The following is a 55,721-nucleotide window of genomic DNA, read 5'->3' as shown; positions in this document are numbered from 1 at the left end:
TCGACCTCCCCGTTGGAGGGGGCGCCGCTGCTGGAGGCGGGGTTCGCGTTCGGGATGGTCGCGCAGCACGAGCAGCAGCACGACGAGACGATGCTGATCACGCACCAGTTGCGGAAGGGTCCGGCGGTGCTGGACGCGCCGCCGCCGCCCGCGCCGGTCGGGGGGCCGCTGCCGGCCGAAGTGCTGGTCCCGGCGGGGCCGTTCACGATGGGGACGGACACCGAGCCGTGGGCGCTGGACAACGAACGGCCCGCGCACCGGGTCGAGCTGCCGGCGTTCTGGCTGGACACGGTGCCGGTCTCCAACGGCGCCTACCAGCAGTTCATGGCGGACGGCGGGTACGGGGACCGGCGCTGGTGGACGCCGGAGGGCTGGGCGCACCGGATGGACGCGGACCTGTCGGCGCCGCTGTTCTGGTTCCGGGAGGGCGGGCAGTGGCTGCGCCGGCGCTTCGGGCACGTGGAGCCGGTGCCGGCGGACGAGCCGGTGGTGCACGTGAGTTGGTACGAGGCGGACGCGTACGCCCGGTGGGCGGGGCGGCGGCTGCCGACCGAGGCGGAGTGGGAGAAGGCGGCCCGGCACGATCCGGCGGCGGAGCGCTCGCGGCGTTTCCCGTGGGGTGACGGGGCGCCGGGCCCGGAGCACGCCAACCTGGGCCAGCGGCATCTGCGCCCGGCCCCGGTGGGGGCCTATCCGGAGGGCGAGGCGCCGTGCGGTGCGCGGCAGTTGATCGGTGACGTGTGGGAGTGGACGGCGAGCGACTTCGCGCCGTACCCGGGGTTCTCGGCCTGGCCGTACAAGGAGTACTCGGAGGTGTTCTTCGGTCCGGAGTACAAGGTGCTGCGGGGCGGGTCGTTCGCGGTCGCGCCGGTGGCCTGCCGGGGGACGTTCCGGAACTGGGACTATCCGGTGCGGCGGCAGATCTTCTCCGGTTTCCGCACCGCCCGGGATGCCGAGGTGCGGCTCTGATGTGCCGTCACTTCGCTTATCTGGGAAGGCCGGTGGCGATCCGGTCGGTGCTGCTGGACCCGCCGTTCGGGCTGCTGCGGCAGTCCTGGGCGCCCCGGCTGCAGCGCCACGGCACCGTCAACGCGGACGGCTACGGGGTGGGCTGGTACGCGGACGGCGACGAGCGCCCGGCCCGCTACCGGCGCGAGGGGCCGATCTGGGCGGACGGCGATCTGGCGGACCTGGCCCGGGTGGTGCGCTCCTCGGCGGTGCTGGGGGCGGTGCGTTCGGCGACGGCGGGTTGTGCGGCGGGCGCGCAGGCGGCGGCGCCGTTCGCCGCCGGGCGCTGGCTGTTCAGCCACAACGGGGTGCTGCCGGGCTGGCCGCGGGCGTTCGCGCCGCTGGCCGGGCTGCTGCCGCCGGACGAGTTGCTGGAGTTGGAGGCGCGGACCGATTCGGCGCTGCTGTGGGCGGTGGTGCTGAACCGGCTGCGCTCCGGCGCCGAGTTGGGCGACGCGCTGGCCGAAGTCTGCCTGGCCGCGGCCGAGTCGGGTGATGCCCGGCTCAACCTGCTGGTCACCGACGGCACTTCGGTCGCCGCGACCGCGTGGGGCGACACCCTGTTCCTGCGCCGGGACCCGGACGGCTCGGTGCTGGTGGCCTCCGAACCCTTCGACGACGGGCCGGGCTGGTCCGAAGTCCCCGACCGCACCCTGCTGGTGGCCGACGCGGCCGGCAGCTCGCTGACCCCGCTGACCCCGCACAGCCCGCACAGCTCGCTGACCCCGCACAGCCCGCAGAGCCCGCAGGCCGCGACCGGCCCGCGCACCCGAGAGGACGTCCCGCGATGACCGGATACCGGCTGACCCGACTGCTGCCCGAGGACCACCTGGCGCGGGCGCTGCGCGCGGACGTGCGCGAGGGCCTGACGGCGCGGCCGAAACGGCTGCCGCCGAAGTGGTTCTACGACGCCCGCGGTTCGGAGCTGTTCGAGGAGATCACCCGGCTGCCCGAGTACTACCCGACCCGGGCGGAGCGGGAGATCCTGACCGCCCGGGCGGCGGAGGTCGCGGCGGTGACGGGGGCCCGGACGCTGGTGGAGCTGGGGTCGGGCTCCTCGGAGAAGACCCGGCTGCTGCTGGACGCGCTGCGGGCCGCGGGGACCTTGGAGCGGTACGTGCCGGTGGACGTCAGCGAGAGTGCGCTGGAGTCGGCGGCGAAGGCGCTGATCGAGGAGTACCCGGGGCTGGAGGTGTCCGCGGTGCTGTCCGACTTCACCGCGGGGCTGGGCCTGCCGGAGGGCGGCGGGCCGCGGCTGGTGGTGTTCCTGGGCGGCACGCTGGGGAACCTGCTGCCGGCCGAGCGGGCGGTGTTCCTGTCCGGGCTGCGGTCCCAACTGCTGCCCGGCGACGCCCTGTTGCTGGGGACCGACCTGGTGAAGGACCCGGCGGTGCTGGTCGCGGCGTACGACGACGCGGCGGGGGTGACGGCGGCCTTCAACCGGAACCTGCTGGCGGTGCTGAACCGGGAGCTGGACGCGGACTTCGACCCGGAGCAGTTCGAGCACGTGGCGCTCTGGGACGCCGAGCAGGAGTGGATCGAGATGCGGCTGCGCTCGCGGCGGGACCAGACGGTGAAGGTCGCCGAGCTGGGCCTGCCGGTGCACTTCGAGGCCGGGGAGGAGCTGTACACCGAGGTGTCGGCGAAGTTCCGGCGCGAGCGGGTGGAGCGGGAGCTGTTCGCGGCGGGCCTGCGGCTGACGGACTGGTGGACGGACGCGGCGGGCCGGTTCGGGCTGTCGCTGTCGCGGCCGGCCGAGGACGTCGTGGACTGACGGCCGGGGCGGCCGTGCCCGGGGCCTCGGGGCGGCCCCGGGCACGGGGCGTACGCAGGCGTAATTCGCTGGCGTGCGCCCCGGGACGTCCGGAGAATGCCCGGGTGCAGAACACTGAGCAGCGGACGGCGACCGTCCTGGTCGAATGGCAGGGAGAACTCCTCGGCGCGGTGGGGCCGTTCACGGCCTCCTCCCCGTACTGGGCGCAGGTCGGGGAGGTCGGGCGGGCGGCCTCGGCGGCGGCGGGGGTGCCGCTGGCGGTGCTGCGGCTGCTGTCGGTGGACGGCGGGGAGGGCGGCGCGAACGGCGCGGTGACGTACCTGGCGGTGGCGCTGGAGCGCCCGGCGGGTGGGCTGGAGCCGGTCGGGGCGGACCCTCGGGACGGGCATCCGCTGCGGCTGCCGTGGGCGTCCGAGGAGGGCCTGCGCGCGGAGTGGGCGTGGGCGGACGGGGTGCTGGCGGGGCTCGGGCAGGACCGGAGCGGCCCGGTGGAGCAGGTCCGCAGCTGGAACCTGTCGGCGCTGTCGCGGTTCCCGACCGGGTCGGGCGCGGCCTGGCTGAAGAGCACGCCGCCGTTCGCGGTGGCGGAGGCGGCGGCGATCGCCCGGGTGGCGGCGGCCGATCCGGGGCTGGTGCCGCCGGTGCTGGCGTCGGACGGGCGGCGGATGCTGCTGGCCGAGGTTCCGGGCGTGGACTGCTGGGGCGTGCCGGAGGACGGCATGCTGGAGATCCTGGACCGCTGGTCGGCCGTGCAGGCGGCGCTGGCCGCGGACGGGCCGGGCGGGTTGACGGACCGTTCGCCGGCGGTGCTGGCGGAGCGCTTCCCGGAGCTGCTGGAGCGGCTGCGGCCGGAGCTGGCCGCCGACGAGTACGCGGCGGCGCTCGACCTGGCCGGCCGGCTGCCCGCGCTGGCGGCCGAACTCGCGGACTGCGGGCTGCCGTTGACGATGGTGCACGGTGACTTCCACCCCGGCAACTGGCGTTTCGGCGACGGGCGCGGCACGGTGCTGGACTTCTCCGACGCGATGTGGGGCCACCCGGCCGTCGACGGCCTGCGGCCCGCCCCGTACCTGTCGCCGGAGCGCTGGGCGGAGGTCCGTGCCCGCTGGGCCGCCGGCTGGCGGGCCCTGGCCCCGGGCAGCGACCCGGAGCGGTCCCTGGAGCTGGCCGCCCCGCTGATGCACGTCCACTTCGGGCTGCGCTACCAGGAGTTCCTCGACGGCATCGAGCCGAGTGAGCAGCCCTACCACGCGGGGGACCCGGTGGCGGAGGTGCGGCGGGCGTTGCGCAAGGCCGGGCTGCGGTGACCGGCACGGGGTCGGTCGGGTCCGCCCGGGAGCGCTACCGCGCGTTGATGGCGTGCGGGTCGGGCGACGAGGTCCGCCGGGAGCTGGACGCCTGAGCGGGCCGGGAACTCACGGCGTACTCGGCCCGGTTGGCCCCGGCGGCGGCGTTCCGCCCGTTCACGGCGCTCCCGGCCGAACGGCAGTACGAGCTGGAGTTCGAGCTGTACGCGCTGAGCCGGGTCGCGGACGTGCTGGCCCTGGAGTTCCAGCCGCCGTACGGCGACGGGCCGGTCCTGGACGGCGTCCGGATGGAGGTGGCCCCGGCGGAGCGCAGCGCGTTCTTCGTCCGGCTGGGGATGACCGAGGTCGGTGCGGCGGGCGGGTTCGACCCGTTCCTGCACGAGATCGCCGAGCTGGTGCCCGCCGAGGACCCGGACGCGCCGATCGAGCTGCTGGACGTGCTGTGGCCGGGGCTGACCTTCGGTGAGCTGCTGTTCGTCCGCGCGGGGGTGCGGGTCCGGGCCGGGGCGCGGGTCGCGGAGCCGGGCTGGGCGGACGGCTCGCCGATGTACTGGGCGCACCGTCGGCGCGGTCGGCGGCCGGTGGACCTGTCGCACGGCTGGGGCTCCCACTCGCAGTGGCGCACCAGCCACCGGATGGACTTCCGGACCGCGGACGGCGATCGGTGGAACGTCGTGCGGGACTCCGAGCGGTTGTCGGAGCACCGGGCCGGGGACGGGCGGCTGACCGCGGCGGAGGCCGGGGAACTGCTGCGCCACCGCTGCCTGTTGCGGCGGCCGGCGGGCTGCCCCGACCTGGTTCCGGACTCCCAGGAGGCCGCGGACTTCTGGCTGTTCGATTCGTCGCTGCCGGAGCCCGCCAGGTGCGCACGGGGCTGCCACGGCTGACCCGGTCGTCCTCAGGGGGCGGTGGCCGCTCCGGGCCGGTGCTGCCAGCGGGCCTGGTGGAAGATCGGGTCGACGGCGACGACGCAGAGGGCGTGCATGGGGTCGTCGGTGTGCCGGGGGTCGAAGAAGCCGACCAGGTCGTCGAGGCAGGACTCGCCGCGGCGGTGGATCTCGCGGTCGGTGGCCACGGTGTCGCCGGCCCGGGTGAGCAGGTCGCCCAGTTGGAAGAGGAGTTCGGGGCGGGCGGTCAGGACGACCGTTCCGGCGTGTTCGGTGAACCGGGCGGGGTGCCGCAGGGAGAGGCGGTGGACGGCGTCGGAGCAGTGGTCGGGGCGGGGGGCCGGCGCGGTCACGGTGAGCGGGGTGCCGGTGCGGCGCATCCGGCGGCGCAGGGCGGGCCAGTCGGAGGGGCGCAGGCCGGTGTCCGTGCGGGCGATCAGCAGCGGCACGGCCGGGGTCTCGACGTGGCCGTGGACCAGTGGCGGGGCGTCCGGCGGGACGGGGACGTGGACGGCGCTGTGCGGGCCGGTCGCGGCGATCCGGAACAGTGCGCCGAGGCGCAGCAGGTCGGCGCGGGGTGCGCGGAGGAACCCGACCCGCTGGTCGGGCGGGTGGAGGTGGGTGTTGCGGAGCAGGGGGCCGCTGCTGAGCACCCGGTCGAGCCGGTGCCCGGTGTCGCCGACCCGGTGACTGGTCAGTCGCAGTCGCATCCGCTGTCCGTCGCTCTCCCCCATCGGCCCAGTACAGCACGGGCGGTGGCGGCCGCGAACCGAATTTTCCGGCGGCCGGGCCGGATCGGGCGGACGGCGGGTCAGCAGTCGCGCCAGCGGTCGACGACGGCCTCGGCGACCTCGAAGCGGGTGCCGCAGTCGGCGCAGTCGGCGGCGCCGAAGACGTAGGTGAGCTTGCGGGCCAGGTCGGGGTGGCCGTCGGCGGTGGTGCGGGCGTGCAGGCGCCGTGCCAGGCCGGTGAGTTCGGCGGGGTCGCGGGGGCGGAGCGGGTGCCGCGGGGCGGTGTCGCGGTTCATGTAGAAGGCGTCGGCGGTGGTGAAGTGGCCGTGTTCGCCGAAGACCACGTAGTTGTCGGTCTCGCAGGCGGGGCAGGCCACTTCGTACTCCTCCTCCTGGAGGGCGTCGAGCTGTTCGCCCCAGACCTCGACGCCCTCCAGGTGGAGCAGGGTGCCGAGGAGGGAGGCGTAGTTGCCGGGGTCGGCGGCGAGGCCGGGGTCGTGCAGGGACTCCTCGGTGAGGGCGTGCAGTTCGGCGATCTCGGCGGCGTGGGAGTGGTGCGGGTCCGCGATGCCGTCGGGGCGGGCGGTGCTGCCGATGATGGAGCCGGCCAGGAACAGCGGCATCCGGCGTTCGGCGGGCGGCCAGTCGCGGGCGGCGGCGGTGAGGGCGGGGAGGGCGGCGTAGCTGGCGGTGCAGACGCTGCCCTGGTGGTAGAGCCTGGACCACAGTTCGCCCCAGGTGTCGTCCGCCGGGTCGGGCGTCATGGCGGCGAGCAGGGCGGGAACGTCCTCGGCGGTGCCGTAGGCGTGGTGGAGCCGGGACCAGTCTGTCATGCCGCCGATCCAAGCAGAGCGCGCGGACAGTGCCGCGCCGGGGCCCGCGGACGGTGCCGGGAACGGGGGCGGGGACGGCGCCGGGAACGGGGGCGGGGACGGCGCCGGGGTCAGGCCGGGTCGGCGGGGCGGAGGCGGCGGTGGCGGAGGTCGAGGCCGTCGAGGAGGGCTTCGAGGCCGGTCTCGAAGGCGCCTTCGTCGATGGTGCGGCGGTGTTCGGCGAGGCGGTGGGCCTCGCCGAGGTGGGGGTAGTCGGCGGCGTAGAGGGCGGCGTCCTCGGGGAAGCCGGCGGCGAACGAGCCGAGGGCGGAGCCGGTGACGAAGTAGCGCATCAGGGCGCCGATCCGGGTGGCCTGGCCGCGCGGCCAGCCGGCGTCGACCAGGCAGCCGAAGACGGCGTCGGCGAGGCGCAGGGCGTGCGGGCGGCGGCCGGGGCCCTGGGCGAGGACGGGGACGACGTGCGGGTGGGCGGCGAGGGCGGCGCGGTAGGAGCGGGCCCAGTCGCGCAGGGCGGTGCGCCAGTCCTGCGGCGCGTCGAACATGGTGAGGTCGACCTCGCCCATCACACTGTCGACGACGGCGTCGAGGAGTTCGTCCTTGGTGGCGAAGTGGTTGTAGAGCGAGGGTCCGCTGACGGAGAGTTCGGCGGCCAGGCGGCGGGTGGAGAGCGCGGGCAGTCCTTCGGCGTCGACCAGGGCGAGGGCGGCGGCGACGATGCGGTCCCGGCTGAGCAGGGGTGTGCGCGGTCGGGCGATCTCCGCCTCCTCGGGTGCTGGGGTCGGTGCCGGGCCGGTGCCGGGGCCGGTGCTGGGCCGGGTCGATGGTGGAGCCGGGGCCGTGGGGCCGACCGGCTGTCGGGTCATTGTCGCAGGTGCCCCTTTCGCGGCGGGCCGGGGCGGGCTACAGTCACCGTAAAACTTGCAGCGCTAGTTTATCGCGGGCGCTGCGGCCGGATCGAGTGGTCGGGGTGTCGCCGGATGGACCTGGAGCTGACCGAGGAGCAGGCCGCGGTGCGGGCGCTGGCGGCGGAGTTCACCGACCGGGAGATCGTGCCGTTCGCCGCCGGCTGGGACCGGGCCGAGTCGATCGACCTGGGTGTCGTGAAGAAGCTCGGCGACCTGGGCTTCCTCGGGCTGACGGTGCCGGAGGAGTACGGCGGCAGCGGCGGCGACCACCTGGCGTACTGCCTGGTGCTGGAGGAGCTGGGGCGCGGCGACTCCTCGGTGCGCGGGGTGGTGTCGGTGTCGCTGGGCCTGGTCGCGAAGTCGATCAACGCGTTCGGGACGGAGGAGCAGAAGCGGCACTGGCTGCCGCGGCTGTGCTCGGGCGAGGCGCTGGCCTGTTTCGCGCTGACCGAGCCGGGGACGGGGTCGGACGCGGCGAACCTGACCACCCGGGCCGAGCGGGACGGCGGCGACTGGCTGATCTCCGGCGCGAAGATGTTCATCACGAACGGGACGTGGGCCGAGGTGGCGCTGGTGTTCGCGCGCACCGGCGAGCCCGGGCACCGGGGGGTAAGCGCTTTCCTGGTGCCCACCGACGCGCCCGGCTTCGGCCGCACCCTGATCCACGGCAAGCTCGGGCTGCGCGGGCAGGCCACCGCCGAGCTGTCCTTCGACCGGGTCCGGGTGCCGGACTCGGCGCGGCTGGGCGAGGTCGGCAAGGGCTTCACGGTGGCGATGGCGGCGCTGGCCAAGGGCCGGATGTCGGTCGCGGCGGGCTGTGTCGGCATCGCGCAGGCCGGCCTGGACGCGGCGGTGCGCTACGCCGGGGAGCGCGAGCAGTTCGGGCGGCCGATCGCCCACCACCAGCTGGTGCAGGAGCTGCTCGCCGACATCGCGGTGGACGTCGACGCGGCCCGGCTGCTGACCTGGCGGGTCGCCGACCTGATCGACCGCGGCCTGCCGTTCGCGACCGAGTCCTCGGTGGCCAAGCTGTTCGCCTCCGAGGCGGCGGTGCGCTGCGCCAACAACGCGCTGCAGGTGTTCGGCGGGTACGGCTTCATCGACGAGTACCCGGTCGGCAAGTACCTGCGCGACGCCCGGGTGATGACCCTGTACGAGGGCACCAGCCAGATCCACAAGCTGCTGATCGGGCGTTCCCTGACCGGGGTCAACGCCTTCTGACGCCGTGCCGTGCGCCGTCGCGGCCCGCCATCCCCGGGCCGCGGCGGCACCGTCGAGAAACGAGCCGCCGGGAACCCTCGGCGGCCACCGAGAACAGGAGCCCGCAGAAGTGCTTCCGGTCTTCATCGCCGCCGCCCGCCGCACCCCGATCGGGCGGCTGCGCGGCGCGCTGTCCGCCGTCCGGCCCGACGACCTGTCGGCGGCCGCGCTGCGCGGCCTGCTCGACCAGGTGCCCGCGCTCGACCCGGCCCGGATCGACGACGTGTACTGGGGCGCCGCCAACCAGGCCGGCGAGGACAACCGCAACGTGGCCCGGATGGCGGCGCTGCTCGCCGGGCTGCCCGACACGGTGCCCGGCGCCACCGTCAACCGGCTCTGCGCGTCCGGCATGGAGGCCGTCACCTCGGCCGCCCGGGCGATCGGCTCCGGCGAGGCGGACGTGGTGGTGGCCGGCGGCTGCGAGTCGATGAGCCGCGCCCCGTTCGTGCTGCCGCGCCCCGACGAGGCGCTGCCGCACCGGATGGAGACCTTCGACACCCGGCTGGGCTGGCGGCTCACCAACCCGCGGATGAAGGACCTGCACGGGGTGCTGTCGATGGGCGAGACCGCCGAGGAGGTCGCCGCCCGGTACGGCATCGGCCGCGCGGACCAGGACGCGTTCGCGCTGCGCAGCCACCGACTGGCCGCGGCCGCCCGGGAGTCGGGCCACTTCGACGCCGAACTGCTGCCGGTGGTAAGGCCGGACGGGACGGTGGTCGAGCGCGACGAGTCGATCCGCCCCGACACCACGGCGGAGAAGCTGGCCGCCCTGAAGCCGGTGTTCCGGGCCGGCGGCACCGTCACCGCGGGCAATGCCTCGCCGATGAACGACGGCGCGGCCGCGCTGCTGCTGGTCAGCGAACGGGCCCTGGCGGAGCTGGGGTTGGAGCCGCTGGGCCGGTACGTGGCGGGCGCCTCGGCGGGCGTGCACCCGGACGTGATGGGCATCGGCCCGGTCCCGGCGACCCGGCGGGTGCTGGAGCGGTCCGGCTGGAAGCTCCAGGACATCGCCACCGCCGAGTTCAACGAGGCGTTCGCGGCCCAGGCGCTGGCCTCGGTAAGGGAGTTGGGCATCGACCCGGAGCTGGTCAACCCCTCCGGCGGGGCGATCGCGCTCGGCCACCCGCTGGGCTGCTCGGGGGCCCGCATCCTGACCACCCTGCTGCACCGGATGCGCCGCACCGGTGCCCGCCGGGGCCTGGCCACCATGTGCGTGGGCGTCGGGCAGGGCTCGGCCGTGCTGGTCGAGCGGGACTGAACGCCCTTCCCGGGACGTCGGCGTGACGGACCGTCAGGAACAGCAGAAGCAGTAGAAGCGACTGAAGTACCAGAAGTACCAGGAACATCGGCGACAGCGGCAGGAGACGGCAGTGGGCAGGTTCGACGGCAAGGTGGCCGTGGTGACGGGCGGCGCGCAGGGCATCGGTGCGGCGACCGCGCGCAGGCTGGCCGAGGAGGGCGCGGCGGTGGCCGTGGTCGACCTCTCGGCGGAGCGCGCCGAGGGCACGGTGAAGGAGATCACGGCGGCGGGCGGCACCGCGCGGGCGTTCGGCTGCGACGTCGCCGACTACGACGCGGTGGAGGCCGTGTTCGCCGCCGTGGTCGAGGAGTTGGGCGGGGTGCACATCCTGGTGAACAATGCCGGGATCACCCGCGACAACCTGTTCTTCAAGATGCCCAAGCAGGACTGGGACGCGGTGCTGACGGTCAACCTGACCAGCGCCTACAACTGCGCGCACGTGGCGCAGAAGTACTTCGTCGCACAGAAGTACGGCAAGATCGTCTCGCTGAGTTCGCGCTCGGCGCTCGGCAACCGCGGGCAGGCCAACTACGCGGCGGCGAAGGCCGGAATCCAGGGCCTGACCGCCACCCTGGCGATCGAACTCGGCCCGTTCAACATCAACGTGAACGCCGTCGCCCCCGGCTACATCGCCACCTCGATGACCGCGGCGACCGCCGAGCGGGTCGGCGCCACCCCCGAGGAGCACCAGACCGAGGTGGCGGGCCGCACCCCGCTGCGCCGGGTCGGCCGCCCCGAGGAGATCGCCTCCGTGGTGGCCTTCCTGGCCAGCGAGGACGCCTCGTACGTCAGCGGGCAGACCCTGTACGTCAACGGCGGCGCCCGCTAGGGCGGGTGGCGTTCCGACCGGGGGAACAGGGCGGACACCGTCCCGTCGGCGCCGCTCCCCCGGATGCCCCCTGGTCGGTCGACCGCTGATCCCGGCCGGGCCCCGGGCCCCGGTGGTCGGCGGGCCCGGCGGTTCCCGAACCCACTTGGGCGGGAAGGCCGTTCACCGCTCCTCGGACGGTCCGGCCGGGGGTGGGGGCTGCTGGGGTCGGCGGGTGCGGCCCCAGGCGGAGAGGGGGGCGAGTGCGTCGTTGAGGCGTCGGCCGTCCTCGGTCAGCGCGTACTCGACCCGGGGCGGGACCTCGTCGTAGGAGCGGCGGTGCACGATGCCGTCGGCCTCCAGTTCGCGCAGGTGGGAGGCGAGCACCTTCTCGGTGATCCCCGGCAGCAGGCGGCGCAGTTCGCCGAAGCGGCGGTGCGGGTGCTCGTGCAATGCCCAGAGGACGAGCACCTTCCACTTGCCGCCGATGACCTCCATCGCGGCGTCGATCCCGCACAGGTGCCCGTCCGGTGTGCCCGGACGGTTCAGCGTCGTCATGCCCCGCCTCCTTCCGACCTGCTCGCTCACCCCGGGGTAACCACCCACCTCGAAGTGCGTACTTGATCACTGCCGGGCCCGGGGCCAGCCTAATCGGCATGACACCGAACGCAGTGGAGAAGGCGCCCGTGGTGCTGCTGGGCCTCGGGGCGATGGGCGGTGCGCTGGGCCGGGCCTGGCTGGCCGCCGGGCATCGGGTGACGGTCTGGAACCGGACGGCGGGGCCGGCCGCGACGCTCGCCGGGGCGGGGGCCGTCGTGGCGGGGACGGCCGCCGAGGCGGTCGCGGCGGGCGGTCCGGTGGTGCTGTGCCTGGCGGACGACGCCGCCGTCCGGGAGGTGCTGGCCGGTGTCGACCCGACCGGCCGGGACGTGGTCGACCTGACCACGGACGCCCGCGCAGGCCCGGGACCGGGCCGGGTGGCTGGCCGGACGGGGCGCCCGCCACCTGGACGGCGGGATCATGGCGGTGCCGCCGATGATCGGCGTCCCGGGGGCCGGGGCCTTCGTGCTGTACAGCGGCTCGCGGGAGCTGTTCGAGCGGCACCGGGAGGTGCTGGCCGTCCCGGCCGGGGCCCGCTACCTCGGCGCGGACCCGGGGCTCGCGGCCCTGTACGACGTGGCCCTGCTCAGCGCGATGTACGGCATGTTCGGGGGCGCCGCGCACGCGTTCGCGCTGGTCCGGACGGCGGGGATCGACCCAGTGGGGTTCGCTCCGCTGCTCGCCGACTGGCTCGCCGCGACGGCCCCGTCCGTGCACGGCACCGCCGCGCAGCTGCGCGGCGGCGACCTGACGGCGGGCGTCACCTCCGGCCTGGCGATGCAGGTGGCGGGCATCCCGACCTTCCTCGCCACCGCCGAACAGCAGGGCGTCAGCCCCGAACTGCTGGCCCCCTGGTTCGCGTTGATGCGCCGCCGGCTCGCCCTGGGCGACGGCCGGGAGGGGCTGGCGGGCCTCGTCGACCTGCTGGTCCGCTGACCGGGCCGGCCGGACCCGGAGCGACCGGCCCCGGGCCGACCGGGCCCTCGGCTCAGCCCGGCTGTTCGGAGGCGGCCTTGGCCTCGGCGAGTTGGCGCAGGTGGCGTTCGGCGGCGCGGAGCTTGCGGTTGTCCGGCCCGGGCAGGTGGGCGCGGAGTTCGATGATGTCGGGGGCGATCCGGATCGCCTCGGCGGGGTCCTTGACGGCGCGCCAGCAGGCTTCGGCGTTGGTCGCGGCGCGCTGGGTCTCCGGGTCGTCGGGGCCGTCGGTCTGCAGCAGGGCGACGGCGACCTGCCGGTACAACTCGGCGGCCAGCGACGGCAGTCCGGCGACCCGCGAGACGTGCGCGCGGACCTGCCGGACCTGCAGCACCACGGGCGCGAGGACGCCGTACACGCCGACGGCCTTCTGCTCCAGGGCGAGGGCCAGCGTGGCGGCGTGCTCGTGCTGCCCGGCCTCGGCGCTGCGGACGATCTCGCCGATCGCCTCCAGGTAGTCGGTGGGCGGCGTCCGGTCCGCCGCGTCGGCGGCGGGCGCGGGGGCGGGGGCGGGCTGCTTGGCGAGCGGAACGAGCGGGACGGACGCCCCGGACGGGGCGGACGACGCGGACGGGGCGGCGGCGCTGTCGGGCGCGTCCTTGCCGAGGCGGACGGCCGGTTCGGACAGCGGGACGGTCGCCGCCGCCGGGTCGACCGCGGCGGCTGCGGCGGCTGCGGTTGCGGCAGTTCCTGCGGCCCCGGCGGTCCCGTCCGTGCCCTTGGCCAGTTCGACCAGGGGCTGCGGCGCGGCGGCACTGTCGGGCGCGTCCTTGCCGAGGCGGACGGCGGGTTCGGGCGCGGCGTCCGTGGTCGGCTTGTCGAGGTCGACCAGGGGCAGGTCGGCGGGGACCATCGGTTCGCCCTTGACCAGCGAGACGATCATGCGGGGGCGCGGCGGGGTGGCGGGCACGCCCGGCTTGCGCAGCGAGACCAGGCCGCGCGGCGTCCAGCGGGGGGCGAGCCGGGGCCGGGCCGCGGGTTCGGGGCCGCCGGCGCCGAGGTGGAGTCCGGCGCCGAACGTCCCGCCGGGCGGCGGGGGGACGGCGCGTCCGGCCGGGGCGCCGGGTGCGCCGGGCGGCGGGGCGGCGTTCGGGTCGCCGGGGCCGATCTGGCGGGCGGTGTTGCGGAAGTACGGGCGGTCGGCGGGGTGCGCGGTGATGACGACGGTGTCGGCGCGCAGCACCGAGTGGACCTGCTGGCGGATCAGCTCGGGGGTGAGCGTCGGCTCGGCGCCGGGGCGGCCCCGGTGCAGGGTCTCGATCAACGCCCGGGTGAAGGTGCCGAGTTGGTCGGGGTCGTGGTTGACGGTGGCCCAGAGCGGGACGCCGTCGGCGAGCTGCTTGCCCGCGGTGGCGGCGAGCTGCGGCCAGAGCACCGGGTCGGCGCTGAGGTCGCCGATCACCAGGGTGTCCAGTTCGGTGCCGCGGTGGCGCAGTTCGTTGGCGACGGCCGACCAGGGCAGGCTCTCGGAGGTCTTGTTCTCGCGCAGCGACAGGAACAGCTGCTCGCCGCGGCGGTCGGTGATCAGGTGGCCGCCGAGGTGGACCAGCAGCGGCCCGGGGTGGCGGGCGGCGGCCCGCAGGTGGGCGAGGACGGTCTGCGGGTCGTTGGCGCCGGGCAGGTGGACGGCGTCGACCTGGTCGGCGGAGAGCAGGATCTGCGGGGCGACGCCGGCCAGCGCGGTGGACAGCACGGGGGCGTGCGCGCTGCCGCCGCGGCCCCAGCGGCGGCCGCCGCCGTAGCCGCCCTCGATCACCAGGATGCGTCCGCGCAGGCCGTTGCCGATGCCGGGCGCGACGGCCGCCGGCGCGGCCACCGGGGCCGGGGCGGGGGTCGGCGCGGCCACCGGGGCCGGGGTCGGGGCGAGGGGCGGCGCGGCGGGCGGCGGCGGGACGGGCGTGCCACCGGCCGGGGTGGGGGTGGGCAGCGGGATGGTGAGCGTGCCGGTGAGCGGCGCGTCCGGGAGCGGCGGCAGCACCAGGTTGATGGAGGTGGCGAACGGGTCGCTGCCCGGCGGGAGTTCGACGGTCTTCTCCAACGGCGGCGGGCCGGGGAGCTTGATCGTCTCCTCCGCGTCGGCCCCCGCCGGCCCGTCGCCGGCCGTCGATGCCACGTCAGCCACCGTTCGGTCACCGCCCCCGTGTCGCCGCCGCGCTGCGACGTCGTGCCTGTCCGCCGTGGTGCCGGGCACCACACTTCGATCTCGGCCACGATACGTGGTCGACTGCGGCCCGGGCCAGCGGGCCCCCGCAGGTCGGGCCGTCCGCCCGGACCGGGAACGGGGCGGGGACGAAGCGGTGGCGGGACGGGGGCGAGACGGGGGCGGGACGGGGAACGGGTGCCGGCCGGGGCCTTGTCCGGGGTCCGGTCCCGGTGCGAGGATCGGCCGTATGAAGAGGAACGAGTCCGGCGTCCCGCGGTGACCGCCCCCGGCCGCACGGGCACGGCGACAGCGGAGGCGGCGGAGGCGGCGGGCGTCCTGGAGGCGCGGCTGGCCGGGCCGTTGACGCCGGTCGCGCTGCGGCTGCTGGCCACGGACCTGACCGGGGTGCCGGTGCCGTCCTGGCCCGATCCGGCGCTGCGGGCGCTGGTCGGGCGTCATCCGGCGGAGCGGCTGCGGACGGTGGGCCGGTGGCTGGTCGGGCACGGCGGCGGGCGGAACGCGGTGCTGGCCGGGTTGGCGCTGCTGGCGGAGACGTCGGTGGCGGAGGACGTCCCGCTGCTCCGGGCGGCGGCCCTGCGGGGGTCGCCCTTCGGCGTCCTCGCGGCCCGGGCGCTGGAGCGGCTGCCCGCGCCGGCGCCGGTGCTGGCCGAACTGGCGGACGAGGCCACCGGCACCGCCCGCGTCCCGTTCCTGGAGGCGCTGGGGCGGCTCGCCGACCCGCGGGCCCGGCTGCCCTGGTACCGGGGCGGCCGCGACCCGCTCGCCGACCCGGACCGTCCGGCCGATCCGGCGGCCGTGGCCTGGCTGCGCCGCCGGGCCGTGGACGACGGCGACTTCGGCGGGTACTACGCGGCCCGGACGGTGGTCGCGGCGGCCGTGGACCGGGCGGTGGCCGATCCGGCGGCGGGGAGCGAGGTGGTCGACCAGGCCGGTCGGCTGCTGCGCACGCTGACGGGCTGCGCGGGCATGGGCCCGACGCTGTCCGCCCTGGAGCAGGGGCTGCCGCTGCTGGCCCACTACGCCGACCGCGTCGTCCGGCTCGCCCCGACCGTGGACCGCTGCACCTCCGTCCTCACCCTGGCCGCGGACCTCGCCGACCCGGACGGCGACACCGCGCGGGCCGGCTGGCCGCCCGGGGTGCGGGCCGAACTCGCTTCTCGGCTACTGGAGTTGCTGCGCCGTCCGGGCTGGGCGGAGCGGTTGGCCGAGCTGCTGGCCTCGCCGCGCGGCAACCTCGCCCCGTGGTCGGCGCTGCTCGCCGAGCGGCTCGGCCTGCGGCCGCCGGGGACGGCCGCCGAGGCCGCTGCGGCGGCGATGGCCCGGCGGCGGCAGCGGCAGGCCTCGCCCCATGGGCAACAGCCCGGTGGGTGACGGCGCGACAACCGACGGACCGACAACCGACGGACCGACAACCGGCATCCCGGCGGGCGTCGTTCCGGTGCGCAACAGCCCGGCGGGCAGTGGCGGCTCAGTAGGTGGCGGTGATCCGGCGGGCCGGGCCGTCGACGCGGACGGTCCCGCCGTACGGGACGACCAGTTGGGGTTCGGTGTGGCCGAGGTCGACGTCGAACACCGCCATGGTGTCGGGGGCGTAGGCGTCGAGGGCGCGCAGCACGGCGGCGCGCTGCTCGGCCCGGTAGTCGGCGCGCTGCCCGGCGTCGTTGAGGTGCTCGAAGGACCAGGCCATGGCGCGGCCCATCAGCAGGGCGGGGAACCGGCGGAGCAGTCCGCGTTCGCCGAGGTTGCGCAGCATCCGGAACACCTCGGTGCCGCTGGGCAGTTCCTCGGAGGTCTCCAGGAACAGCACGTGGCCGGCGTAGGCGTCGTTGGGGAGCAGGCGGTCGGCGGCGGCCATCCAGTGCAGGATCTCCAGATTGCCGCCCCAGGCGGGGCCTTCGACGACCCGGTCGGGGCGGTGCCAGTGCCAGCCGGTGGCGGGCTCGGTGGCGGGTTCGCGGTCGAAGGTCTCCGGGTCCTCCCAGCTGCCGTTCTCGGTGCTGGTGTCGGCGGCCTCGGTGAACTCGTACGGGCCGCCGTCGAACAGGGCGGCGCGCAGCGAGTCGGCGGTGAGCGGGTGGACCCGGCGCGGGCGGCCGAGCTGGGTCATCACGGCGGCGCCGTGGTAGGAGACGACGCCGTGCCGCCAGAGGAAGTCCAGCAGGTTGGTGTTGTCGCTGTAGCCGAAGAACGGCTTGGCGTGGGCGCGGATCAACTCGCCGTCGAGGTGCGGGACCACGGTGAGCTGGTCGTCGCCGCCGAGGGTGGCCATCACGACGGTGACGGTCGGGTCGGTGAACGCGGCGTGCAGGTCGGCGGCGCGTTCCTCGGGGGTGGCGTCGAGCTTGCGGGTGGCGGGGTACTCGACGGGTTCGAGGCCGAACTCCTCGCGCAGGCGGCGCAGTCCGAGTTCGTGCGGGAGCGGGAACGCGCCGGGGCCGGCGAAGCCGGGCGAGACGATCGCGATCCGGTCGCCCGGCTTCGGGCGCGGCGGGTGCACGGGGCGCGGCGGGGTGGGCCGGGCGGGCGCGGGCCGGTTCGACGAGGGCTGGTTCGACGAGGGCTGTTCTGACATGCGGGGATGCTAACGGCCCGGTCGCGCCGTGCACGACCGGGTTTTCGCCGCCGTTCCTGACGGACCGTCAGGCGTGCACGTCCAGCAGGGTTTTGCCGAGGGTGTCGCGGGCCTCGATGGCGCGGTGCGCGTCGGCGGCGCGTTCCAGCGGGAAGCGGCGGCCGACGACGGGGCGCAGCCGGTGGGCGGCGGCCTCGGCGAGGACGTGCGCGGTGGCGGCGCGGACCCGTTCGGGGGTGGGGCGCAGGGTGAGCACGGTGAGGTCGCGGGCGGCGGCCTCGGCGGGCGGCAGGTCGGTCCAACTGCCGCTCGCCAGGCCGTGGCTGAGCAGGCGGCCGCCGGGGCGGAGCAGGTCGGCGGCGGCCCGGCCGAGGGGGCCGCCGACACCGTCGAGGACGAGGTCGACGGGGGCGAGCGGCGCCGTCCAGTCGGGTTGCCGGTAGTCGACGGTGGTGGCGGCGCCGAGTTCGGCGGCGAGGGCGGTCTTGCGGGGGCCGCCGGCCGCGGCGAGGACGTGCGCGCCGGCGGCGGTGGCGAGCTGGACCAGCAGGGTGCCGACGCCGCCGGCCGCGGCCAGGACCAGGACGCGTTCGCCGGGCGCGGGGGCGGCGGTCTCCAGCAGCAGGCGGGCGGTGCGGCCGTCGGCGAGCAGCGCGGTGGCGGCGTCCAGGGCCAGGCCGTCGGGGACTTCGTGCAGGCCGTCGGCGGGGACGGCGGCGAGTTCGGCGTAGCCGCCGCTGCCGCCGGTGGAGGAGACGACGCGCCGTCCGGTCCAGGCGGGGTCGGTGCCGGGGCCGACGGCGGTGACGGTGCCGCCGACGCCGTTGCCGGGGATCATCGGCAGGGCGGCGGTGAACGGGCCGAGGCCGGTGGCGCGGAACTGGGTCTCGACGAAGGTCAGGTTGGCGTGCGCGACCTCGATCAGCACCTGTCCGGGGCCGGGCACCGGGTCGGGGGCGGCCCCCGGAGTGAGCACCTCGGGTCCGCCGAACTCCCGCAACCACACCGCGCGCATCATGCCTCCACCCCGTCCGCGGGCCGGTCCGTCCGGCCGCGGCACCATCCTGGAACCTCAAGCAAGCTTGAAGTCAAGGCCGTCCGCCGTCGGCGGCGGGTGCGAGGATGCCGGCCATGGACCTGGACGGATTCTGGAAGCTGGTCGAGTCGAGCGGTACGGGCGGCGACGGCGGCGCGCACGGGGAGCGGGCGGCGGCGGTCGTGGCGCGGCTGGTGGAGCTCGGGCCGGCCGAGGCCGTCGAGTTCCAGCTGCGACTGGACGAGGCGCGCGCGCCGCTGGACACCTCGGCCACCCTGGCGCTGGCGAAGGTGGTGCTGGGCGGGCGGGTCAGCGACGACGGGCTGTGGTACTTCCACGCCTGGCTGGTCGGCCTGGGCCGGGACGCGCACCGCCTCGCCGTGCACGACCCGGACGCGCTGGCCGACCACCCGGCGCTGCGCCGGCTCGCCGCCCTGCCGTACGGGCAGTGGGCGGACCGGTACTTCCCGGACTGGGAGGAGCTGGACTACTGCGGCCAGTCGGCGTACGAGCAACTGACCGGCGAGGAGGACGGGTGGGAGGAGGCCCTGGAGGAGCTGGGCCACGACTCCCCCGTGAACGCCGACGCGGTGGGGCCGAGTTGGACGCCCGAGCAGACCGCCGCCCGGCTTCCCCGCCTCACCGCGCTGTTCGGCGCGGCCGCCACCGGCTGAGCCTCAACTCTCCCGGGCCAGCGCCTTCTCGATCGCGGCGCGGGTGAACAGCCGCGCCTGCTCGGCGCGTTCGGTCCGCTGCTCGGCGGTGAGGGTCGGCGGGACGCCGTAGCGGCGGGCCGCGATGTCCGCGACCAGGGCCGACGGCGCGCCCAGCGACGGCAGTTCGGCGATCGCCTCGCGCTTGGTGACCAGCCGTCCGGTGCGCAGTGCGATCCCGGCCCGGGCGGCGGTGACCGGGCCGTGGTCGACCCAGATGTCGCGCTGCCACGGCTCGGGGCGGGCCGTCACCGGGTACCAGTAGTCGCGCAGGTCGGCCCGCAGGTGGGCGCGCAGCGCCTCGTCCGCGACCGGCGGCAGCAGCGCCTCGGGCGCCTCCCCGGCCAGCAGCAGCCCGCCGTCGAGGAGTTCGCGCCGGGAGACCACGGTGACCGGGCGGTCCATCGGCTCGCCCTGGGCGAAGGTGAAGTGGGCGGCGGCCGGGTCGGCGAGCCCGGCGCGGGCCGGGTAGGAGCAGTGCAGCTTCCCGGCGTCCGGGTCCTCGGCGATCAACTGCCCGTGCAGGGCGGCGATCTCCTCCCGCAGCCGGTCGTCGGGGACGTCCGGGAGGACGGCGATCAGGTCGAGGTCGCTGCGGCCGTGCCGGTAGTCGCCGTGGGCCAGCGAGCCGTGCGCCCAGAGCGCGAGGACGGGCACGGCGGCCCGCAGACGGGAGGTGAACGCGGCGAGCAGCGGCGCGGCGAGCACGGTCTGCCGGGCGTCCTGCTCGGCCTGCTCGGCGGCGGTCGGCAGCAGCGCCGACAAGGAGTCCTGGTGCGGCATACCGCCACCCTCGCACATCCCGCCCCCTGCCCGGGGCCGGTTGCGCGCCGATGCCCGGATTCGCGCCGTGGTCGCGCGGGTCCGGGCATCGGGGCGGTGCCGTCGGTCGTCGGTCGTCGGCCGTCGGCCGGCAGGAGGGGTCGGGGTCAGGCTCCGGTGAGGAGGTCGCGGAGGAGGGCGACGGTGTCGGGGTCGAGGTCGCGGCCGGTGCGGCGGCTGAGGGCGTCGAGGCGGTTGACGGCGCGGACGAGCTGGTCGCGGGCGCCGGCGGAGGCGTAGGCGTAGAACAGGTCGCGGTGCAGGAGCTCGACCTCGGGGGCGACCGCGAGGGCGCGGAAGATCGCGGCCTCGGCGGTGCGGTGGTCGCCGTACTGGAGGCGGCGGGCGGCGAGTTCGTGCGCGGTGTCGACGATCGCCGCCAGCATGTCCTGGCGTTCGGCCTCGGCCCAGGCGAACGCCCCCGGCGTGCACTCGGCGAACGGCGCACCCCGGACCAGTGCCAGGGCGTGCGCGAGGGCCGCGTCGGCGGTGGTGGAGGTGGAGCGCATGCCGCGCCGGTACAGGCCGCGGAACTCGTCCCAGTCGCAGCTCACCGTCGGGGCGAGCGTGTACGTCTCGGCGGGCTCGGCGGCCAGGTAGTCGCGGCCCTCCGGGGAGGCCCCCAACCAGCCCGCGAGCGCGGCGAGTTTGGCGGGCAGCGGCTCGGCCAGGCGCTCGGCGGTGGCCCGCGGGTCGAGGTGGGCCGCGCCCGGGTGGATGTCCCGGTCGATCGAGGTGTGCTCGGAACCGGGCCGCAGGGCCAGGTACGCGGCCAGCTCGGTCAGCCGGGACCGCCCGGCCGGGTCGGCGCTGCCGGCCGCGCCCAGGACGTCGACCGGGCCGAGGACCCTGATCCGCGGCGCCGACCGCAGGTGGTGGGTCTCCGGGGAGCGCAGGATCGCCAGCAGGTCGTCGCTGTCGGTACGGGACGGCCCGCTGCCGGGGCGGGCGGACGGGCGGGCGGTGGCCGCCGTCGCCCGCGGGTCGGGCGCGACCGCCTGGTCGTGGGTGGGCAGCGGTTCCGCCGACGGCGGCGGGACCTGCACGGGCGGGGCCTGGAACGGGGCCGCGGGCGGCAGCAGCTCGAACGCCTGCGTGCCGTCGCCCACCGGGGCCTGCTCGGGAGTCGACGCGGCGGCGGGCGGGAGCAGTTCGAACGCCTGCGTGCCGTCGCCGACCGGGCTCTGCTCGGGCGCGGGCGGCTCGAAGGCTCGGGTGCCCTCGCCCGCCGGGGCCGGTGCCACCTCCGGGGGCAGCAGTTCGAAGGCTTGGGTGCCGTCGCCGACCGGGGCCTGCTCGGCGGCGAACGCGGCAGCCGGGGGCAGCAGCTCGAACGCCTGCGTGCCGTCGCCCACCGGGGCCTGCTCGGGAGCGAACGGGGCCGCGGGCGGGAGCAGTTCGAACGCCTGCGTGCCGTCGCTCACCGGGGCCGGGGCCACCTCCGCAGCGAACGGGGCCGCGGGCGGGAGCAGTTCGAACGCCTGCGTGCCGTCGCTCACCGGGGCCGGGGCGGATTCCGTTGCGGGGGAAGGGAGTTCGAGCGGGCGGGCGCTGTCGGTCGGGGTGGTCAGGCGGGGGTCGAGCGGGGTGCCGTGCGGCGGGGTGGTGGCCTTTCGGGCCTGGCCGTTCGCCGCGTGGCGGGGCTCGGCGGCGGGCGGGAGCGGGAGGGCGGGGGGCAGGACGGGGGTGACCGGGGCGACCGCGTAGGGGTTGGTGGGGGCGGTGGGGACGAGGCCCGCGAACGGGCTGGTGCCGGCCGGTACGACCCGGGCCAGCAGGCGCGGGCCGGGGTCGGCGGCGCCGTTCGGGGTGCTGTCCGGCGCGCCGGCGGGGCCGGTCGGCTTGTTCAGCACCACGGTCGGCGCGCCGTCCGGGTCGGCGCCGGGGCCGGTCGGGCCGCCGAGGAGGGCCAGCAGGCGGGCGTCGAGGGTGCCGTCCGCGGGGACGGGGGTGTCGCCGAACGGGTCGGGCAGGCCGCCGGGGCCGGCGCCGATCGCGGCGCCGACGGTGGCCAGGGCCGGGACGGGCAGCGGGAGTTCGGCCTCGTCCTCGGGGCCGTTGTGCGGTCCGTCGAGGGTCCAGTCGGGGGCCGGGTGCTGGGTGAAGTCGCCGGAGCTGCGGACGAGTTCGCCGAGTTGGTCGTACTGTTCGCGGCTCAGGCGCTGGAGTTCGACGGTGAGGTGCAGGCCGGGCAGGGCGGCGGGGCCGGTCGCGGGGAGCGTCCAGCGGGCGACCGGTCCGGCGCCGCGCTCGGGGGCGCGGGTGAGCACGGCCAGGCAGGTGCGGGGGCGGCCGTCGAGCAGGCGGCCGAGTTCGGCGGGGAGGTTCCCGGCGGGCGGCTGCGCGGACAGCACGATCTCCGGCACCCAGGCTTCGTCGGCGCTGCCCCGGCTGCGGGCCTCGCGCGGGTTGGCGGCCTCGGCGGCGACCAGGATGGCGCGGGCCTTGGCGGTGCGCGGGCCGAGGGCGGCCAGCGCGGCCTCCAGGGTGGCGTGGTGGTGCACCCGGTCGGTGGCGGGGCCGGCCGCGGGGAGGTCGGCGGCGACGCCGACCAGGTGCAGGTGCAGGCGGTCGGCGAGCGGGCTGTGGGCGAGTTCGACGGCGAGGGTGCGCAGCACGTCCTCGGCGTCCTCGGGGTGGCCGGAGAGGTGGACCAGCCGGACCGTCTCCAGGTCGGCGAGGACGGTGGAGCCGTCGGGGCTGTTGCCGAGGGTGACCAGCGCCGGGTAGGGCGCGGTGTACTTGGCGGCCTGGCCGACCGAGAGGAGTTCGTTGGAGTCCTCGGGGCACCACCACACGTTGGGGGCGTGCGCGGCCCGGAACGGGGCGATCGGGACGGCGGGGGCGGCGAGGTGCAGTTCGACGGTGCCGGCGGTGGTGATCCGGGCGGCGACCAGTGCGGGGAGGCGCTTCTCGCCGCGGAGGGCGTTGCGGCCGAGGGTGCGCAGCGCGCGGTTGAGCAGTTCGAGGCCGCTCTCGTTCTGCCGGGCCTTCAGTTCGGCCTCGAAGTGGCCGGCGGCGGCGGACGGCAGGGCGATCCGGTGCCGGGGGCGGCGGGCCCGCTGCTGGTCGGTGCGGCGGCGGGAGACCAGGCCGATCAGGGCGGCGGCCATCAGCACGCCGAGGGTGGAGGCGGCCAGCGGGACGGTGTAGTCGTCGCTGGGGCGCTCGGTCCGGTGCTGGTCGCGGACGGCGGGCAGGTTCGCGGACGCGGCGGGCTGCGGGGCGGCGGTGTCGGCCGGGGCCGCGGTGGCGTCCGCGCCGGGGGCGGGGGTCTGCGCGGCGGGCGGCTGCGGGGCCGGGGTCTGTCCAGTGGGGGGTTCGGTGGCGGGCGGTTCGGTCTGCGGGGCGGGCGCGGGCGGGGCCGGGGTCTCGGCGGGGGGCTGCGGGGCCTGGGTGGCGCCGGGCACGGTGAGCACCATGCCGGGGGCGAGCACGTCGGGGTCGGTGAGCCGTTCGCCGTCGGGGGCGGTGACGCCCTTGTTGGCCTGGAAGAGTTCGGGCCAGCGGTCGCCGTCGCCCAGTTCGCGCTGCGCGATCGAGGAGAGCGAGTCGCCGGAGTGCACGGTGACGCTGCCGTGGGCGGGAGCGGGGGCGGCGGGCAGCGCGGGCGGGGCGGGGCGGTCCTGGGCGGGGGTCTGCACGGCGCCGGGGCCGGTGTCGGGCTTGGCGTCGGCGGGCATCAGCAGCTGCCAGCCGGGCTGGATCGGGCGGTCGGCGTCGAAGCGGGTGCCCGAATCGTCCATCGGGCGGCCGGCGTTGAGCTTGGCGATCTCCGTCCAGCGTTCGCCGGAGCCGAGTTGGCGTTCGGCGATCGACCAGAGGCTGTCGGCGGGGCGGGAGTCCCGGACGGTGTAGGAGGGCTGCTGCTGCGGGTCGGCGGCGAGCGCCCCGGCGGGGGCGGCGGCGGGCAGCGCGGCGAGTGCCGGGGAGGACGTCAACTGGGCGACGGCGGCGGGGCGCTGCTGGAGTTCGGGGGTGGCGGCGAAGGCCGAGCCGGCCACCGGGAGCAGGGCCAGGACGGAGCCGACCAGGCCGGCCGCGACGCGCTGGCTCCAGCCGAAGGCGGGAATCCGGCGGGCCACCCGGCCGCGCAGTTGGGCGGGGATCTCGACCAGGACGGAGAACAGGAAGCACAGCCAGCCGATCCAGCCGATGCCGACCAGCAGCCACAGGAACAGGCTGCCGTCGTCGGGGCTGGTGAGCGCGCCGAGCAGGTCGCCGTGGACCGGGTCGCCCATCGCGGCGACGGCGAGCGTGCCGTAGCCGAGCAGGGCGGGTACGCCGGCCAGCAGCACGGCGAGCGTCAGCAGGGCGCCGAGCGCGGTGAGCACGGAGCCGCCGGCGCCGCGTCGGCGCGGTGGCCGGCCGGTGGGCGGCACGGGCCGGCCGGGTCGGCCGGGCCGCCCGGCGGGGACGGCGGTGTCGGGGCGCCGCCCGCGGCGGCCCCTGCGGTGCTGGTCCTCGGCTCCGCGCGCGGCCATCAGCCGGTCGTCCCTTCGGTGATCCCGTGCACCAGGGTGGCCTTGCCGTGGCCCTGCACGGGGAGTGTGTCGATGTCGACCACGCCGAGCAGCGCGGTCCGGTAGCTGGTGGTGCAGTCGACGCTGAACGTGGTGGTGTTCTGGCCGTCGGGGAAGGTGATGTCGCCGGTGATGCCGTGGGCGCGCAGGTAGGCGCGTGCGGCGTCCTCGGCGGCGGCGCGGTCGAAGTGGTAGCCCTGGCCGGCCCGCAGCCGGTCGATGTCGAGTTGCTGGCCGCCGATCCGGGCGGCTTCCTGGGCGAGCGCGTCGGCCCGTTCCATGGTGCGCAGTTGGCCGCCGAAGTCGAGGACCAGGCCGACCACGGCGACCAGGCTGACGGCGGTGATGGCGACCATGACCGAGATGCTGCCCCGGTCCCGCCCGTTCACGCCTCGTTCGTCCACGGTCCCTCCCACCGGCATGTGGTGACTTCCTCTCAGTTTCCCCGATAGCGGTCCACCACGGAGGTGAACGAGCCGGTGACGGTCCGGTGGCCCGGTATGCCGTCGAGTTCCATCAGGTCGGCGAAGGCCACCGTGCAGGACACCCGCACGGTGACGGTGGTGAGTTGGCCGCCGTCCTCGCCGACGGTGCCGTACTCGGGGTCGCCGACGGGTTCGGCGGCGCAGCTGACGCCCCGTTCGGCCAGCGACTGGGCGACGGCGTCCTCGGCGGCCCGCCGCGCGCCCTCGGGGGTGCGGGCCAGCGAGGCGGCCCGGGCGCCGGAGCGGGCGGCGGAGTCGACGATCGCGCCGGTGGTCTGGAGCCGGCCGGCGGCGACCGCCATCAGCGCGAAGGTCAGGATCAGCGGTATCAGCAGGGCCGCTTCGACGGCGAACGAGCCCCGGTCGGGGGCTCCCGGCGTTGCCCCGGTGCTCCGGCGGGCCGTCACGGCTGCCCCTCGGGGACGAACTTCTCCCAGGGGCCGGAGGCGGTCCGGCTGATGGTGGGGGCGTCGAAGAACGGGACGACGAAGGCCGGCCGGACCTCGACCGTCACCCGGTAGCGCGGTTCGTTCGCGCCGCCCTGCTCGACCCGGGTGCGGGTCGCCAGGTCGCCGAACCGGTCGATGAAGAGGGTGGCCCGTTCCGGCCCGGCGTTCGGCGCCGCCCCGCGGGCGCGCCCGGCTTCCACGCCCTCCCGGGCGGCGGACAGGGCGGCCTGCTCGGCGTACCACCAGAGCCCGGCCTGCACCACCAGGAGGATGACGAACAGCACGGCGGGGAACACGATGGCGAGGCTGATCGCCATCGCGCCCCGGTCGGGCGTCCGTCCGCGGAGCCGGGGCGCCCGGGGGGCGGTCCGGACGACGGGCCGGAGCGGGCCGGCGGTCAATGCGTGCCGGCCGTCGGGTTGTTGCCGCCGTCGGGGACGCTGCCGGGGATGCGGCTGCGCACCGAGGTGCCGAGTTGGGTGACGGCGAACACGACGGTGCCGGCGATCGCGACCAGCACGATGACGGCGAGCGCGAGTTCGATGCTGATCGCGCCGCGGTCGCCGGCGGCGCGCGCGGTACGCAGTTTCGCCATCCGGAACTGCAGGACGGGGCGCAGGAGTTGGAACGGCAGCAGGGCGGGCAGCAGGAGCGGCAGCAGAACGGCGGCCGCCAGGTTGCGGGTTCGGGTCACGGTGTGGCCTCCAGGACCTGGTGCGGGGTTCTCGTGGGAGGGGGTGGGGAGGGGGGTGCGGTGCGGCGCCGCCCGTCCGGAGCGGGTGCGTGGTGCGCTCATTGGACGGACAGCATCTTGTACAGCGCGGGGAAGACGATGAGGACGGTCATCAGCAGGGTCAGGGCGGAGCCGGGGGCGACCATCCGTTCGCTGTCGGTGTTGGCCTTGGCGAGTTCCTCGGACAGCAGTTCGGCCCGCAGGCTCTTGGCGCGGGCCCGCAGGGTGTCGTAGACGGAGGCGCCGTCGACGCCGGAGATCCGCATGATGTCGGCGACGTCCTGGAGCGGGGTGAGGCCCAACTCCTGGGCCAGCGCGTCGAGTCCGTCCCAGGGCGGGAGCCGGTCGGTGGCGGCGCGCTCCAGCGCGTCGTGGATGCGCCGGAACACGGTGCCGCGGCCGACCAGCGCGGCGCGGCGCAGCGCCTCGGCCGGTCCGCAGTCCGCGGCGCGTTCCAGCGCGACGAGTTCCAGGTAGGCGGCGACGCCGTGCAGGTACTCGGTGCGGGCCTCCTTGGCCTCACCGGTGACGATGCCGTCGGGGACGAACCAGAGCAGGCCGCCGAGCAGCGGGCCGACCAGCAGCGGCACGGCGATCGGCAGGCCGCTGCCGAACAGCGCGGCCATCGCGGCGAGGTAGCCGGGCAGGGCGAAGCCGAGGACCGCGAACAGCACCTTGTGCGCCATGAACCGGGCCGGGCTGCGGCCGATCAGGGCGAGTTCCTGGTGCGGGACGCGGACGCCGCGCAGTTTCAGCGACTGCTCGCCGACCCGGTCGAACCAGGACGTCCCGTCCACCGGGTCGCTCTCCCGGCGGGGCTCGGGGGTGCGGTGCAGCCGGTCCAGGGCCTGGCCCAGGTCCGGTGGGGCGGGCCGGAGTTCGGCCAGCAGCAGGGCCAGGCCGCCGGCCGCGGCGCCGCCCGCGAGCACGGCCCAGGGGGAGATCATCGGGCCTCCTTCAGCAGCGGTCCGCCTTCGTCGCCGGCCGTCGTCGCTCCGCCGTCGGCGGTGTCCCCGCCGTCCGCGGCGTCCTCGGCGGCGCGCTGGCCGGGCAGCCGGCCGGCCTTGGAGCGCCGGTCGGGTTCCAGCAGGCGGGGCAGCGGGGTGTGCGCGGCCAGCGAGCGCATCCAGGCGATCACCGCCATGAACGCCAACGCGACGACGCCGAGCACCAGTTGGCCGATGCCGCTGGAGTAGGGCTCGGTGTAGCCGGAGTTGAACGAGCCGACGATCAGCACCAGCAGGATGATGCCGACCATCCAGCGGATGGTGGTGCGGTGCTTGGCCCGGTCGGCCTCGATCGCCCGGCGCTGCCGGACCTCCTCGCGGACCGACTCGGCCATGTCGCCGAGCGCCCGGGCCAGGCCGGGGCCGCTGTCGCCGGCCCGGAGCAGCAGCGCGGCCAGCACCTTGTCGGCGGTGGAGTCGGCGAGCTGGTCGGCGAACGCCCGCAGCGCGTCCTCGGGCCGCCAGCGGGCCTGCAGCCGGGCCGCCAGGTCGGCGATCTCGGTCTCCAGTGCGGCGGGCGCGGTGCGCCGGCTGGTCAGGATCGCCTGGTTGAGGCCGACGCCGAGCAGCAGCACGTCGGACAGGCGCTGCGTCCACTCGGCCAGCGCCTCCAGCCGTTCGATCCGCCGGGTGTCGGAGCGCGTCGCGTCGAACAGCCAGGGCAGGCCGAAGACCGCGCCGGGCACCAGCATCGCCATCAGCGGGATGCCGGTGAACAGCCAGCCCACCGGGGCGCCGAGCAGGGCCAGGCCGAGCTGTATCCGGCGCAGCCGGGCCATGCCGGGCGAGGCGGTGCCGGGCGCGCCGTACCAGAGGGTGTGCAGCCGTCCCTCCAGCGGGTTGCGCTCCGCCTCCTCGGCGGCGGAGCGTCCCACCAGTCCGGCGCCGAACGCCACCAGCCCGCCGGCCAGCAGCAGTCCGCACAGCACGTACAGCAGCATCAGCGCATCTCCCCGCTCACCGTTCGCCCGTTCCCCGTCCCGTGTCCGCCGCCGGTCCGTCTCATCGCAGACCGCCGATCCGCAGCGCCAGCGGCGCGCCCCACGTCCCGTAGGGGGAGGACAGCAGGCCGGCGTCGAAGCCGGCCCGGCGCAGGTCGTCCAGGCAGTGCGGCGGGGTGACGGGCACCGCCCGGACCTCGCCGAGTTCCGGGCGCGGTCCGAAGACGGTGTTCATCGCGGGGCGGCCGGACTCGCCGAGGCCGGCCACCTCCAGGACGTGCGAGACGAAGCGGTGCCGGCGGCCGCCGACGGCGGTCTCGTCGAGCATGGTGACGTGCACGATGAAGTCGACGGCGTTGGCGGTGAGCCGGTACGCCAGGGTGTCGGTCATGTGCGAGCCGTACTCGAGGCAGAGTTCGGCGATCCGGTCGACCACCATGTGCGGGCCGCGGGCGTGCAGGGTGCACATCGAGCCGCCCTCGCCGTTGGTCATCACCCGCAGCATCGGCACCACCTCGGCGGAGCGGACCTCGCCGACGATGATCCGGGACAGCGTCATCCGGAGCGCCGCCGGGATCAGCTCGCCGATCGACAGCTCGCCGGCCAGCCGCCCGTCGACGCGTTCGCCGTTGCCCTCGCGGGCCTCCATCGGGACGACCTGCCGCAGGTGGCCGAGGGTGTGCAGCCAGAGCTCGAACTCGGACTCCAGGGTGCCGATCCGCTCGTCCGGCGGGATCTCGGCGGCCATCGCGCGCAGCAGGCTGGTCTTGCCGACGCCCTGCGTCCCGGTGATCATCACGTTCTTCCGGGCCCGGATCGCGGACGCCAGGAACGCGGCCAAGGTGCTGTCCAGGGTGCCGAGTTGGATCAGGTCGCGGAGGTTGGCGCTGGCCACCCGGTGGCGGCGGATCGCCACGTACGGGCGCGGCGTGACCTCGGTCATCGCCTGCAGGCGCATGCCGCCCTCCAGGCGCAGCGCCAGCATCGGGCTGGCGGTGGACAGGCTGCGCTCGCCGCCGCCGTGCTGGCGGGCCAGGTCCTGGAGCAGCTCGACCAGTTCCTCGTCGGTGTCGGCCACCGGCGGTACCTGGCGCAGTGGTTGGTGCACCCGGGAGACCCAGACGTCGTCGCACCCGTTGATCAGGATGTTCTCGATCTCCGGGTCGTCCAGGTAGGGCTGGAGCCGGCCGGCCCGGAACAGCAGGTCGTAGACGGCCTCGGAGAGCGCCCGGTCCTGCTCGCGGGTCGGCGGGATGCCGTGCGCCTGCGCGTAGGCGTCCGACCAGCGGGCGACGGACTCCTCGATCAGCGCCCGGCCGCGCTGCCGCCGGGTCGCCCGGTCGGCCTCGCTCCCGGACGCCTGGTTCAGCCGGGACAGCTGCTGGTGCAGCTCGGCCGCCACCTGGCGCTTCAACTCCCGTGCCACCTGCGGGTCGACGGCCGGGCGCGCGCCGGCGGCGGGCAGCGCCGGGACGGCGGACGCCGCGTCCGCGGGCGGCACCCGGACCGGCCCGGTCGGCGGGAACGCCGGACCGGCCCAGGGCAGTCCGGCCGCGTCGGCCGAACCCCCCTGCACCACCTGGCCGTTGACGGGCTGCTGGGGCAGCGGCCCCTGGTACGGGCTAGCGCGCACGGTGCACCTCCCCCGGGCCGCCGTCCTCGTCCGGCCCGCCGGCGCCCGGCGCGTCCACCGGCCGGAACGGCGCGGGCGCGGGCGGCTGCGGGACGGCCGGCGGCGCTATGTACGGCGCCGTGTACGAGATCTGCGGCGGCTGCTCCACCCGGATCGGCCACTCCCCCGTGAACTGCCCGCCCTGCGGCTGGGCCGGCTGCGGCACGTACTGCTGCGCGGGGTACGGCGATTGGGCCCCCGACACCGGCCCGGTCCCGAACTGCGGCGGCTGCGGCGGCAGTTGCTGCTGCGCCTGGACGAACTGCTGCGGCGGGTCGAACTGCGGCTGCTGGTAGGCCGGTTGGGGCGGCTGGGGCTGGACGTACTGCGGCTGCGGCACCTGCTGCGGCGCCTGCTGCGACACCGGCCCGGGCATCGGCAGGGACTGCGGCTGCGCCAGGGGCTGCGGCTGCGGCTGCAGTTGCGGCGGGGGCGCGGGCCGGGCGGCGGACTGCGGGGCCGCGCGGTGGCGGCGGGCCTCGGCGAGCTGCTGGACGCGGTCGACGGCGGTGCGGGCGGTGCGCATCAGCTCCGAGCGGATGAAGCGCCGGTCGGCGGTGTCGCCACCGTCCGACAGCACCCGGGCGGTCCGCGGCGCGTGCGCCAGCGCCCCGACCACGGGCAGCCCGAACTGCCGGGCCACCTCGTTCTCCGGGTACGGCCCCTCGGCGACCAGCAGCAGGCCGAGGCCGTCCGCGCCGGTGCCGTGGGTGTCGAGGTCCTCGCGCAGCGCGGCCAGCCGCGGCCGGGCCGCCGACAGCCCTCTCAGGGTGGTGCGGACCGTCACGGCCACCACGTCGGCCCGCCGGGCCAGCACCGCCATCGGCCCGTTCGCCCCGGACCGGCCGAGGTCCAGGATCACGTCGTAGCCCTGCGGTTCGAGCGCGTGCAGCGCCTCCACCAGCGGCTCCCAGGTGTAGGCGAGCCCGGGCGCCTGGGACGGGTCGGTCAGGCCGGGCAGCAGCAGCCGCTCGCCCGTGCCCTGCGGCGAGACGTCCAGCAGCTGCTCCCAGAGCGCCTCGGCGAGCAGGCCGCGGCGGTCCGCGACGGCGAGGTTGCGCAGCCCGTACACCGCCTCGACCCGCCCCTCCAGCGCGCCGGCCAGCACCGCGCCGCCGTCCGGGTCGCACTCGGCCAGCAGCACCCGGCGGCCCGGCCGCAGCGGCCAGGACAGCAGCAGCGCGAGGGCGCTGCTGGTGGCCCCGGGCGCCCCCGGCCCGCCGAGCACGGCCACCACCGTCATCAGTTCCCCCCGGCCGTCCGCGGCGCCAGGATCACCTGGAACTTGCCGCTCGCCACCCACAGCGCCAGCCGGGGCCCGTCGGCCGGACCGACCGCCACGTCGATCACCGTGCTGCCGTCGGTGTCGGGCCGCCCGACCGTCGCCACCACCGCCGTCATCGTCTCCGGGGTGCGGGTGGTGCCGTCGGCCTTGCCGTCGCCGGTGTTCACCACCAGGATCTGCAGGCCCGGCTGCAGCCGGGTCGCGGGCAGCTGGGAGTGCCGGGCCGCGATCCCGACGATCTGCTGGCCCGCCTGCGTCGCCGGGTCGCCGGTCAGGTCCGCCTTCACCAGCAGCGCGCCGCGCCGCAGGTCCGTGGTGGCCCGCAGCCCGACCGTCCGGTCCAGGTCCCGGGCGTCCAGCGGGTGCAGCGCCGGGTCGCCCGCGATGTGCGCCACCGTCAGGTCGTCCCCGCTCAACACCTGCCCCATCGGCACGTCCCGGGCCAGCGCCAGCACCGCGATCCGCTGCCCGCTGCTGTTGTACAGCGCCGCCCCGCCGAGACCGCCGGCCGCGATCAACGCCGTCGCCATCGCCAGCACGGCGGGCCGCCGCCGCCGCGCACCGAGGCGCCGCGGCGGGGTAGGCATGCTTCGGTTCTCCACCGCTCTGCGGCCTCTCACTCGTCTCACCCGTGATCGAACGTCAACTCCCCGGCGGCCGCCTCCCCCTCCACCCCGGCCGCCGCCCCGGTCAGTTCAGCACCTGCACCTCGTTGACCGGAACGCGGAGGACCTCTTTGTACGTCGTGGGCCAGTCGACGCCGTCCATGTCGACCTTGACGTTGTCCGAGGTCTTGGCGGTCACCGTCCAGTGCAGTTCGACGGTCAGCGAGTAGGCGTGGTCCTTCATCTTCGCCGAACTCGCGGTGAACACGTGGCTGCAGGTCGGCGTCCCGCCCGCCTTGAACGGCGTGCCGGGGCTGTTGCAGGTGAACGACTGGAACCTGCCACCGGCCGGGCCGTCGTCCACCGTCCACTTGACGCTCTTCAGCGTGATCGTGGTCGTGACCGTCGGAGTCCCGCCGCGGCCCGTCGCCTTCCCGCTCAGCGGCCCCGCCACGTCGGGGGTGGCGTCGAACCACAGCCACACCGGCGACCCCACCACGGCGTCCGCCGCCGGGGCCGCGTGCAGGACGGGCTTGGCCGGGGTGATCGTGTTGAGCGCCCGCCAGGCCACCACGCCGGGGGCCTCGGGCGGGGGGTTGCCGGGAGGGGTGGCGAGGAAGACCTGTTGGAAGCGTGCGCTGCCTTCGGGGTCGCAGGTCTGGTCGTAGATCACGCCGTCCTTGTCACTGCGTCCCTGCCAGACGGCTTCACCCGCCCCTGGCTGCGGCTGCGATTCACGGTAGTAACACCCGGCCGAGAACCACCCGTAGTCGTCCCGCCAGCACGGCACCGGCTTCCCGTTCCACTCGCAGGTCTGGCTCCCCCCGCCGCCCCCGCCCGTGCCGCCGGTGCCCGTCGTCGGTGGGGTGCCCGGCTGGTCGACGCCGGTGCAGATGCTGTTCTCGGCACACGGGCGGACGTCCACGTCCGGGCCGTCGGCGCTCGCCGCCGGAACGGCCGCGATTGTCAATCCGATGCCGGTCAGTACACAAATAGCGGTTCGCCAAGCGGAGTTCAGCATGTCTTGGTCACCTCACGGGTGAAGTCGGCGATCAGCCAGCGGTTTCCGTATTTCTTCAGCAGCGCGGTCGCCGGATAGCGCGACAGTCGCTGTTTCGGGTCCTTGATCTGCTTGGTGGCGGCGTCTGCCTGGTGCCAGTCGGTGACGTCGAGGCAGTCGGAGATCGTCGCGGTGGCCGGATTCCCGTTCAGATCGAGGGAGGCGATGACCGGCGAGATGCGCGGGTTGCCGATCATGACCAGTTTCGCGTCGTGGAGTTGGGTGAGCGAGGTGAGCGTGTCGCTGAGGGCGGCGGCGGTCCCGTACTGGCGCAGTGCCATTCCGTCCGAATCCGATCGCCCGAAGAGCTGGATCTGCGTGTCCCACCAGGACCGATAGGCCGTCACCGCGTCGTTGCCCTGCAGTCCTTCGGCCCCCTGGTCGGGGATCGGGGCGCCCGTGGCGGTGGGTGCGGTGGCGGTGGTCGTGGGGGGGCGGGGGAGGGTGGTGGTGGGGGTGCCGAGGCGGTCGGCGGAGCCGGTGGGGGTGGCGGAGCAGGCGGCGAGGAGGAATGGCAGGAGCAGCCCGCCGAGCCCAACCGCCCCAGGGCGCACCAGAATTCCGCGTTTCCGCATAGCCCCACCTTGTTGCGGCCGGACCTGTGGCGGGTCGGGCCGCGGTTCTCGTCTGCCGTCCCCTGTGCTGCTCGCGGTCGCCCGGAGGTCGATTCCGCGCCACCCCGCCCCGGCACGGCACCAGCCGGGGACCTCCTGACCTTACGCGGAAGGCGGTTCCGTTGGGGCACTTTCTCGCCACAGAACAGCCAAAAGTTCATCGGAAAGCGGCAGTCCGGCGAGCGCTCCTCTCACGGCGGCCCGATTGCGCATCAGGAGTCGTCCTCCGTCACGGGGGACGAGGAGCCGGGCCTCGCCGGCGGCGGCGGGTTCGCCCCAGCCCAACTGGCTCTCCACGGCGGGTTGCAGGTCGAGCGGGCCGACGGCGGCGGGGGCGCCGGGGACGCCGTGGTCGAGGACCCGGCCGAGGGCCCAGCTGAAGGAGCCCTCGGCGCCGGGCAGGACGCCGTCGCGGCCGCGCCGCCCGGGGCTCCAGCGGCCGATCCGGCCCCACAGCGGGACGCGCGAGTGGCCGAGCAACTCGCCCGCGCCGTCGTCGCGTTGCAGGGCGGCCCAGGTGTCGCGGTCGGCGACGGCGTCGACGACCAGCAGGGTCTCCTCCTGGGCGCCGTGCACCATGGCGCTGGTGACCCAGTCCCAGGCGAGGCCGCGCCGGTAGGCGTTGTCGGGGGTGGAACCGGCGGTGACCAGGGCGACCCGGCGGCCGCGCGGGTCGGCGACGAGTTGGCCGAGCAGGCAGACCACCAGCCAGCGGGCCGGGCGCTGGGCGGCCTGGCGGAGCGCGGTGAGCAGGGTGTTGGCGTCGGCGTCGGCGGGCGGGTGGCTGACGGTGCTGCCGCGGGTGCCGGCGTCGAAGGTGCGGCCGGGGAGGGCGGCGGCGAGGGTGCGGGCGCCGTCGGCGGCGCGGGCCGAGCCGCCGTGGCCGCGTTCGGGGCCGCCGTCCGCGCCGATCACCACCAGTTCGATGCCACCGCTCACCTGGACCGCTCCTTCGCCCGCCTGTGCATCTGTTGCACCCGTTGCCCCTGTACGCCCCGGGCCGCCCCGGACCCGTCCGCCGGTCGGTGCGGGCGGGCGCTGCGGGCGGCCGGAGGCCAAGGTATCGCCGCGAGGTGTCGGCGCGGGGCCGAATCGGCCCGATGAGCCCCAGCTCAGGGACCATGGGCCCTGTTCGGGGCGGCGCGGGCGGGGCAGCATCGTCGGTATGGACCGTGACGACCGGATGGAGACGCTGAGCGAGGCGGAGTGCCTGCGCCTGCTGGGCACCGTGCCGCTGGGGCGGGTGGTGTACACCGAGCACGCCCTGCCGGCGGTGCTGCCGGTGGCGTTCCGGGTGTCCGCGGACGGGCGGCTGATCCTGGCGCTGCGGGCCGGTACCCGGGTGGCCCGGGTGCTGGAGGGCACGGTGGCGGCCTTCCAGGTGGACGACTTCGACCGGGCGGGCCGCTGCGGCTGGAGCGTCCTGGTGCACGGGCGCGCGGAGGTGGTGCGGGACGCGGGCGAGCGCGCCGCGTACGAGACGGGCGGGCTGCGCCCGTGGCTCCCCGAGCCGGGTCCGGAGTACGTGGCGATCGCGCCGGAGCTGGTCTCGGGCCGCCGGGTGCTGCCCGAGCCGGAGAGCGCCCGGCCGGGGCGCGGAACGGCCGCCCGGGCACCCCGCTGACATGTGACCGGCGAGTAGGCATACTCTGCGGGGCGGCCCCGCGGGGGCCGTCCTGCCCCGACGCACGCACCTGTGGAGCGCACCGTGACGACCTTCGCCTCGCTCGCCGACCTGACCGCCGCGGTCGGCACCGAACTCGGCACCAGCGAGTGGCACACCGTGGACCAGGACCGGGTGAACCTGTTCGCGGAGGCCACCGGCGACCACCAGTGGATCCACGTGGACCCGGAGCGGGCGAAGCAGACGCCGTTCGGCGGGACGATCGTGCACGGGTACCTGACCCTCTCGCTGCTGCCGGTGCTGGCGAAGGAGTGCTACGGGGTCGAGGGCGTCGCGATGGCCCTGAACTACGGCTCCGACAAGGTGCGCTTCCCGGCCCCGCTGCCGACCGGCAGCGCGGTGCGGGCGACGGCGGTGCTGCTGTCGGCGGAGGAGGTGCCGGGCGGCGTGCAGGCGACGGTCCGCTTCACCATCTCCAGCGAGGCGAGCGCCAAGCCGCACTGCGTCGCGGAGGCCATCACCCGCTTCTACCCGGCGGGCTGACCTCCCCCGCACACGTTCTCCACGGACCGCCCCGTCACCCGGGGCGGTCCGTTCTCGTTCACCCACCGGATCGGCCACCCACCGGATCGGCCACCCACCGGACCGGCCACCCACCGGACCGGCCACCCGGGTGACCTGCCCCGGCGCGCCGCCCACCACTTGCCCGGATTGATCCGGTTCGGACGGTAATGTCCCAGGCTGTGCCGTCCTGCCGCCGCGGGACGGGCCGCCGTTCGGGTGTCCGACCGTGGAGGTGCCGTGTCCCGCCCCGTCTCCTGGTTGTTGCGCGCCGGCGAGTTGGCCGCCGAGGCCGGGCTCGCCCTGCGCGACGCGAAGCGCTCGTACCGGACGGCGCCCCGCGAGACCTGGCACCGGGTGCGGACGGACGCGTTCGGCGCGGACCCGAAGGGCGCCCGCTGGGACCGGGTCCGCAACTCGCCGCACTTCGTGGACGGGGCGTTCCGCAACCCGATGACCACGCTCGCGTACGGGCACACCCCGCTGACGCTGCTGCGCACCAAGGTGACCGCGGACCCGAACCGCCGCTCCCCCGCCGCGGCGGTGCCGGTGCACCGGCTGCTGCCGGTCGAGCTGGCCCCGCCGCCGGCCTCGGGCCTGCGGCTGACCTGGCTGGGCCACTCCACCGTGCTGGCCGAGATCGACGGGGTCCGGGTGCTGTTCGACCCGGTGTGGAGCGAGCGCTGCTCGCCGTTCGACTGGGTCGGGCCGAAGCGGCTGCACCCGGTGCCGCTGCCGCTGGCCGAACTCGGGCCGGTGGACGTGGTGGTGATCTCGCACGACCACTACGACCATCTCGACATGTCGACAGTGCGGACGCTGGCGGCGGGCGACGCGGTGTTCGCGGTGCCGCTGGGCATCGGCGCGCACCTGGAGCACTGGGGGGTCTCGCCGCGCCGGATCGTCGACCTGGACTGGTGGGAGTCCGCGGAGATCGACGGGCTGCGGCTGACCGCCACCCCGGCCCGGCACTACTGCTCGCGCGGGCCCCGGCCGAGCCGCCGCCACCTGTGGGCGTCCTGGGCGGTCGAGGGGAAGCGGCACCGGCTGTTCCACAGCGGTGACAGCGGCTACTTCCCGGGCTTCGCCGAGATCGGCGGCCGGCTCGGGCCGTTCGACGTGACGATGATGCAGGTCGGCGCGTACTCGGAGCACTGGCCCGAGGTGCACCTGACGCCCGAGGAGGCGGTGCAGGCGCACCGCGACCTCGGCGGCGCGGTGCTGCTGCCGGTGCACTGGGCCACCTTCGACCTGGCCCCGCACCCGTGGGAGGAGCCCGCCGAGCGCACGGTGGCCGCCGCCCAGGCCGCCGGGGTCACCCTCGCCATGCCGCGCCCGGGCCGCCCCTTCGAACCGGCCGAGCCGCCCGCCGTCAAGCTCTGGTGGCGCTCGGTGGCGGCGACCCCGGCGGGGGCCGACCTGCTCGTCCCGGCCGGCCTCGCCCCGTCCGGCAGCACCGTCCCGGACAGCCCGGCCGCCCTCGCCCGCACGCCCCGCCCGGACGCGGCCCTGACGGACGCCCTCGCCGACGCCCTGACCGACGCCCGTCCGCCCGCTGCCGCCGACCGGGAACCGGCCTCCGGCCCGGACGGCGAGGTGCAGCTGTTCTGACCCGCCCCCACCCGGCCGCGCCCCGCCCTCACCCGGCCAGCAGCGCGGCCAGGTCGCGGGCCTCCGTGACGAGCTTGGTCCGCCCGCCGCGCGCGGCGACCCGGGTCACCGCGTCGATCGGCCCGCGCACACCGGCCCGCCGCGCGCAGTCGACCGCGACGGCGAACAGGTCGGCGGTGCCGCGCGGCACCGCCGCGCCGTCGCCCGCCGCTCCCCCGTCCGGCCCGTCGAGCAGGGCGGGGAGCAGGGCGGCAAGCACCGTCCAGGCCAGGCGGGGCGCGGGGTCGGCGAGTTCGGCGAGGGCGGCGGCGGCCCGGTTGGGCTTGACCGCGCCGGTCCGGAGCAGTTCGGCGGCCTCCCGGCCCAGCGCCCCGGCGTCGAGCTGCCGCTGGGCGGCGAGCGAGAGCAGCGCGTCCACGGTGGCGGAGCGGTCCTCGGGGGCGGCCGCGCCGATCCCGTAGGCGAGGGCCTGGTGGACGGCGAAGCCGCAGGGGCCGCCGGCCTCGGCGAGCAGCGGGAGGAGCCGCGGGGCGCCCCGGACGGGTTCGGTGTCGGCGGCCTCGGCGAGCTGCCCGGTGATCCGCAGCGCCAACTCCTCGCGGTGGTGCGGCAGGACGGCGATCCAGCGGGCGTTGGGTGCGCCGTGCAGCACCGCGGCGCTGTGGTGGAAGTGCGTGGACGGGCCGAGCAGGTCCCGGACGGCGGCCGGGCCCGGGTCGGGCGTCCGGGCGAGGTCGGGCCCGGGGAGCGTCAGCAGCGCCGACTCCTGCTCGGTCAGGCCGGGTTGTTCGGAGTAGCGGCGGTACTCCGAGGCCCAGACGCCGGGCCGGCCGGCCCCGGCCGGTACGGGCACGGAGTGCTGCCGGGGCGGCTCGGCGCGGCGCAGCCAGGCCGCGAGCCGCCGCCCGGCGGCGGAGTCGAGGCGTCCGGCGGCGGCCAGGGTGGCGGCGTCGCCGTCGGGGGCGGTCCGCAGCAGGGCCTGGGCGAGGTCCAACGGGTCGGGGGTGAGACCGAGTTGCTCGTAGTGGGCAGTCCGTTCGACCAGGGTGGCGGGGTCGACGGCGCCGGTGGTGCGGGTGGGGGTGGCGAGCAGCAGCGGGACGGGGTCGCCGGCCAGCCGCCAGGCGATCTCGTCGAGGCGGCGGCCGAGGAACTCGCCCATGCCACCGCGCAGGTCCCAGCTGCGGAATTCGCTCGCCGCGCGGTCCAGCAGGGCACGGCGGGCCCGGCCCCGGGAGTAGGCGCCGGTGACGGCGCGGGCCAGCGTGCCGAGCGGCCGCCACTCGTCGGGGCGCAGGACGGGGGCGAGGGCGGTGGCGAGGGCGTCCCGGTCCTGCCAGGCGTGGCGGACCAGGCCGTCGATGACGCGTTCGAAGGCGACGCTGTCGACGAAGTCGCCGAGGGCGGCGGCCAGTTCCTCGGCGACCTGGGCGGGGGTGGCGAGCGGGGCCGGGACGGGGGTGGGCCGGGGCGGCTCGGGGAGCCGGTCGCCCTCCTCCGCCACCGGCTCGAACACGGCTGCGGTGCCGAGCAGTTGGGCGGCGGCGGGCGCGTGGACGGGGTCGAGCGACAGTGCGGCGGCGCGCGCCTCCGCCAGCAACTCCCCTCCGTAGCGGGCAATGTGCCGACCGATCACCTTCAGGGCCTGGCCCTGCAGCTGCCGGTCGGGGTGGCCGAGGCCGAGCAGCAGGGCCCGCAGCGCCGCCCCGGCCGCCGCGCCGTCCCGGGCCACTGCCCTTCCCAGCCAGGCCAGTTGGGCCCGGACGAGTTTCTTCTCGGTGCGGGCGAGCAGGACTTCGGAGGCTTCGGCGAGTTCCGCGCCGGTCAGCCGTCCGGCGGTGTCGAGGGCGGCCAGCGCCTCCTGGGCGTAGCCGGCCACCGTCGAGCGGTCGTCCAACAGGGCGAGCAACGCCCGCCGGTTGTCAGCGAGTTCGTCCTCGGTGGGGGCGAGGGCGCGCAGCAGCTCCAGGTAGCCGCGCTGTTCGCCGACGCCGCCGCCGCGGACCAGCCGGGCGAAGCCGCGGCGGACCAGGGCGGCCCGGTCGAGGGTGCCGTCGGCGGCGAGCCGGCCGAGGACGGCGGGCCAGCGCTGGGTGTCGTCCTTGGCGGCCCAGGGGCCGGCCAGTTGCCGGAGGGTGGGGCCGTCGAAGACCAGCGCGGCCAGGACGGGTGTCCAGTCGTCGGCCTTCAGCCGGGCGTACAGGTCGGCGCCGGGCGGCAACTGCGCCGTGCCGGACCGGGGTCGGGGGTCGCCGCGGTCGCGCATCCACTCGGCGGCGAACTCGGGGTCGGCGGGCGGCGGGGTGGCGCTGCGGCGGAGCAGGTGCTCGGCGATCTCGTAGGGGGTGTCGTTGCCCCAGCCGCTGCTGTCGGCGGGGCGGGCGGCCAGCCGCAGGCCCACCGCCCGCTGCCAGTCGGCGGGTTGCTCGTCCAGCAGGAGGACCAGCGGGGGCTGGTACCAGTGCGGGACGTCGAAGCCGCGGCCGCCGATCCAGTCGGCGGCGGCGGACGGGGCGCTGTGGCAGACCGCGCCCGCGACCAGCAGGGCCGTCCAGGCGCCGCCCCGGGAGAACTCGCCCGCCCGCAGTTCGCGGCGCAGCGCCTTCAGCCGGGGCAGCTGGGTCCGCCGCCGGTCCGGCGCCAACTCCCGTACCAGCGAGGCGACCTGCGGGAACGCCGCCCGCCGGATCGCCTCCTCCAGCGCCGCGCCCGGGTCGACCGCGCCCGGATCGGCCACACCCGGATCGACCGCACCCGGGTCGATCCCGTCCCGTTCCTCGTCCACCGGCACACCCTTCCGTCCGTCCGTGCTCATGCCCGCCGCTCCCCGCCGCTCATCCGGACGGCGAGCACGTGGCTGCACGGTCCGCGGCCGCCGCGGTGGCGGGCCCACCAGCGGCAGGTGCAGCCGAGGGCGGCGCCGTCGGGGGCGATCCGGACGTGGTGCGCGTGGTCGCCGACCGTCACGACCCGGACGTCCCCGGCGGCGGGGCCGACGGCGCCCGCGTCGAGCAGCGAACGGGCGCCGCCGAGGCGGGGGTTGGCCTGTTCGACCCGGCCGTCCGTGTAGGGCAGGCGGCGGTGGAAGTGGGCGGCCTCGGCAAGGTCGTAGCCGATCTGGCCGGAGGTGGCGAGCCGGGCCAGGGCGGCGCGGACCCGGTCGGGGGTCAGTCCGGAGTCCTCGGCCAGGTCGGCGGGTTCGATCCGGGGCTCCCAGGCGAGCAGCGCGGCGAGGGTCTCGGCGTCCGCCGCCCCGGTGTCCTCGGCGAGCAGGTCGAGCAGGCCGCCCTCGCCGGAGAAGCCGCGGGAGCTGTCGGGCGACAGGGTGAGGGTGAGCCGGCCGCCGGGCAGGGCGAGTTCCCAGGCGGAGGCGGTGGGTCCGGTGGGGGTGCCGGGCGGGGCGTAGACCCGCAGTCCGGTGGCGTGCCGCAGCAGCGGGCGGAGCGCGGCCAGCCGTTCGGGGCCGGGCAGGCAGACGGCGCCGGGGCCGGGGCGGGAGGTGGCGCGCAGTCCGGGTCCGGCGGGCAGCACCCAGCGGACGGTGCCGCGCCCGCCGGCGGGCAGGGCGCGCAGGAAGCGGACGGCCTCGGCGGCGGGGAGGGCGGCGCGCGGGTCGAAGCGGGCGGTGAGCAGCTGGGTCTCGGCGAAGCCCTTGAGCCAGCGCGCGGGCAGCGGGACCTTGCGCTCGACCAGCAGGTCGGCGCCGACGCCGACCTCCAGGTCCTCGGCGCCGACGGCGAGGCGCAGCCGCTCGCCGGGGGTGCGCAGCCGGAGCGCCTCGCGCAGCGGGTCGTTGACGTCGACGTTGGTGGTGCCGTGGCCGGTGCCGGTGCCGTCGAGTCCTTCGGGGAGCAGGTCGAGGCGGGCGTGGACGCCGCCGCAGCCGGAGAAGGACTCGAAGCGGAGCCGGTCGCCGTCGGCGGTGACCACGGGGTCGAGCGCGGCGGCGCCGGCGGCGGGCCGGTGGTGGCGGGCGGCGGCCACGTCGGCGACGGCGAGCAGGGCGGCGGCCGCGGCGTCGGGGTGGCGCAGCGCGCCGTCGAAGAACCGGGGGTGCTCGGCGGCGCCGTGCGGGGTGGCCCCGCCGCTGGTGGCGAGGCCCAGCCGGCGCGGGTGCAGCACGGAGGGCCCGAGGTAGCGGAAGGCGTGGACGGCCGTGGTCATGGCCGGAACGCTAGCCTCCGCCCCCGACAGCCCTCACCGCCGCACCCGCACCCACCCGCACCACACCGCCCGCGCCGCCCACCACGCACCACGCCGCCCGCGCCGCGTGAGCCGCGCCACACCCACCCCGGACTGGAACGTGTTCTAGCATGTGCCGGGTGACCGACCGCGCGCCCCTGAAGCCAGCCGCCGTACCGGACCCGGTCTCCTTCGCCGAGCTGCTGGGCATCGAGGAGCTGGAGGAGAACCTGTTCCGGGGCCGCTGCCACGCGGGCGCGCCGCTGCGCGCGTTCGGCGGGCAGGTGGCGGCGCAGGCGCTGACCTCGGCGGGGCGGACGGTGGAGCCGGCCCGGCGGGTGCACAGCCTGCACGGGTACTTCCTGCGGCCGGGCGATCCGCGCCGCCCGATCGTCTACCAGGTGGACCGGGCCCGGGACGGGTCCTCGTACGCGACCCGCCGGGTGACGGCGGTCCAGCGCGGCGAGGTGATCTTCACGATGTCCGCCTCGTTCAAGCGGGCCGAGACCTCGGGCGACCGGCAGCGCACGATGCCGCCGGTGCCGGGGCCGGAGGAGCTGCCGGACCCGTACCCGGCCTGGCGGCGGGACGCGCCGGAGGAGTACGAGCGCTCGGCGATCTTCCGGGCCCTGGAGATGCGCTTCGTGCCCGCGGACGCACCCGGGATGCCGCCGGAACTGCCGGGCGTGCCGCAGCAGTTCGTCTGGCTGCGGACGGGCGGCCCGCTGCCGGGCGACGACCCGCTGCTGCACACCTGCGCGCTCACCTACCTCTCCGACCTGACGCTGGCCTCGACGACGGCGCTGCACCTGCAGCCGCACCGGGTGCACCGGGTCGCGGCGCCCCGGGTGGCGCTGGCCTCGCTGGACCACGCGATGTGGTTCCACCGGCCGTTCCGGGCCGACGAGTGGCTGCTGTTCGCCCAGCGCAGCCCGTCGGCCTCGGACGGGCGGGGGCTGGCGATGGGCGAGTTCTACGGCCGGGACGGGGTGCTGGTGGCCTCGGCGGTGCAGGAGGTGCTGCTGCGCGAGCTGCGCCGGAAGGCCGCCGGCGGGTCCGGGCGGGCGGACGGCTGAGGCCCCGTCATCCACCGGTGACCTCCGGCGTCATACCGCGGCGCGGGGCCGCCCCGTATCATGGTCCGGGTGACCAAGGTTGACCTGTCACCTCGTCCGGTGGAGGCGATGTCCCCCCGTCAGCTCGAACGCCGCGGCTCCCTCCTGTCGGCCGCCCTGGCCCTGGTGACCGAGATCGGCGTGGAGCGGCTCCAGATGAAACAGGTGTCGGAGCGGTCGGGGGTGGCGCTCGGCACCGCCTACCGGTACTTCTCCTCGAAGGATCACCTGCTGGCCGCGGCCATGGCGGACTGGCACCGGCTGCTGCTCGCCGACCTGGTCGGCGAGGTCGGGGTGGGGCGCAGCGCCTCCCCGGCGGAGCGGGCGGTGCGGTTCGTGCGGCGCGGGATGCGGGCGTACCAGCGGCAGCCCGAGCTCGCCCGGCTGCGGGTGGCGGTGGCGACGTCCACCGACCCGTTCGCCAGCGAGGCGCTGCAGGGGCTGGCCCGGGCGGACCGGGCGGCGCTGGGCGCGGTGCTGCCGGAGGTGCCGCCCGCCTCCGGGGAGCTGGTGCGGCACATGGTGGGGCATGCCTGGCAGGGCGAGCTGACGGCCTGGGTGACGGGGCGCAGCACGCTGGACGACGCCCGCACCCGGCTGGAGGAGATGGTCCGGCTGGTGCTGGCCCCGTACGAGCCGTACGGGCCCGGCGGCCCGGACCGGGCCGGGACGGTACCGTCCACCGCCTGACGGTGCGTCGGTCACCGGCGCGCCGCCGCCCGCCCCGGCCCCGGATGTGGACATAGTGCCTGGTATGGCCACCACTCCCGACCCCTCGACGGATCGTCAGCCCGGCACGCCGGAGACCGGTGCCGGCCCGGACGCCTTCCCGGTGGACCGGGTGGTGTTCGGGGTCGGCGCGGCGGTGGTGCTGGCGGTGGTGGCCTGGGGCGTGTTCGCCGAGGACTCGCTGGGCCGGGCCTCGGATTCGGCGCTGGCCTGGGTGCTGCACTCCTTCGGCTGGCTGTTCGTGGTCGCCGCGGACGTGTTCCTGCTGCTCGCGGTGGTGATCGCGGTCAGCCGGTACGGCCGGGTGCCGCTGGGGCGGGACGGCGAGGAGCCGGAGTTCTCCACGCTGGCCTGGGTGGCGATGATGTTCTCCGCCGGCATGGGCATCGGCCTGCTGTTCTACGGCGTGGGCGAGCCGCTGCAGCTGTACGCGCAGCCGCAGCCGGGTTCGGGGCTGACGGCGCAGACCCCGGCGGCGGCGCAGCGGGCGCTGGAGTTCTCGCTGTTCCACTGGACGCTGCACCCGTGGGCGATCTACGCGGTGGGCGGTCTGGCGCTGGCCTACACGACCTTCCGCAAGGGCCGGGGCAACCGGATGTCGGCGGCGTTCGTGCCGCTGATCGGCGAGCGCGGGGCGCGCGGCTGGCAGGGCCGGGTGATCGACCTGCTGTCGGTGTTCGCGACCGTCTTCGGGTCGGCGACCAGCCTGGGCCTGGGCGCGATCCAGGTCGCGGGCGGCCTCGGCTACGTGACGGACATCCGGGCCACCGAGGGCGTGGAGCTGGTGGTGATCGCGGCGCTCGGCTCGGCGTTCGTGCTGTCGGCGATGTCGGGCGTGCACCGGGGCGTGAAGTGGCTGTCGACGGCCAGCGTGGTGCTGGCCTGCGTGCTGATGCTGTTCGTGTTCGTGGTCGGCCCGACGGTCTTCGTGCTGGACGCGCTGCCGTCGACGGTCGGCGGCTACCTGTCGGACCTGGCGGTGCTGGCGACCCAGACGGGGGCGTTCACGGACGAGGACTGGCTGGGCTCCTGGACGATCTTCTACTGGGCGTGGTGGCTGTCCTGGGCGCCGTTCGTCGGCACCTTCATCGCCCGGATCTCCCGGGGCCGGACGGTGCGCCAGTTCCTGGTGGGCGTGCTGCTGGTGCCGAGCGGGGCGACGGCGGTCTGGTTCGTGGTGATGGGCGGCTCGGCGATCCGGCTGCAGTCCACCGGCGCGGCCGACCTGGTCGCCACCATTCCGCGGGGCGCGGACGCGGGGCTGTTCGAGATGCTGAAGACGCTGCCGCTGGGCGCGGTGACCAGCGTGGTCGCGGTGCTGCTGGTGATGCTGTACTTCATCACCTCCGCGGACTCGGCCTCGCTGGTGCTGGGCTCGCTCTCCTCGGGCGGCGCGCTGCACCCGCGGACCTGGCTGGTGGTGGTCTGGGGCGTGCTGATGGCGGGCGTCGCGGCGGCCCTGCTGCTGGCGGGCGGGCTGACGGCGCTGCAGAACGCGACCATCCTGGTGGCGCTGCCGTTCGTGCTGGTGATGCTGGGGCTGTGCGTGTCGCTGGTGCGCGAGCTGCGCACCGACCCGGCGGCGGGCCCGTCCCGGCTCCGCCCGGCGCACGGGCTGCGCGACGCGGTCGGCACCAGCGTCGGCGACGACTTCCCGGAGCACGCCCGCCTTCAGGAGTGAGTCCCCGGGGCCGCCGGGGCCCGCGCGCCCGGCCGTACCCCGAGCCGCCCTTAAGCACGGCCCGAGCACGCCCCGAGTGGACCGCGATAGTACCGATCACGCGTTCGACCTGCGGCGATACGGCCGCGCCGGTTCCGACGCCGAGATCCCGTCCAGCATTCACCCGCGTTTCGCGACCGCGTAACACCGCTCTGGAAAGCTCACTGCCATGAACGTCCGCACCCTCCCGTCCCTCCAGGACCGGCGCTTCCCGCTGCCCCGCCGCCACCGGCGGCTGCTCGCCTGTGCCGCCGTCGCGGCCTCCGTCGCGCTGGGCTCGCTCGGCGTGGGCGCCACCGTGGAGACCGTCCGCCACGAGACCCGGACCGCCCAGGCGGCCGTCCAGCAGCCCGGCCACTGAGCCGCTGGGCCCTCCGCGGCCGCCGCGCCGCTGGGCCGGACGGGTGGTGGGCCGGACGGGCCGGGCGGAGACTGGGGTGACCGGCCCGAAGGGAGTCCCGCCATGCAGACCGGCACCGTGAAGTGGTTCAACATCCACCACGCCTACGGCTACATCACCCCGGACGGCGGCGGCCCGGAGGTCGCCGTGTACTACGACTCGGTGCTCGCCGACACCGAGGACGGCCGCATCCTGCACCAGGGGCAGCGGGTCCGCTACGACGAGACCGTCCAGGAGTACCGCCCGGTGGCCGAGCGGGTCCACCCGCTCACCGGCTGACGGCAGCGACCGCAGCGGCGGGCCGGGAGTGCCGCCCCGAGCCGACCGCGGGCCCGGTCGCGGCCGGCGGGGCGTAGCGGGCGGCGGGGGCGCGCAGCAGCCAGTTCCGTCCGGCGGGGGCCGCCAGGCCCATCCGGTGCAGCAGGTCGAGGGCGTCGCGGCGGAACGCGGCGAGGTCGGCCAGGTAGCCGGCGTCCCAGCCCGCGCTCATGCCGTAGTCGTCGGTGATGTCGCCGAGGGTGCCGTCGATCAGCGCGTCGGGGATCAGCACGGCGGGCGGGGCGGTGTCGGCGTCGACCGGGCGGAGGTCCTCGACCAGGCGTTCGGCGAGCAGCAGGGCGGCCTGGGCGAGGGTGCCGGGGCCGGGCAGCGCGAGGTCGGTGAGCTCGTCGGCGGGGTCGAGCAGGGCGACGCCCTCGGCCCGGATCTCGGCGGTGAGGCCGAGGAAGTCGGCGAACCGCTCGGTCTCGGCGGGGGCGGCGTCGAGCAGGTGGGCGCGTTCGGCGGGGGCGAGGTCGTCGAGCAGCACGACGGGGGTCTCGGCGAGCAGCCGGCGGACCGCGACCTCGGGGCCGACGGCGGGCAGCGGGGGCGCGGTGAGCAGGTCGGCGGCGAGTTCGGCGGGCGGGCGCCAGTCGTCGAGCAGGGCGCGCACGGCGGCGGGGGCGGGGGCGGCCGGGTCGGCCAGGGCCCGGGCCAGGGCCGCGTACCCGGCGGGGTCGAGGCCGGGCAGGCCGCGGCCGGGCAGCGGGGCCTTGTGCAGGCGGGCGTGGGCGGGGCCGAGGGTGAGCCGGTAGCCGAGCAGGGTGGCGAAGCGTTCGGCGAGGTCCTCGGCGTGCCGGCGGATCAGCGGGAGCGCGGCGCCGTGCGGGCCGTCGGCGGTGACCAGCGGACGGGCCATCAGGAGGCGGGCGGCGGTGCGCAGTCCGGTGCCGGCGGAGCGGTCGTCGGCGGGGCGTTCGGGTTTGCGGTGGCGGCCGCCGCCGGTGGGGCGGGCGGGCGCGGCGGCGGGCTCCCGGCGTATCCGGCGGTAGCCGAGCGGCCGGAACAGCGGCGAGGTGGTGTGGTGCGCGGTCGGGCCGTGCCACCAGCTGGTGCCGGGCGCGGGTTCGGCCTGCCGGGGGGCGCCGCCGAGGTGGCGGGCGCCGTACGCGCCGAAGGCGGTGGCGGCCAGCAGGTCGGCGGCGGCCGGGTCGGCGGCGGCGAACCGCTCGGCCAGCGCGGCGGCGGCGGCAACGGAGGCAGCGGCAGGAGCGAGAGCAGTGGCGGCGAACCGTTCGGCCGGCCCGGCCCCGGCGGCGTCCGGGCGCGCGGCAACGACGGACAGCCCCGCCCCCGCGGTGCGCCCCATCCCCGTCCCGCCGGCCGCCGTCGGGGCGCCGGCGGCTGTTTCGTGCCGCTCCATGTCGTCCCCAAGAGTAGTCGCCGAACCGGTGGCTACGCGCCGGTAACAACCTCTTCCGCAGGCCGCCGCCGTCGCCTAGGGTTCCGGGCATGCCGAACCTGCCCAACGTCGTGCTCTGGTCGATACCGGCCTTCGTGCTGCTCACCGTGCTGGAGATCGTCTCCTACCGGTTCCATCCGGACGAGGACGAGCAGGGCTACGCCGCGAAGGACACCGCGACCAGCCTGGGCATGGGGCTGGGCTCGCTGCTGTTCGACGCCGGGTGGAAGATCCCGATCGTGGCGATCTACTCGTTCCTGTACGAGTTGACGCCCCTTCGGGTGCCGGTGCTGTGGTGGACGGTGCCGCTGATGCTGCTGGCGCAGGACTTCTTCTACTACTGGTCGCACCGGGGCCACCACGTGATCCGGGTGCTGTGGGCCTGCCACGTGGTGCACCACTCCAGCCGGCACTACAACCTGTCGACGGCGCTGCGGCAGCCCTGGACCTCGGCCACCACCTGGGTGTTCTACGTGCCGATGATCCTGGCGGGCGTGCACCCGGCGGCGCTGGCGTTCTGCTCCTCGGCGAACCTGGTGTACCAGTTCTGGATCCACACCGAGCGGATCGGGAAGCTGCCCCGCCCGGTCGAGTACGTCTTCAACACGCCCTCGCACCACCGGGTGCACCACGCCTCGCAGGGCGGCTACCTGGACCGCAACTTCGGCGGCATCCTGATCGTCTTCGACCGGCTGTTCGGCTCCTTCGCGGCGGAGGCCGAGCGCCCGGTGTACGGCCTGACCAAGAACATCGGCACCTTCAACCCGCTGAGGGTCGCCACCCACGAGTACGCCTCGATCGCCCGGGACGTCCGCTCCGCGACGACCTGGGGCGACCGGCTGCGCCACCTGGTGAAGGGCCCGGGCTGGCAGCCCGCGCCGCGTACCGATCCCCCCGCCCCCGCCGCCGGACCGGAGAGTGCCCCCGCATGACCCCCGCCCGCGACCCGCGCACCGCGCGGGTCCTGCTGACCGCCTTCGCCGCCGTCTCGGCCGTGCACCTGCTGGCGATCGCCGTCCACCTGACGCCCGTCCAGTACGCCACCAAGCCGCTGCTGATGCCGCTGCTGGCGGCCTGGGTGTGGGCGCTCGCCCGGCCCGGAACGCCGCGCCTGCTGGTCCCGGCGCTGCTGTTCGGCGCGGGCGGCGACATCCTGCTGGAGGTCGGCGGCACGGTCGCCTTCCTGGCCGGGATGGGCTCCTTCGCGGCCGGACACGTCTGCTACGTCACGATGTTCGGGAAGCTCGGGGCGTTCGCCGACCGGCGCCGCCTGCTGCTGACGGCGGCGGGCTACGCGGCGGCCTGGGCGGTGCTGATCGTGCTGCTCTGGCCCGGGCTGGACGCCGGGATGCGCGTCCCGGTCGCGGTCTACAGCCTGCTGCTGGCCTCCACCGCCGTGACGGCGGCGCAGGTCCACTGGCGGGCGGGGCTGGGCGGGGCGCTGTTCCTGCTCTCCGACACCCTGATCGCCACCGACCTGGCGGGCTGGAAGCACCTGCCCGCGCACGGCTTCCTGATCATGCTGACCTACCTGGTCGGCCAGTACCTGCTGACCACCGGCACCCTGGCGCGCACCGCGCAGGAGGAACCGCCGCGGGTCTGACGGCACGACAGCGGGCGGCGCCCACCTCGTCGGTGGGCGCCGCCCGCTGTCGTGTTCCGTCGCCGGCCGCGGGGACGGGCGGCCGGCCGCGTGCGGTGGGCGCGTCGCGGTGGCGGCGGTCAGGGGGTCCGGCGGGCGGCGCCCCGCCGGCGCAGCAGCCAGAACCCGCCGATCCCGGCGGCGACCAGCGCGCCGCCCGCCGCGATCCGTCCGCCGTCGACGCCGACCGAGCCGCCGAGCCCGGTCTCCACGCCGCCGTGCGGGACCCGGGCGCCCTCCCAGACGCCGGCCCCGGCCGCCCCGGCCGCGCCGCCGCTCCCGGCGGAGGCGATCGCGACGGCGACCGCGCCGACGAAGGAGTCGCCGTTCGGGCACTTGCCGTCGATGCCCCAGGAGGAGTCCGAGGTGCTGCGCTTGGCGATCGCGGTGGCCATCTCCTGTTCGGAGATGACGGTGGCGTTGCCGGAGTACTTGCCGTCGGGGCCCACGCTCAGGGTGGTCGAGCCGCCGGCGAAGGCGGCCGAGGTCGCGGTGACGCTCTTCTCGGTGCTGCTCGCGCAGGTCACGCTGACGGCGACGGACTGGCCGGGCTGCGCCTGCGCGGGGGTGACCCAGGCGGGTTCGCTGCCCTTCGCGGACGCGGGGGCGGCGGTGGCCAGGCCGAGCAGGACGGTGGTGCCGAGCAGAGCGGCGGCGGCGGTGCGCGTCGGGCGCATGCCGTACCTCCAGGGGGTCGGGGCGGGAGGGGGCGGCTCCGTGTGCATCCCGCTACTCCCGGTTGCCGCCCACGCTAGGCAGTGCTGTCCGCCCCGGCGACACCTCGGGGCCGTTCGGGGCCGTTCGGTCCGGGGTTTCCTCCGGGCCCGAACGACTTCCGACGGTCCGTCACTCGTTGCGCGCCGTCTCCGGTCCGGTGATCCGGCGCAGCATCGGCAGGGTCGCGCCGATCGCGGCCAGCGCGGCGACCAGGCCCGCCGCGACCGCGAGCCAGTAGCCCGCGTCGAGGGGGTGCAGCGTGTACTTCAGCTGCGAGCGCAGGAACAGGTCGGCGGCCAGCAGTCCGACCCCGACCGCCACCGCGGAGACCGCGAGCAGCGGGACGGCGGACTCCAGCAGCACCACCCGGCGCAGCATCCGCAGCGGGACGCCGGTCAGCCGCAGCAGGCTGAACGGCCGCTTGCGCTCGCCGAGTCCGGCGGCGGCCGCGACGGCCAGGCTGCAGCCCGCGATCGGGAAGGTGGCCAGGATGACCACGCCGGCCAGCTGCTGATAGGCCCTCAGTTCGCTGCCGGCCAGTCGGCGGCCCTCGGCCAGCGTGGTCGACTGCCGGATCGCCGGGTAGGCGGCGTCCACCGTCGTCCGGGCGTGTTCGACCGCGGCCTGCGAGCCGTCGGTGCTCACCACCACGTTGACCACGGGGCGGGCGGTGAGCTGCTCGGCGGTGTACGGGGCGGCGGGCCACTCGGTGGCGGAGTAGTCCACGAAGCCGCTCCAGACGAACGGCACGTAGGCGGTGGCGGCGCCGGGCGCGCAGTGGCCGAACACCCCGACGGCCGCCAGGTCACGGCAGTCCACGGTCTCGCCGGCGACGGTCTCGTCGGCGGCGGTCCTGTCCGCGACGTGGATCGGCACCGGCGCGTCGAGGGGGTGCACCAGCAGCACGCCGGTGACGCCGGGGACGGCGTGCAGGGCGTCGACCAGGCCGGACGGGGCGGGGCGGCCGGCGGCGGCGGGCAGGCCGTCCCGCCGGTAGCCGGTGCTGAGGTCGTTGGTCAGCACGTTGTCGAACTGCGGGCCGCCCTCGACCCGGCCGCGTTCGGCGGTCATGGTGCCGATGATGCCGACGGTCGCGGTCATCACCAGCAGGGCCAGCACCAGGCCGCTGACGGCCCGGAACCCGGCGGTCGGGTTGTCGGCGAGCCGGCGCACCGCGATCAGGGTGGCGGGGCGCTGGGTGCGGCGGGCCAGCAGGGCGGCGGTCCGGCCGGTCAGCCAGGGGCCGGAGAGCACCAGGCCCAGCATGATCAGGCCGAACGCGGACAGGTAGCCGCGGATCTGGCCGGGGACGGAGCCGGGGTGCCACACCAGGAACACCGCGAGTTCGGCGAGGCCGGCCAGCAGCGGGACCACCCGCCAGGCCCGGGGCGGCTTCGGGGTGACCCGGCGGCTCACCCCGAGCGGGGAGATCCGGACCCGGCGCAGCGCGATCCGGGCGGCGACGGCGGCGGCCAGCGGGACGCCGAGCGCGACGGCGAGGACCTGGAGCGGCGTCAGGGTGACGTCGGAGGGGAAGAACCGGTCGCCGCTCAGCGACATCCCGGCGACCGGGGCGCGCAGCGCGAGGTGCGGCAGGAAGCCGAGCGCGACGCCCGCGGCGGCGGCCGCGACGGCCTCGACGGCGGAGACCACCGAGACCTGCCTCGGCGTGGCGCCGACCAGGCGCATCGCGGCGAAGCGGCGTTCGCGCTGGGTGGCGGTGAGCCGGGTCGCGGTGCCGATCAGGATCAGCACCGGGAAGACCAGGGCGCCGGTGGCGACGGTCAGGATCAGCGAGGTGCCGTTGGACTTGATGCCGACCACGCAGTCGTCGCAGTGGTCGGGCGAGGTGGTGGCGATCCGGTCGACCAGGGCGGCGCCCGGGAGGGCGCGGACCGCCTGCGGGGCCCGGCCGACCAGGGCGACCAGGCTGTCGGGGGCGGGCAGCGCGTCCTTGCCGAGGATGCCGATCCGGTGGCCGCCGAAGCGGTCGGCGAGCTGCTCGGGGGGCGTGGCGTCGGCCAGCCGGGCCAGCGCGGGCGACAGGTAGTACTCGCCGTCGGCGGGCATCCGGTCCACCCCGGGCGAGGTCGCGGCGGACGCCCCGGTGAGGGCGACGTCGACCCGGCCGATCTCCCGGCCCTGGAAGCTGTCGCGCCGGGTCAGCCACCACATCGGCGCCTTCCCGCCGGAGGCGGAACTCCCCACACCTGCTTCCCCGCCGGAGGCGGAACTCCCCGCCGCACCGCCGGAGGCCGTCGTCCCCGCACCCGCTTCCCCGCCGGAGGCGGAACTCCCCGCCGTACTACCGGAGACCGTCGCCCCCGCCGCCTCCCGATCGGCGGGGGCGACCCGGGAGGCGGCCGTGAAGCCGGTGTTGAACCAGGCGTAGCGGTCGTTCTGGGTGTGCACGGCGTTGATGGCGGCGAGGGTGGTGAGCAGCAGTCCGACGCCGATGGCGACGGCGGCGGCGGTGACCAGCAGGCGGAGCAGCGCTTCGCGGCCGCCGCTGACGGCGAGCCGCAGGCCGAGGCGGATCACGGGGTGAGCCTTCCGGTGAGCGAGGTGGCGCGGCCGTCGCGGACGATGCTCTCGCGGTCCGCGTAGGCGGCGATCCGGGCCTCGTGGGTGACCAGGACGACGGTGGTGCCCTGGCCGCGGGCGGCCTCCACCAGCAGGTCCATGACGTGCTCGCCGGTCAGCGAGTCGAGGGCGCCGGTGGGTTCGTCGGCGAACAGCACGCGCGGTTCGGCGACCAGGCCGCGGGCCAGGGCGACGCGTTGGGCCTGGCCGCCGGAGAGCTCGCCGGAGCGGCGGCCCTCCAGGCCGTCGAGGCCGAGCCGGGGGAACCAGGCGCGGGCCCGGGCGAGGGCGGCGGCGCGCCTGGCGCCGCCGAGCAGCAGCGGCAGGGCGACGTTCTCCTCGGCCGTCAGTTCCGGTACGAGCTGGCCGAATTGGAAGACGAAGCCGAAGGAGTCGCGGCGCAGGGTGCTGCGTTCCTGCTCGCCGAGGTTGTCGATCCGGCGGCCGTCGAAGCGGATCTCGCCGCTGTCGGGGGCGAGGATGCCGGCCAGGCAGTGCAGCAGGGTGGACTTGCCGGAGCCGGAGGGGCCCATCACGGCGTGGATCTCGCCGGCCTCGACGGCGAGGTCGGCGCCGCGCAGGGCGGGGGTCTCGCCGAAGGCGAGGGTGACGGCACGGGCTTCGATCAGCGGGTTCATCGCTGGGTCACCTCCGCGGCGAGGGCGTCGAGTCGGGCGGTGGTGAGGTCGATCCAGCGCAGGTCGGACTCCAGGTGGAACAGGCCGTGGTCGGCGAGCAGGGCGTCGACCAGGCTGCCGGTGCGCTTGACGGCGGTGAGTTCGCGCATCCGCCGCAGGTGGGCGGCGCGCTGGGTGTCGAGGTACTGCTCGGCGTCGCGGCCGAGCATCAGGGCGAGCACGACCTTGCTGAACAGCACGGTCTGCAGGTGGGGTTCGGCGGCGACCGGTTCGCGGAGCCAGTCCTCGAACTCGGTGGCCCCGGCGTCGGTGATCACGTACCGCTTGCGGTCCGGGCCGTCGCCGGCCTCGGGTTCGCCGACCACCACCTTGCCGTCCCGGGCGAGGCGGCCGAGGGTCGCGTAGACCTGGCCGAAGGGCAGCGGTTTGCCGCGCCCGAAGAAGGCGTCGTAGTCGCGCTTGAGGTCGTAGCCGTGGCTGGGCTCGCGTTCGAGGAGCCCGAGCAGGGTGAGGGGAACGCTCATGATCGGAGCCTACGCCGCGCGTACACTCCGCGTCTATACACTCAGAGAATACCGGGGCGGAAAGAGCGCCGTACGCCCTCCGAGCAGGGCGTACGGCGCAGTTGACGGGGCGTCGGGAACCGACGGGGCGTCAGAGGTCGAGGTCGACCACCACGGGGGCGTGGTCGGAGGTGCCCTTGCCCTTGCGGGCCTCGCGGTCGACGTAGGTGTCGGTGACGGCCTCGGCGAAGGGCTTGTTGGCGTAGGTGAGGTCGATCCGCATGCCGCGGTTCTTCGGGAAGGCCAGCGCCCGGTAGTCCCAGAAGGTGTACGGGCGGTCGTACTTGAGCGGGCGGGGGACGACGTCCCGCAGGCCGGTCTCCCGGAGGGCGGTCAGGGTGGCCCGCTCGGGCTCGGTGACGTGGGTGAGGCCCTCGAAGGCGGCGCGGTCGTACACGTCCTCGTCGGCGGGGGCGACGTTGAAGTCGCCGAGCACCGCGAACGGCCGCGCCCCGGCGGCGTCCTCGCGGACGGCGTCGCGGAGCGCGGCCATCCACTCCAGCTTGTAGCGGTAGTGCGGGTGGTCGACCTCGCGGCCGTTGGGCACGTACACCGACCAGACCCGGACCGGGCCGCAGGTCGCGGCGATCGCGCGCGGCTCGACCACCGCGGCGGGCGCGTCCTCGGCGAGGTAGCCGGGCTGGCCGGGCAGGTCGCGGACCACGTCGGCCAGGCCGATCCTCGACAGCAGGGCGACGCCGTTCCACCGGCCGTCGCCGTGCGCGGCGGACTCGTAGCCCAGTTCGGCGATCGCCTCGGCGGGGAAGGCGTCGGTGGCGCACTTGAGTTCCTGCAGGCAGAGCACGTCCGGCTCGGCGGACTCCAGCCACTCCAGCAGCTTGGGGAGCCGGGCGGTGACGGAGTTGATGTTCCAGGTGGCGATGCGGACGGTCACGGCGGCCTTCCCTCGGCGGTGCGGACGGACGGGGCCCCGGCACGCGGGCCGGGCGCCCCGTCCGAACATACCGCCAGGGGCCGACAGCCCCCGGCAGCCGACGGTCCGTCAGCGGGCGGGCCGCAGCACGGCCGCCGCTCCCCCGCCGCGCCGGACCGGTTCGGCGGCGGCGATCCAGCGGCCGTCGGGGAGCCGTTCGACGCCGGTGGCGGCGCCGATCTCCGGGACGGCGGCGAAGACGTGGCCGAGGGCCTGCAGCCGCGCCGCCTCGGGCGAGGCCAGGAAGGCGGGTTCGGCCTGGGTGGCGGCGGTGTTGCGCTGGCTGGCCCGGGGCGCGGCGATGGCCTGTTCCAGCGTCAGGCCGCGGTCGACCCGGTTGGTCAGCACCTGGAGCACGGTGGTGATGATGGTCGCGCCGCCGGGCGAGCCGAGCGCCAGGTAGGGCTTGCCGTCCTTGAGCACGACGGTCGGCGAGATCGAGGAGCGCGGCCGCTTGCCGGGGCCGGGCAGGTTGGGGTCGGGCACGCCCGGGGTGAGCGGCGCGAAGTCGAAGTCGGTGAGTTCGTTGTTGAGCAGGAAGCCCCGGCCGGGGACGGTGATGCCGCTGCCGCCGGTCTGCTCGATGGTCAGGGTGTACGCGACCACGTTGCCCCAGCGGTCGGCGACCGTCAGGTGGGTGGTGCTCTGCCCCTCGTAGGGCTCGGCGGCGGGCTGCCCGCTGCTCGCGCAGGCCGCCGGGCGGTAGGGGTCGCCGGGGGCGAGCGGGCTGGTCAGCGCGTGCGCCGGGTCGATCAGGCAGGCCCGGGCGGCGGCGTAGCGGGGGTCGAGGAGTTGCCGGGTCGGCACCTGGACGGCGCCCGGGTCGCCGACCCAGCGGTTGCGGTCGGCGAAGGCGATCCGGCTGGCCTCCAGGTACTGGTGGTCGTAGGCGGCCGGGTCGGTGAGCCGCGCGGCGCCGTTGGCGGCCAGGATGTTCAGCGCCTCGCCGACGGTGCTGCCGCCGGAGGAGGACGGGGCGATGCCGTACACGTCCAGGCCCCGGTAGTTCACGTGGGTGGGGTCCTGCACCCGGACCCGGTAGGCGGCCAGGTCGGCGGTGTCGACCTTCCCGGGGCGGGCGTTGCGGCCGGAGGCCGGGTCGACCGGCGGGTGCTGGAGGGCGCGGACCACGTCGGCGCCGATCGGGCCGCGGTAGAACGCGGCAGTGCCGGTGCGGCCGAGTTCGCGGTAGGTGGCGGCCAGGTCGGGGTTGCGCAGGGTGGAGCCGACCACCGGGAGCTGCCCGTCCGGCAGGAACAGCGCCCGGCTGGCCGGGAAGTCCTGGAACCTGGCCTGGTTGCCGGCGGTCTGGTCGCGGAAGGTCTGGTCGACGGTGAAGCCGCGCTCGGCGATCCGCTCGGCGGGCTTCAGCACCTCGTCCAGGTTCCGGCTGCCCCAGCGGCGCAGCGCCTCCTGCCAGGTGGCGGCGGTGCCGGGGACGCCGACGGACAGGCCGCTGGTGACGGCGTCCGCGAACGGGAGCGGGGTGCCGTTCTCCTGGAACAGCGTGCTGTCGGCGGTCCGGGACGCGGTCTCCCGGCCGTCGATCGTCTCGACCTTCCCGGTGCGGGCGTCGTAGTGGACGAAGTACCCGCCGCCGCCGATGCCCGCCGAGTAGGGCTCGGTGACGCCGAGCGCGGCGGCGGTGGCGACGGCGGCGTCCACCGCGTTGCCGCCGCGCCGCAGCACCTCCAGCCCGGCGGCGGTGGCGTCGGCGTCGACGCTGGACACCGCGCCGCCCCACCCGACGGCCTCCGGCTGCTTGCCGGGCGGGGCCTGCCCGGCCCGGGCCGGCGCGGCGGCGCCCAGCAGCCCGGTGGCGGTGACGAGCGCGAGGACGGGGACGAGACGGGTGCGGGCACGCATGCGGCCTCCCAGGGACGGCGTCGGTCCCCCGTTCTCCCACACCC

50 protein-coding genes and 1 pseudogene (1 of these 51 running past the window's edge) are annotated in these 55,721 nt (G+C 76.2%); 21 read left to right on the top strand and 30 right to left on the bottom strand.

The features are described from left to right. The 5 genes from egtB to ACIQBJ_RS08040 all read left to right on the top strand — a co-directional run. Window positions 1-969, top strand: partial view of an ergothioneine biosynthesis protein EgtB gene (egtB, locus tag ACIQBJ_RS08060; RefSeq protein WP_400705437.1) — the 3' portion only. Its footprint begins 357 nt before the window's first position; 969 of the gene's 1,326 nt are visible here — the last part of the coding sequence; its start codon lies beyond the left edge, outside the window; it ends in the stop codon at window positions 967-969. Continuing rightward, on the top strand, window positions 969-1,799 hold the full coding sequence (gene egtC / locus ACIQBJ_RS08055) for an ergothioneine biosynthesis protein EgtC (RefSeq protein WP_400705434.1): 831 nt from the start codon (window positions 969-971) through the stop codon (window positions 1,797-1,799). The genes egtB and egtC overlap by 1 nt, the downstream gene beginning before the upstream one ends. After that, window positions 1,796-2,782 carry an L-histidine N(alpha)-methyltransferase gene (egtD, locus tag ACIQBJ_RS08050; protein ID WP_400705431.1) on the top strand — a complete coding sequence of 329 codons (987 nt, stop codon included), beginning with the start codon at window positions 1,796-1,798 and terminating at the stop codon, window positions 2,780-2,782. Before egtC ends, egtD begins: the two co-directional genes overlap by 4 nt. 104 nt (window positions 2,783-2,886) lie before the next feature. After that, complete coding sequence (locus tag ACIQBJ_RS08045) at window positions 2,887-4,089, top strand: aminoglycoside phosphotransferase family protein (protein ID WP_400705428.1); 1,203 nt, start codon at window positions 2,887-2,889, stop codon at window positions 4,087-4,089. Between the two features lie 128 nt (window positions 4,090-4,217). Then, a complete protein-coding gene (locus ACIQBJ_RS08040; protein ID WP_400705425.1) occupies window positions 4,218-4,976 on the top strand; it encodes a hypothetical protein in 759 nt (252 codons plus the stop codon). An 11-nt stretch (window positions 4,977-4,987) separates the two neighbouring features. Here ACIQBJ_RS08040 and ACIQBJ_RS08035 read toward each other — a convergent pair whose 3' ends face one another. The 3 genes from ACIQBJ_RS08035 to ACIQBJ_RS08025 all read right to left on the bottom strand — a co-directional run bounded on the left by ACIQBJ_RS08035 (window position 4,988) and on the right by ACIQBJ_RS08025 (window position 7,295). Then, complete coding sequence (locus ACIQBJ_RS08035) at window positions 4,988-5,710, bottom strand: hypothetical protein (protein WP_400705422.1); 723 nt, start codon at window positions 5,708-5,710, stop codon at window positions 4,988-4,990. 77 nt (window positions 5,711-5,787) lie between these two features. After that, window positions 5,788-6,540 (bottom strand): hypothetical protein, encoded by a 753-nt coding sequence (locus ACIQBJ_RS08030; RefSeq protein ID WP_400705419.1) that lies wholly within the window; start codon window positions 6,538-6,540, stop codon window positions 5,788-5,790. A gap of 110 nt (window positions 6,541-6,650) precedes the next feature. Next, entirely contained in the window at window positions 6,651-7,295 is a 645-nt protein-coding gene (locus tag ACIQBJ_RS08025; protein WP_400705825.1) for a TetR/AcrR family transcriptional regulator, read from the bottom strand. Window positions 7,296-7,517: 222 nt separating this feature from the next. Here ACIQBJ_RS08025 and ACIQBJ_RS08020 point away from each other — a divergent pair, with 222 nt between their 5' ends. From ACIQBJ_RS08020 to fabG, 3 genes are all read left to right on the top strand, one after another. Next, window positions 7,518-8,666 carry an acyl-CoA dehydrogenase family protein gene (locus ACIQBJ_RS08020; protein ID WP_400705416.1) on the top strand — a complete coding sequence of 383 codons (1,149 nt, stop codon included), beginning with the start codon at window positions 7,518-7,520 and terminating at the stop codon, window positions 8,664-8,666. 109 nt (window positions 8,667-8,775) lie between these two features. Further along, window positions 8,776-9,963 carry a thiolase family protein gene (locus tag ACIQBJ_RS08015; protein WP_400705413.1) on the top strand — a complete coding sequence of 396 codons (1,188 nt, stop codon included), beginning with the start codon at window positions 8,776-8,778 and terminating at the stop codon, window positions 9,961-9,963. Between the two features lie 112 nt (window positions 9,964-10,075). Next, on the top strand, window positions 10,076-10,834 hold the full coding sequence (gene fabG, locus ACIQBJ_RS08010) for a 3-oxoacyl-ACP reductase FabG (RefSeq protein WP_400705410.1): 759 nt from the start codon (window positions 10,076-10,078) through the stop codon (window positions 10,832-10,834). Window positions 10,835-10,996: 162 nt separating this feature from the next. Here fabG and ACIQBJ_RS08005 read toward each other — a convergent pair whose 3' ends face one another. Further along, on the bottom strand, window positions 10,997-11,371 hold the full coding sequence (locus ACIQBJ_RS08005; RefSeq protein ID WP_400705407.1) for a winged helix-turn-helix transcriptional regulator: 375 nt from the start codon (window positions 11,369-11,371) through the stop codon (window positions 10,997-10,999). A 98-nt stretch (window positions 11,372-11,469) separates the two neighbouring features. Between ACIQBJ_RS08005 and ACIQBJ_RS08000 the strand changes: the two are divergent. After that, window positions 11,470-12,349: pseudogene (locus ACIQBJ_RS08000) on the top strand (NAD(P)-dependent oxidoreductase). A 52-nt stretch (window positions 12,350-12,401) separates the two neighbouring features. Here ACIQBJ_RS08000 and ACIQBJ_RS07995 read toward each other — a convergent pair. Then, entirely contained in the window at window positions 12,402-14,501 is a 2,100-nt protein-coding gene (locus ACIQBJ_RS07995; RefSeq protein ID WP_400705404.1) for a hypothetical protein, read from the bottom strand. Between the two features lie 306 nt (window positions 14,502-14,807). Between ACIQBJ_RS07995 and ACIQBJ_RS07990 the strand changes: the two genes are divergently transcribed. Beyond that, the gene (locus tag ACIQBJ_RS07990; RefSeq protein ID WP_400705401.1) at window positions 14,808-15,923 is read left to right on the top strand and encodes a hypothetical protein; all 1,116 of its coding nucleotides are present in this window, start codon (window positions 14,808-14,810) and stop codon (window positions 15,921-15,923) included. A gap of 97 nt (window positions 15,924-16,020) precedes the next feature. Here the strand turns inward: ACIQBJ_RS07990 and ACIQBJ_RS07985 are convergent, their stop codons facing one another. Both ACIQBJ_RS07985 and ACIQBJ_RS07980 read right to left on the bottom strand, forming a co-directional pair. Then, window positions 16,021-17,124, bottom strand: a complete 1,104-nt coding sequence (locus tag ACIQBJ_RS07985) for a S66 peptidase family protein (protein WP_400705398.1) — start codon at window positions 17,122-17,124, stop codon at window positions 16,021-16,023. Window positions 17,125-17,191: 67 nt separating this feature from the next. Beyond that, window positions 17,192-18,142 carry a zinc-binding dehydrogenase gene (locus ACIQBJ_RS07980; protein WP_400705395.1) on the bottom strand — a complete coding sequence of 317 codons (951 nt, stop codon included), beginning with the start codon at window positions 18,140-18,142 and terminating at the stop codon, window positions 17,192-17,194. Between the two features lie 113 nt (window positions 18,143-18,255). Here ACIQBJ_RS07980 and ACIQBJ_RS07975 point away from each other — a divergent pair, with 113 nt between their 5' ends. Beyond that, window positions 18,256-18,834 carry a DUF4240 domain-containing protein gene (locus ACIQBJ_RS07975; protein WP_400705392.1) on the top strand — a complete coding sequence of 193 codons (579 nt, stop codon included), beginning with the start codon at window positions 18,256-18,258 and terminating at the stop codon, window positions 18,832-18,834. Window positions 18,835-18,837: 3 nt separating this feature from the next. On the opposite strand, the gene ACIQBJ_RS07970 is transcribed toward ACIQBJ_RS07975, so the two are convergent. The 14 genes from ACIQBJ_RS07970 to ACIQBJ_RS07905 form a co-directional block, all read right to left on the bottom strand. Next, window positions 18,838-19,656 carry a nucleotidyltransferase domain-containing protein gene (locus ACIQBJ_RS07970; RefSeq protein ID WP_400705389.1) on the bottom strand — a complete coding sequence of 273 codons (819 nt, stop codon included), beginning with the start codon at window positions 19,654-19,656 and terminating at the stop codon, window positions 18,838-18,840. A gap of 146 nt (window positions 19,657-19,802) precedes the next feature. Continuing rightward, window positions 19,803-24,179 carry a LysM peptidoglycan-binding domain-containing protein gene (locus ACIQBJ_RS07965; RefSeq protein WP_400705386.1) on the bottom strand — a complete coding sequence of 1,459 codons (4,377 nt, stop codon included), beginning with the start codon at window positions 24,177-24,179 and terminating at the stop codon, window positions 19,803-19,805. After that, on the bottom strand, window positions 24,179-24,622 hold the full coding sequence (locus tag ACIQBJ_RS07960) for a TadE/TadG family type IV pilus assembly protein (protein ID WP_400705383.1): 444 nt from the start codon (window positions 24,620-24,622) through the stop codon (window positions 24,179-24,181). Before ACIQBJ_RS07960 ends, ACIQBJ_RS07965 begins: the two co-directional genes overlap by 1 nt. Window positions 24,623-24,654: 32 nt before the next feature. Beyond that, window positions 24,655-25,110 (bottom strand): TadE/TadG family type IV pilus assembly protein, encoded by a 456-nt coding sequence (locus ACIQBJ_RS07955; RefSeq protein WP_400705380.1) that lies wholly within the window; start codon window positions 25,108-25,110, stop codon window positions 24,655-24,657. After that, a complete protein-coding gene (locus ACIQBJ_RS07950) occupies window positions 25,107-25,469 on the bottom strand; it encodes a TadE family protein (protein ID WP_400705377.1) in 363 nt (120 codons plus the stop codon). The genes ACIQBJ_RS07955 and ACIQBJ_RS07950 overlap by 4 nt, the downstream gene beginning before the upstream one ends. 80 nt (window positions 25,470-25,549) lie before the next feature. Continuing rightward, window positions 25,550-25,846, bottom strand: coding sequence for a hypothetical protein (locus tag ACIQBJ_RS07945; RefSeq protein WP_400705374.1), 297 nt, complete (start codon window positions 25,844-25,846; stop codon window positions 25,550-25,552). A 98-nt stretch (window positions 25,847-25,944) separates the two neighbouring features. After that, window positions 25,945-26,832: a hypothetical protein gene (locus ACIQBJ_RS07940; RefSeq protein ID WP_400705371.1), complete on the bottom strand. Its 888-nt coding sequence runs from the start codon at window positions 26,830-26,832 to the stop codon at window positions 25,945-25,947. Beyond that, complete coding sequence (locus tag ACIQBJ_RS07935; protein WP_400705368.1) at window positions 26,829-27,833, bottom strand: type II secretion system F family protein; 1,005 nt, start codon at window positions 27,831-27,833, stop codon at window positions 26,829-26,831. Before ACIQBJ_RS07935 ends, ACIQBJ_RS07940 begins: the two co-directional genes overlap by 4 nt. Before the next feature lie 61 nt (window positions 27,834-27,894). Then, a complete protein-coding gene (locus ACIQBJ_RS07930; protein ID WP_400705365.1) occupies window positions 27,895-29,466 on the bottom strand; it encodes a CpaF family protein in 1,572 nt (523 codons plus the stop codon). Beyond that, window positions 29,456-30,748 (bottom strand): hypothetical protein, encoded by a 1,293-nt coding sequence (locus tag ACIQBJ_RS07925; protein WP_400705362.1) that lies wholly within the window; start codon window positions 30,746-30,748, stop codon window positions 29,456-29,458. The genes ACIQBJ_RS07930 and ACIQBJ_RS07925 overlap by 11 nt, the downstream gene beginning before the upstream one ends. Further along, window positions 30,748-31,377: an SAF domain-containing protein gene (locus ACIQBJ_RS07920; protein ID WP_400705359.1), complete on the bottom strand. Its 630-nt coding sequence runs from the start codon at window positions 31,375-31,377 to the stop codon at window positions 30,748-30,750. Before ACIQBJ_RS07920 ends, ACIQBJ_RS07925 begins: the two co-directional genes overlap by 1 nt. A gap of 103 nt (window positions 31,378-31,480) precedes the next feature. Then, a complete protein-coding gene (locus ACIQBJ_RS07915) occupies window positions 31,481-32,068 on the bottom strand; it encodes a hypothetical protein (RefSeq protein WP_400705356.1) in 588 nt (195 codons plus the stop codon). 341 nt (window positions 32,069-32,409) lie between these two features. After that, window positions 32,410-33,030, bottom strand: a complete 621-nt coding sequence (locus ACIQBJ_RS07910; RefSeq protein WP_400705353.1) for a hypothetical protein — start codon at window positions 33,028-33,030, stop codon at window positions 32,410-32,412. A gap of 141 nt (window positions 33,031-33,171) precedes the next feature. Continuing rightward, window positions 33,172-34,008, bottom strand: a complete 837-nt coding sequence (locus tag ACIQBJ_RS07905; protein ID WP_400705350.1) for a hypothetical protein — start codon at window positions 34,006-34,008, stop codon at window positions 33,172-33,174. Between the two features lie 226 nt (window positions 34,009-34,234). Between ACIQBJ_RS07905 and ACIQBJ_RS07900 the strand changes: the two genes are divergently transcribed. The 3 genes from ACIQBJ_RS07900 to ACIQBJ_RS07890 all read left to right on the top strand — a co-directional run bounded on the left by ACIQBJ_RS07900 (window position 34,235) and on the right by ACIQBJ_RS07890 (window position 36,865). Then, window positions 34,235-34,693: a pyridoxamine 5'-phosphate oxidase family protein gene (locus ACIQBJ_RS07900; RefSeq protein ID WP_400705347.1), complete on the top strand. Its 459-nt coding sequence runs from the start codon at window positions 34,235-34,237 to the stop codon at window positions 34,691-34,693. Between the two features lie 84 nt (window positions 34,694-34,777). Beyond that, window positions 34,778-35,236, top strand: a complete 459-nt coding sequence (locus ACIQBJ_RS07895) for a MaoC family dehydratase (RefSeq protein WP_400705344.1) — start codon at window positions 34,778-34,780, stop codon at window positions 35,234-35,236. Between the two features lie 375 nt (window positions 35,237-35,611). Continuing rightward, on the top strand, window positions 35,612-36,865 hold the full coding sequence (locus ACIQBJ_RS07890) for an MBL fold metallo-hydrolase (RefSeq protein WP_400705823.1): 1,254 nt from the start codon (window positions 35,612-35,614) through the stop codon (window positions 36,863-36,865). Between the two features lie 28 nt (window positions 36,866-36,893). Here the strand turns inward: ACIQBJ_RS07890 and ACIQBJ_RS07885 are convergent, their stop codons facing one another. Further along, window positions 36,894-39,680, bottom strand: a complete 2,787-nt coding sequence (locus tag ACIQBJ_RS07885) for a DUF6493 family protein (RefSeq protein ID WP_400705341.1) — start codon at window positions 39,678-39,680, stop codon at window positions 36,894-36,896. Next, window positions 39,677-41,029, bottom strand: coding sequence for an SWIM zinc finger family protein (locus ACIQBJ_RS07880; RefSeq protein ID WP_400705338.1), 1,353 nt, complete (start codon window positions 41,027-41,029; stop codon window positions 39,677-39,679). The genes ACIQBJ_RS07885 and ACIQBJ_RS07880 overlap by 4 nt, the downstream gene beginning before the upstream one ends. Window positions 41,030-41,178: 149 nt before the next feature. Between ACIQBJ_RS07880 and ACIQBJ_RS07875 the strand changes: the two genes are divergently transcribed. From ACIQBJ_RS07875 to ACIQBJ_RS07855, 5 genes are all read left to right on the top strand, one after another. Continuing rightward, a complete protein-coding gene (locus ACIQBJ_RS07875) occupies window positions 41,179-42,123 on the top strand; it encodes an acyl-CoA thioesterase (protein ID WP_400705335.1) in 945 nt (314 codons plus the stop codon). 69 nt (window positions 42,124-42,192) lie between these two features. Beyond that, window positions 42,193-42,852, top strand: coding sequence for a TetR/AcrR family transcriptional regulator (locus tag ACIQBJ_RS07870; RefSeq protein WP_400705332.1), 660 nt, complete (start codon window positions 42,193-42,195; stop codon window positions 42,850-42,852). A gap of 64 nt (window positions 42,853-42,916) precedes the next feature. Then, window positions 42,917-44,572 (top strand): BCCT family transporter, encoded by a 1,656-nt coding sequence (locus ACIQBJ_RS07865; protein ID WP_400705329.1) that lies wholly within the window; start codon window positions 42,917-42,919, stop codon window positions 44,570-44,572. A gap of 208 nt (window positions 44,573-44,780) precedes the next feature. Beyond that, complete coding sequence (locus tag ACIQBJ_RS07860; protein WP_400705326.1) at window positions 44,781-44,972, top strand: hypothetical protein; 192 nt, start codon at window positions 44,781-44,783, stop codon at window positions 44,970-44,972. A 102-nt stretch (window positions 44,973-45,074) separates the two neighbouring features. After that, a complete protein-coding gene (locus ACIQBJ_RS07855; protein ID WP_400705323.1) occupies window positions 45,075-45,290 on the top strand; it encodes a cold-shock protein in 216 nt (71 codons plus the stop codon). Here ACIQBJ_RS07855 and ACIQBJ_RS07850 read toward each other — a convergent pair. After that, the gene (locus ACIQBJ_RS07850; RefSeq protein ID WP_400705320.1) at window positions 45,280-46,695 is read right to left on the bottom strand and encodes a DUF2398 family protein; all 1,416 of its coding nucleotides are present in this window, start codon (window positions 46,693-46,695) and stop codon (window positions 45,280-45,282) included. The genes ACIQBJ_RS07855 and ACIQBJ_RS07850 overlap by 11 nt on opposite strands. Before the next feature lie 89 nt (window positions 46,696-46,784). Here ACIQBJ_RS07850 and ACIQBJ_RS07845 point away from each other — a divergent pair, with 89 nt between their 5' ends. Together ACIQBJ_RS07845 and ACIQBJ_RS07840 are read left to right on the top strand one after the other, a co-directional pair. Then, entirely contained in the window at window positions 46,785-47,666 is an 882-nt protein-coding gene (locus ACIQBJ_RS07845; protein ID WP_400705317.1) for a sterol desaturase family protein, read from the top strand. Next, window positions 47,663-48,337: a lysoplasmalogenase gene (locus ACIQBJ_RS07840; protein ID WP_400705314.1), complete on the top strand. Its 675-nt coding sequence runs from the start codon at window positions 47,663-47,665 to the stop codon at window positions 48,335-48,337. Before ACIQBJ_RS07845 ends, ACIQBJ_RS07840 begins: the two co-directional genes overlap by 4 nt. A gap of 119 nt (window positions 48,338-48,456) precedes the next feature. Here ACIQBJ_RS07840 and ACIQBJ_RS07835 read toward each other — a convergent pair whose 3' ends face one another. The 6 genes from ACIQBJ_RS07835 to ggt form a co-directional block, all read right to left on the bottom strand. Continuing rightward, the gene (locus ACIQBJ_RS07835; RefSeq protein WP_400705311.1) at window positions 48,457-49,053 is read right to left on the bottom strand and encodes a hypothetical protein; all 597 of its coding nucleotides are present in this window, start codon (window positions 49,051-49,053) and stop codon (window positions 48,457-48,459) included. A gap of 169 nt (window positions 49,054-49,222) precedes the next feature. After that, the gene (locus ACIQBJ_RS07830; RefSeq protein ID WP_400705308.1) at window positions 49,223-51,634 is read right to left on the bottom strand and encodes an FtsX-like permease family protein; all 2,412 of its coding nucleotides are present in this window, start codon (window positions 51,632-51,634) and stop codon (window positions 49,223-49,225) included. Further along, window positions 51,631-52,314, bottom strand: coding sequence for an ABC transporter ATP-binding protein (locus tag ACIQBJ_RS07825; protein ID WP_400705305.1), 684 nt, complete (start codon window positions 52,312-52,314; stop codon window positions 51,631-51,633). The genes ACIQBJ_RS07830 and ACIQBJ_RS07825 overlap by 4 nt, the downstream gene beginning before the upstream one ends. Beyond that, a complete protein-coding gene (locus tag ACIQBJ_RS07820) occupies window positions 52,311-52,838 on the bottom strand; it encodes a PadR family transcriptional regulator (RefSeq protein ID WP_400705302.1) in 528 nt (175 codons plus the stop codon). Before ACIQBJ_RS07820 ends, ACIQBJ_RS07825 begins: the two co-directional genes overlap by 4 nt. 130 nt (window positions 52,839-52,968) lie before the next feature. After that, the gene (locus tag ACIQBJ_RS07815; protein WP_400705299.1) at window positions 52,969-53,772 is read right to left on the bottom strand and encodes an exodeoxyribonuclease III; all 804 of its coding nucleotides are present in this window, start codon (window positions 53,770-53,772) and stop codon (window positions 52,969-52,971) included. A 108-nt stretch (window positions 53,773-53,880) separates the two neighbouring features. Continuing rightward, entirely contained in the window at window positions 53,881-55,677 is a 1,797-nt protein-coding gene (gene ggt, locus ACIQBJ_RS07810; protein WP_400705296.1) for a gamma-glutamyltransferase, read from the bottom strand. Between the last annotated feature and the right edge of the window lie 44 nt (window positions 55,678-55,721).

This window comes from Kitasatospora sp. NPDC088391, assembly GCF_044753345.1.
In the GTDB taxonomy this organism is placed as follows: domain Bacteria; phylum Actinomycetota; class Actinomycetes; order Streptomycetales; family Streptomycetaceae; genus Kitasatospora.
Note: the sequence above shows the minus strand (reverse complement) of the source record. Positions and strands in the feature narration are given on the sequence as shown.

Coding starts and splice junctions, on each gene's coding strand:
- ACIQBJ_RS07835 (WP_400705311.1), bottom strand. CDS start 49,053: ATGCGCCCGACGCGCACCGCCGCCGCCGCTCTGCTCGGCACCACCGTC.
- ACIQBJ_RS07970 (WP_400705389.1), bottom strand. CDS start 19,656: ATGCCGCACCAGGACTCCTTGTCGGCGCTGCTGCCGACCGCCGCCGAG.
- ACIQBJ_RS07855 (WP_400705323.1), top strand. CDS start 45,075: ATGCAGACCGGCACCGTGAAGTGGTTCAACATCCACCACGCCTACGGC.
- ACIQBJ_RS07980 (WP_400705395.1), bottom strand. CDS start 18,142: ATGATGCGCGCGGTGTGGTTGCGGGAGTTCGGCGGACCCGAGGTGCTC.
- ACIQBJ_RS07875 (WP_400705335.1), top strand. CDS start 41,179: ATGTGCCGGGTGACCGACCGCGCGCCCCTGAAGCCAGCCGCCGTACCG.
- ACIQBJ_RS07920 (WP_400705359.1), bottom strand. CDS start 31,377: ATGCCTACCCCGCCGCGGCGCCTCGGTGCGCGGCGGCGGCGGCCCGCC.
- ACIQBJ_RS07860 (WP_400705326.1), top strand. CDS start 44,781: ATGAACGTCCGCACCCTCCCGTCCCTCCAGGACCGGCGCTTCCCGCTG.
- ACIQBJ_RS07880 (WP_400705338.1), bottom strand. CDS start 41,029: ATGACCACGGCCGTCCACGCCTTCCGCTACCTCGGGCCCTCCGTGCTG.
- ACIQBJ_RS07885 (WP_400705341.1), bottom strand. CDS start 39,680: ATGAGCACGGACGGACGGAAGGGTGTGCCGGTGGACGAGGAACGGGAC.
- ACIQBJ_RS07985 (WP_400705398.1), bottom strand. CDS start 17,124: ATGTCAGAACAGCCCTCGTCGAACCAGCCCTCGTCGAACCGGCCCGCG.
- ACIQBJ_RS08030 (WP_400705419.1), bottom strand. CDS start 6,540: ATGACAGACTGGTCCCGGCTCCACCACGCCTACGGCACCGCCGAGGAC.
- ACIQBJ_RS07935 (WP_400705368.1), bottom strand. CDS start 27,833: ATGCTGCTGTACGTGCTGTGCGGACTGCTGCTGGCCGGCGGGCTGGTG.
- ACIQBJ_RS07940 (WP_400705371.1), bottom strand. CDS start 26,832: ATGATCTCCCCCTGGGCCGTGCTCGCGGGCGGCGCCGCGGCCGGCGGC.
- ACIQBJ_RS07925 (WP_400705362.1), bottom strand. CDS start 30,748: ATGACGGTGGTGGCCGTGCTCGGCGGGCCGGGGGCGCCCGGGGCCACC.
- ACIQBJ_RS07865 (WP_400705329.1), top strand. CDS start 42,917: ATGGCCACCACTCCCGACCCCTCGACGGATCGTCAGCCCGGCACGCCG.
- ggt (WP_400705296.1), bottom strand. CDS start 55,677: ATGCGTGCCCGCACCCGTCTCGTCCCCGTCCTCGCGCTCGTCACCGCC.
- ACIQBJ_RS08005 (WP_400705407.1), bottom strand. CDS start 11,371: ATGACGACGCTGAACCGTCCGGGCACACCGGACGGGCACCTGTGCGGG.
- ACIQBJ_RS07965 (WP_400705386.1), bottom strand. CDS start 24,179: ATGGCCGCGCGCGGAGCCGAGGACCAGCACCGCAGGGGCCGCCGCGGG.
- egtD (WP_400705431.1), top strand. CDS start 1,796: ATGACCGGATACCGGCTGACCCGACTGCTGCCCGAGGACCACCTGGCG.
- ACIQBJ_RS08035 (WP_400705422.1), bottom strand. CDS start 5,710: ATGGGGGAGAGCGACGGACAGCGGATGCGACTGCGACTGACCAGTCAC.
- ACIQBJ_RS07840 (WP_400705314.1), top strand. CDS start 47,663: ATGACCCCCGCCCGCGACCCGCGCACCGCGCGGGTCCTGCTGACCGCC.
- ACIQBJ_RS07910 (WP_400705353.1), bottom strand. CDS start 33,030: ATGCGGAAACGCGGAATTCTGGTGCGCCCTGGGGCGGTTGGGCTCGGC.
- ACIQBJ_RS07850 (WP_400705320.1), bottom strand. CDS start 46,695: ATGGAGCGGCACGAAACAGCCGCCGGCGCCCCGACGGCGGCCGGCGGG.
- ACIQBJ_RS07975 (WP_400705392.1), top strand. CDS start 18,256: ATGGACCTGGACGGATTCTGGAAGCTGGTCGAGTCGAGCGGTACGGGC.
- ACIQBJ_RS07845 (WP_400705317.1), top strand. CDS start 46,785: ATGCCGAACCTGCCCAACGTCGTGCTCTGGTCGATACCGGCCTTCGTG.
- ACIQBJ_RS07900 (WP_400705347.1), top strand. CDS start 34,235: ATGGACCGTGACGACCGGATGGAGACGCTGAGCGAGGCGGAGTGCCTG.
- egtC (WP_400705434.1), top strand. CDS start 969: ATGTGCCGTCACTTCGCTTATCTGGGAAGGCCGGTGGCGATCCGGTCG.
- ACIQBJ_RS07820 (WP_400705302.1), bottom strand. CDS start 52,838: ATGAGCGTTCCCCTCACCCTGCTCGGGCTCCTCGAACGCGAGCCCAGC.
- ACIQBJ_RS07825 (WP_400705305.1), bottom strand. CDS start 52,314: ATGAACCCGCTGATCGAAGCCCGTGCCGTCACCCTCGCCTTCGGCGAG.
- ACIQBJ_RS08020 (WP_400705416.1), top strand. CDS start 7,518: ATGGACCTGGAGCTGACCGAGGAGCAGGCCGCGGTGCGGGCGCTGGCG.
- ACIQBJ_RS07950 (WP_400705377.1), bottom strand. CDS start 25,469: ATGGCGATCAGCCTCGCCATCGTGTTCCCCGCCGTGCTGTTCGTCATC.